Here is a 57671-nt window from a genome sequence, read left to right on the forward strand (position 1 = left end):
CACCGTCTAAAGCCAGTGGGATTGCGGTAGCCCTATTTCAAACACTTTTGAAGCCATCTTCACGACTCCTCCCAGAACAGGTCATCCAGTGTTCGGTTCAGTGCCCTGCAGATTGCGATGCAGAGTCGGATCGTCGGGTTATAATCGCCCTTTTCGATGGCGTTGATGGTCTGCCGCGACACGCCAACGAGATCTGCCAGCTGCTGCTGTGACAGATCCAGCGCCGCCCGTGCCGATTTCATCTTCAGGTTCTTCATTTCAGCAGACCTCCCACCGATCGACACCGTTTTTCGCGAATTTCATCTTCCCGTTTTCCATCCCACCGGGTCTCTCTCGCATATCGATATAGAATTTCATCATCCGGTTTTTCATTCCGCCGAACCTCCCCGTTTATCCACCCACGCTTTCAGCAGCAGGTTCACGATGATCAGCGCGAAGAACGCGAAGATCAGCAGATAGATGCCGCCATCCCAGGTGAGGACGCCATTGACGATCACGTCGCCAGCATTGGCATGTCCCCGGAAACCCAGGTACTGCATCACCATCACCGCCACCATGAGCACGATCGCGGCGTTCGAGCCCGACGTCTGCCGGATACCCCAGTACGCATCCTGCCAGATATCATAGAGGATGACCACCAGACATCCCACCATGAGGCAGGCCATCATGAGGAGTGAAAACTCGATCGGCAGTACACCCACGCACTCCTCCCACAGCACCGCTGCCGCAAGCAGTGCGGCCAATGTCAAAAAGCCGTAGCGAAATGCCCTCCCGCGGATCAGCTCCTGCCGCTCATCATAGCCACTGTAGTCCTTATCCTTCTTAAACATAATGATCTTAAATACCTGAACCGCGATAAACGCAGCCGTAAATGCGAAAATATCTGACATATACGCCGACCTCCTTCCAACAATATGTAAACTATATCTTACATCTACAGTATATATCAGAGGCGACATTATATCAAGAATACTTTACATTTTCGAAGTACCTCAATACAAGCCACAAAAAAGCTGCCCCAGCACGTGCAGATGCACAGGCCAGAAACAGCTCTTCAAGTCTTATTCTTTTAATCCGTTAAATGCAGCATCTCGATCAAAAAGATCCAGGTAAGACCATAATAGGAAATAACCGCTACCAGGTCGTTTACGGTGGTGATAAGCGGACCGGACGCAACCGCCGGGTCTACGCCGAATTTCTTAAACAGGATCGGGATCACGGTACCGGAAACACTGGAGATCATCATGGCCAGAAGCAGGGCCACACCGATGCAGGCAGAAACCGCGAATCCAAAGCCCGGTGTCATGCCCTTTGCAAAGATCACATAAAGTCCGATAAATACAAAGGAAAGAACACCAAGGATCAGACCGTTGCACATTCCGACTCTGGCCTCTTTGAATACCAGGCCAAGCTTCTGCTTGCCGTCCAGGTTTTCATCCATCAGCACACGGATGGTAACTGCCAGGGACTGGGTACCAACGTTTCCGGCCATGTCCAGGATCAGGGACTGGAAGCAGATCACGATGGTCAGCTGGGCTACTACGCCCTCGAAGAGTCCTACGACACTGGAAACCACCAGGCCAAGGCCCAACAGGATGATCAGCCACGGAAGACGCTTATGCACACTCTGGCGGATCGGCTCGTTTAATTCCTCCTCAGAAGCAAGACCTGCCAACTTTGCGTAGTCATCGCCCATCTCATCATCTACAACCTGAACAATATCCTGGGCGGTGATGACACCGAGGATCTTGTTATTCTCATCCAGCACCGGGATGGAATCCTCGGAGTAGTCCTTCATGCGCTCGATACAGTCTTCGATCATCTCGCGGGCATACACATACGGGTAAGACTCCATGATGATGTCATCCAGACTGCTGCCTTCCCGCGCGATAATCAGGTCTTTTAAGTCGATCGCACCGCAGAAGGTATGCTGCTCATCGGTTACATATAAAGTAGAAATGTTATCGTTTTCTGCCGCCTGCGCAACCAGTTCCCGCATGGCTTCGCGGATGCTGATGCCGGCCTTGATCTCAATAAAGTTCATGCTCATGCGGCTTCCGATCTCGTCTTCATCAAAGGACTCCAGCATGGCAATGTCGCGTTTGGATTCGTTATCAATGAGGTCGATGAGCATGTTGCGCTCCGGCTTTGCAAGGCGCTTCAACAGCGCTGCTGCCTGGTCAACCTCCATACAGGAAAGGACCTCAACCTTTTTTCTTGCATTCAGTTCCTCAAAATAAATCTCTGCGTTATCCAGGTATTCGAAAATATCAGAAAGCTGCTCCGCATCCAGAATGCGGTACAGCCGCTCCCTTTCATCTCTTGTCAGCACCTCAAAAGAGGATGCGATATCATTCTCATGGTAATCGGAAATGCGATCCTTTAAGACACGCGGGGATACGTTGCTCCGCATGATCTGCTCCAGCTCGGTCTGGTAGTCACGTACCTGAACTGCCATGTCTTTGGTCTCGTTCTCATTCATCTTTTCCATGTCCGCTCCTTTCTGTCATCCATAGGAGCATTTTTCATCTGCGCAAACCTGCTGCCTGCAAAAACACATTCCGCTTTGACCTTTACGTTTTCTTAACAGTCCTCGCAAAAATTTCCGCAAATAAAAAATGCCATCACCGGTTTCATCTGAAAACGGGCAATGGCAGACACACGCAGAAACAGCCTGATCTGTGCATCTGTGATTCAGATATGCAGATCAGACGTTTCTCTTTCTATCAAAATATAAAACCAATTCGTGTGAGAAAACGGACAGCGGATTCAGACAGGCTGCCGGTTTTCTTTTCTCTTCCATTGCCGCTCATTCGCTTATAACTGTCCGCGACATCCATGTTCTCACCTCCCTTATATCTGCACGATCAATAAATTCCTTCTAAACTATACTACAGCATTTTTTTTGCGTCAACCACAGAATTTTCGTTTTGATAAATTTTTCACCTGTATGATTTACCATTTTTGAGCGTAATTCACGTAATTTAACACAAAATCATTCTCTGGTCATATGCTATTTGATATGCTATAGTAAATCTGTTACCGCCTCCCAGACTGGTACAGGAAGGAGGTGTTCGGAATGGAATATATCTTATCCTTTATTGTCACCGTTGCGGCTGGTGTAGCTTGCCACTACATCATCAAATGGTTAAGCGGCGACAAATAGCCGGTAACTAGCCTGTGGGGTTAAGCCTTCCCACTTCCAAAATAGGAATAGAAAACCCCAGAAGTGTGCGAGACTTCTGGGGTTTTCGTTTTGCTGTTCGCAATGGAACATCTCATCCTTTTGCCTAACGGCATTATATCATATGTCTTTTTGAAAAACAATATCCAATTTTTCCTTCGATTTCTTGCTATCGCATCCTAGGACACGCCTTTTACGGTCCAGTTATATGTTTCCCACGCCTGATTCAGATTGACCACTGCGGTTTCTTTCGCATCCAGCGCACTGTAGTAATCCACCACACCCTGCAGGTAATCACTCTGGCTCAGCATACCGGCCTGCTGCTTTTTCTGCAGGGAAGCATAGGTAATGGATGCACTCTGGTAAGCAGCCTCAGCTCCCTCATACTGAAGCTTTGCAGCCTTTAACTGTTCATAGAGGCTCTGCATCCGGGAACGCACCGTTCCCTCTGCCTGACTTTCCTGATCGGATTTCACCGAAATCTCCGTTGCGGTTCCCGCGCTCTGATGGCGGGCATTCTGCACGCTGGAGCTGTTGCCGACAGCCTGCTCCACATCCGTATTGAAATCCACCACATCGATGGCAGAAAGATCTGGAAGCGGCACGCTTCCGATTGCGATATCCGCACTGGTGTCCAGCCCCAGGGCTGAGAGCAGATTGAAGCGGGCGTTGGATGCCTGCTGCCGGTAGGATTCATACCGGTTTTTTGCGCTCTGCATGGTGTCAGAAGCCGTCATCACATCAGCTGCCGTGGCCATGCCCGCGCTCTGCTTTTTCAGGACTGCCTGATAGCTGCTCTGGGCCGCCTGATAGTTTTTCTCCTCGGCCTGTGCCTTGGTATTCATCTGATTATAGGTTCGCATCAGGCTCTGGGCCGTCAGCACATAGCTGTCGATTGTTTTCTGGCGGCTGGTGGTCTGAATTTTGGATTCCTGGGATTCCAGCTGTTTCGTAATCTGGGAAATAGACATGTTCAGCATGGAAGCATTCATTTTGTAGGTCGCCTTTGCCTCTGCGTCATCCTCATACTTTTCCTGCATGAACTTCATGTAGTCCCGCTCATCTTCCAGGGTCTTCAGCATGTTCTCGTAGGTTTCCCTGCTGCTGGTGTAATTGTCCAGAGCATTTTTTAAGCTCCGGTTATTCTGCACCAGCTGTTCCAGATTGTTATAATCCACAGATGTCACAGATGCATCAGTCTGAACTGCTGTTTCCAATGAATCAGACTGATCCTCCACATTGCCAGAAACGCTTTCAGAAACATCCGCAGCAGTTTCCGCCATCACCGGAAACGCAGCGGACGGCAGCGCCAGAGCACCTGCCGCAAGAGAAAGCACCAGTGCGGTCCTGACACAGGCTGAACCAAATGCACCCATGCCGTGTTCTGTCTTTTTTCGCAAACTCCGCAGGTACATACGCTTCTGCGGAACTTTCCTGTCTGCCTGTTTTCTCATCACACTGCGCTCCTTTCCTTACTCCGCAGACGCTAGTCCGTTCACGGCCCAGTCATAATCCACCATGGCCTGCAGCAGGGACAGCTTCTGGGTCTGGGCGGTCACCTGGGCGGTGGTGTAGGATGCCTTCTGATTCTCGTAAGTATTCTTGGTAATGGTTCCCGCTGCCAGCTTCGCGTCGGCGGATTTCATGGAAACCTCCTCCAGGGCCAGCGCGGACTGAGCCTGCTCATAATTGGACTGGGCCAGAAGCAGGGAATCATAAGCAGATTTCACACTGTTGGAAATGGTCTCCCTCTGATTCTTTTCCGTCTCGGTCAGCTTCTCCTTTACGCTGTCTGTTCTGGCGTTGGTGAGCTGCTTTTTCGTCAGGCGGTAGGCGTAGCTATTCTCCAGAGCCGTCTGAATATCCGCATTCACATCAATGGCCGCGATCTTACTCTGGTCCGGCTCGGCCAGCTCCGCGATCTCCACATCCGCGCCGTAACCCCAGCCTAACATCAGGCACAGACTCTCCTTTGTGGAGGCCAGATTACTCTCGGCTGTCACCAGGGCTGCCTCCGCATTGGAGACAGACTCCTTTGCGCTTAAAACCTTGGACTGGGTAGACATCCCTGCTGCCAGGCGGTTCTGCTCGGACTGATACGAAAGCTTTGCCTGCTCGATGCGGGCCTTCTGGCTGCCCAGGTTATAGTACTGGGTCCAGTAGGTAATCATAAGCCCCTGGGCCTGCTTGGCCAGCTTCGCCTCGGCCTGATCGTACTGGATCCGCATGGTGGCCTGGTCATCGGTGTTTTCATCTCCCTGCTCCATCAGACTTTTGGCCTGCTGTTCATTGCGCAGTGCCGCTGCCACACCACTTCCGTAGTTGGCATCATCTGAGTCCGGGTAGCTGATATTGGAATAAATCTCATTGGCCTTGTCGTAATAATCCTGAGCCACATCATCCCGGTTCTTGGTCAGATAATCCTTGTAGCTGATCTCGTTCTGGACCACAGTCGGATTGTACTCATGAACCAGATCTGAAATTTCATCAAACTCCAGCTTATTATCGCGGAGTGTCGCCCATTTTTCTGCTGAATAGGCAAATTCCGGGCTTCTCTGGGCAAATGCCTGAAATGGCATTGCTGTAATGGTGCCGGCGGCAAGCACTGCGCCTGCCAGCCGTTTTGCACGTTTCCGGATCATTTTTCGTCTCCTCCTCATTAAATATCCAGAACCTTCAATTCCTTCCTGCCATTCATCAGCGCGTAATAAACCGGCAGGATAAACAGCGCTACCAGCACACCGACACTCAGTCCTCCGATGTTTACCACCGCAAGGCCCTGCGTGGTGGAACCGCTGCTTCCGAAGGCCATCGCCATCGGCAGCATGGAAAGAATCGTGGTTAAACTTGTCATCATGATCGGACGCATACGGGTAGCACCGGCCTCGATCAGAGCTTTCCGAAGCGGCATCTCCATGCGGTACTGATTGACCGTATCCACATAGAGGATACCATTGTTAACGACCGTACCAACCAGGATCAGGAATCCCAGGATGGAGGTCATGGACATGCTGACTCCGGTCAGCTTTAAAAGTCCGAAGGAACCAACCAGACTGAAGGGAATGGTGGTCATAACCATGAAAGAGAACTTCGGGGACTCGAACTGCGCAGCCATGACCACAAAGATCAGGAATACTGCCACCGCAATCGCGTTGTACAGTCCGGAGAACTCCTCCTGCATCATACGGTCTCTGGAGTTGGTGCCGCGGGTAATGGTCCCGGTCAGGTTCGGGCTGATAACCTCATTATCGATTTTGGTCTTCACAGCCGCGCTGGAGCTGCTGTCCACATAATCTGCGGAAATCGTGATCTGGTAGGACTTATCCTCCTTCTCGATGGAAGACGGGCTGTCCTTATAATAAATTTCTGCCACATCGGACAGCGCCACATAACCGCCGGACGGCTTCTTTACGATGATGCGCTCCAGCTGCGGCACGGTCTTATACTGATCCTCCGGATACTCGGCCTTGACGCTGATCTCCTGGCCGTCCACCTTTAAGGTGGTAACCTCCTCACCGTCTAACATCTGTTTTATCATGGTTCCGATCTGGGCTGCGGTCAGTCCTTCGGCGGAAGCAGAAACCGGGTCTACCTTAACGGCAACAACCGGTGCGGTGTTCTCAATACTGGAGTGAACGTTCTTCACATCATCCCTGGCAATCAGCTCACTGACGATCTCGTTGCTGACCTCCTGCAGCTCATCGTACTGGGTTCCCTTTAAGATGGCCTCGTAGCCGCGGCTCCGTCCCATCATGCTCATGGAGGTGGAGGCCTCTACCGTGATGGTACAGTTTTCCAGATCTGCCATCTCATTCTCCCACTGGCTTACCACCTCATCGGTAGACATCTTCCGGTCATCCTTTAAATAAGCGGTAATGGTTCCTTCATCATTGTTGTAGCGCAGCATATAGGATTCCACATCCTCATGGTCTGCCACAATGGATTCTGCCTCTGCCAGGATCGCGTCTGCCTGCTCCGTGATCAGGCCGGGCCGGGTCTCAATGCTGACGCTAACGGTACCGGTATCATCGGCCGTCATCAGCTCTGTCTGCATACCGCTGGCCAGGAACACAGTGGCCACGATAATACCAACAGAGGCTAGCATGACGATGGCTTTGTGTTTTAAAAGGACCGACATGATCTTCCGGTAAGCGTCCTGCAGGAAGGTCAGAGGACGGGTCGCCGGCGCAGAGGAACGCTCCTTCGGCTTATACATCATATAGCACAGCGGCACAATGGCAATCGCGGAAAGCAGGGAGGCACACATACAGAACACGATGGTGTAGCCCATGGCCCCGAACATCTGGCCACTCATACCGTTTAAGAATACCAGCGGGATAAATACAACACAGGTGGTTACCGTGGAACCAAAGATGGAAGCCACCACAATGTTGGTTCCCTCCAGGGCCGCCTTCGCGTAACCAAGCGCGCCCTTATCCTGCTGCTTATCCATGGCTCGAAAGCAGCTCTCCAGCACAACAATGGAGTTATCGACCATCATGCCGACACCGAGGACCAGACCGCTCATGGTAATGATGTTCAGCGTAAATCCCGCCCGCGTCATAACGATCAGGGACATCAGGATGGAGGTCGGGATCGAGCTTCCGACGATCAGAGATGCCTTGAAATCTCCGAAAAACAGGAAAATGATGATCATGGAAATAACGACCGCCATCACCATGGTCTCTGCCACATCCTTTAAGGAGTCCTGGATGGAGTCTGCCTCATCCCTGGCTACGGTGATGGTCAGATCATCATCATCATTCTGCAGGCTTTTGATGATCTTCTGCACCTGCTTGGACAAATCCATCGCAGTGCTGCTCTGCTGCTTGGTCAGGGAAATGGAGATAGTCTCCTCTCCATTATAACGGGAGACACCGCCCTTCTGCTCCTCCGCGTAAGAAACCACTGCAATATCTTCCAGGTAAATGATCTTATTTCCGGATACCGTGATCGGCATTTCCAGCAGCTCATCCAGCGTGTCATGCTGCGTTAACGTAGACACGGATAAGTCCAGATTGCCGGACTCTGCGCTTCCGGACGGATAGGACAGGTTGGCTGCCGACATGGCGGACTTGATATCGCTAATGCTCACATTGTACTGATCCATCATATCGGACATCAGTTCAATTTTGATATACTCAGAGGAACCGCCCATCGTGGATACCTCTGCCACGGTGCTGAGCTTTTCCAGTTCCGGCACAATCTTCTGATCTACATAGTCATAGAGATTTTCCTGGGACGGATTCGCAATAGTAAGCATCATGCTGGCCTGGGCGTTGTTGTTCATCTCCATGACCGTCGGCTCTACATCATCCGGCAGATCACGGATGCTGTTTAAGCTCTTGGTTAAGTCGCTGTAGGCCTCATCCATATCGGTGTCGTAATCATACTCCAGCATGATCATGGAACGGCCCTCACTGGTGGTAGAGCTCATACTCTTCACTCCCTCCAGTGTGCTGACCTGATCCTCAATGAGCTGCGTTACCAGCTCATCCATGTCCTCCGGGCTGGCGCCGGAATAGTTTGCCATAATGATCATCATCGGCTGATCCATATCCGGCATCTGCTCCAGTGTTGCGTTAAACACTGAAGAAATACCGAACACGATCAGGCATAAGAGCGCCATCAGCACGGTGACCGGACGCTTCAGTACAAATCTGGTAATTCCCATTTACGTCTGCCTCCTTACTGTGCTTTCGGTGCTGCGTTTCCGTTCTGTGCGCCGCCAGCTGCAGGCGCGCCCTGCGGTGCCTTGCTGTCTGTGTCCTGTGCGTCATCTGCCGGAGCCTGATCGCCTGCGCCCTGTGCATCACCTGCCGGGGCCTGACCGCCTGCACCCTGTGCATCACCTGCCGGGGTCTGACCGCCTGCACCCTGACCGTCACCTGCTGCATCGGCTGCCTCAGCATCGGATTTCAGACGGATATCCGCACCCTCATACAGATTGGAGCTCCAGGTGCTGACTACCATATCATCGGCATTCACACCGGAAAGGATCTGCGCGTTCTCGGAATCATAAAGGCCAACCTCCACGGAAGCCATTTTTGCCTTGCCATCTTCATATAAGTAGACATAGCCCTTGCCGCCGCTGTAATAGATGGCATCTACCGGAACCAGCATCACGTTCTCGGCACGCTCGGTCACCAGCGTGATCTTCACGGTACTTCCGATCGCGATCTCATCACTGCTCTCCATATCACCCTTTACCTTGAACAGGCCATTGCTCTCATCGACCATGTTGCTGATCTCGGTGATGTTTCCGGTATAAGTATTTCCGTTTTTTGAAATCTCCAGCTCATCTCCGGTCTTTAAATTCTGTACCATACGCTGGGTCGCATAAAAGGTGATACTGTTCTGACCTTCGCCCGCAATGACACAGAGCTGGGCAGACTGGTTGACACGGTCATATACATCCACATCCACGCTCTCCACGCGGCCTGCGATTGGTGCGGTGATGGTGCTGTACTCCACCTGCTTATCGTACTGAAGCTTCGCGGATTCATACTGGAGCTGCACGGATTTCAGACTGTTCTGATACTGCTCATACTCCTGGTCAGACAGATCACCGCTGTCATAAAGGATCTGCATTCTGCTCAAGTTGCTCTGGGCCTGGGACAGATTGACCTGGGCGGAATCCATGTTGTTCCTTGCGGATTCTACCTGCTCGGTGTTGATCTCCATCAGCACCTGTCCCTGGCTGACCATGTCACCGGCCTTGACATTCACGGCAGTCACATCGCCGCCGGCCTTGGCGTACACATACACCACATCGGCTGCCTCAACCGTACCGGTCAGGCTGGAGGTTACGGAAACATCTCCCGTAGTCGGATTTGCCGCATTCACCACCGTTACCGTGGATTCCTGCATCATTCCATCGGGACCTCCCATGCCTCCGGGGCCTCCCTGACCGCCTTTTGCGCCCTTCCCTGTAAGGAAAAATGCTGCGCCTGCAAGAATGATCACTGCCGCGCCTGCTCCTGCCATGATTTTTTTCTTCTTATCCATCTTACACTCCTTCACCTTCTATATTTCCTGTTACGTTACATGCGGCTGCCCCGCAGGATCACCACCAGCACGATCATGCCTGCCACCAGAAAGGTCCATCCGGCAATATAAACCAGATGCAGGTTTTCTGTGACGTGCACCACAGCGATTCCTGCTTTCTCCAGAAAGGAGGCTGCCGCCAGAATCCAGACTCCGGGATGATACAGCAGCGTAAAGGTCTTAAAAAACTCGGACCGCTCTGTCTCAGGCCGGAACCGGAAAATCCCGGCTGACATGCCAAGGCCTCCCACGACCAGATAACTCAACGCGCTGAGCACACCCTGCATCGGAAAGGTATCAAACAGTCTTTCTCCGGTCCCCAATAGCAAAAGCAGGACCAGACAGATGCCCGCATACCCAAACAGCTCCTTTTTTAATATTCCGCGATCCGGTGGTCTTGCTGAAGATTTCTGGTTCATAAGGCACTCCTTTCCGCACATATTCTGACATGCTACAAAGCTTAAATAGGAAATGTGAGAAAAGTGTGAGAAAATCCGCATAATTCTGTGAGGGAAGTTTCAGAAGCCGGGAAAAGATGTTATAATCCCAGAAGAACGTAGAAGGGAGAAAGATCCATGCCGCACATTCTTATCACCGATGATGATCCGCACCTGCGCCGCCTGGTGCGCACCTACGCAGAGCTGGAAGGCTTCGAATGCACGGAGGCCGGAGACGGAGCTGCCGCGGTTACTGCTTTAAAGCAAAGTGCCTTTGACCTGGTGCTTTTGGATGTCATGATGCCGGGGCCGGACGGCTTTGAAACCCTCGAAGCCATCCGCGGCTTCAGCCAGGTACCGGTCATCATGCTGACCGCTCGAAATGAAGAATATGATAAGTTAAACGGATTCCGGCTCGGTGTCGATGACTATGTTGCAAAGCCATTCAGTCCCAAAGAGCTGATGGCCCGCATCGGAGCCGTGCTGCGCCGCACCCAGGTCCATACAACAGCACCCGTCACAAAGGAGCTGGCCTTTGGCGGACTTTCCATTTTCCCGGATTCCCGGATCGTCACATTAGACGAAAAAAAGATCACTCTGCCACCCAAGGAATTTGACCTGCTGTACAAGCTGGCGCAGAACGAGCACATCGTCCTGAGCCGCGACAAGCTGCTGGAAACTGTGTGGGGATACCGGTACTGCGGTGATGCCCGCACCGTGGACACGCACATCAAGTCTCTGCGGGAACACATCGGACCTTACCGGAAGCTGATCCAGACTGTATGGGGAGTGGGGTATAAATTTGAAAAAACAGATGAAAATTAGACTTTCTGCCCTGAAAAACCGGATGGTTTTCCGGCTCTGGGCCTTTATGATGATCCCGGTCATGTTCGGGATCGGCTTTATGTGGGTGGTGCAGATTTTTCTGTTTGAACAGAATTACGCGAATGCCGCCGTTAATGAAGCTCTGGACCGGCTTTCCCCGGTCATGGAGGATTTGCGCACCCGCGATATCGGAGAGGATGAAAAGCTCTTATCCTTTATCAGCCACATCGGCGGAGAGCTGCTCCTGGTCTCTGAGGACGGCACCCTCATCAAAATGTACTCCTCTGGACACCTGGTGCAGCCGCAGGAATGGGAGCGCAAACTCGACGATCCGGAGATGACCCGCCAGAAGCCTGATTTCAGGGAGCTGCTGGCAGGCCGCCCCTACCGGCACATTGAGCGGATGCACGGAAAGATCATCGGCTACGAGCTTGGTTTCCCGGTCACCTGCAACGGAGAGCATAACTACCTGATCCTGCGCAACGCCCTGATGACCCGGACCGTTTTAAACCTGAACCGTTCCCAGCTCATCATTCTGAGCATTCTTCTGACCGGCATCGCATCGGTACTGGCCGCAGTCCTCTCCAGACAGTTTTCCCGCCCCATCTTTCAGATCAAAAGGGCAGTGGACAAGCTGACCGAAAATGACTTTTCGATCGGCCCGGATCTGGAACGCCAGGATGAGCTCGGACAGCTGTCCCAATCCGTCGGGAAGCTGCGGCTGGCCTTACAGCGGCTGGATGTTCTGCGCCGGGAGGTCATTGCCAACGTCTCCCATGAGCTACGCTCCCCGTTAGCCCTCATCACCGGCTATGCGGAGATGGTGCGGGACATCACCTGGAAAGATGACGAGATGCGCAATGAAAACCTGAACCTCATCATCAGCGAGTCCAACCGCATGAGCGAGATGGTCAATGATATCCTGGACTACTCCCAGTTTTCAGCCGGATACAGCAAGCTGAAAAAAGACTGGTATGATCTGCGGGATATCGTAAACGCGGAACTGACCCGCTGTCATCAGGCTGCCGCGGAACATGGCATCACACTGACACTGGAAGCGCCGGACGCTCCGCTGAATTTTGAGGTGGATTCCCTGAAAATGAGTCAGGTCATGCGAAACCTCTTAAACAATGCCATCAATCACTCACCGGAAAACCAGGAAATCTTCATCCGGCTGATACCGAAAGAAAATAACTGTCTCGTGGAAGTCGCAAACCCCGGTGCCCCCATCCCGGAGGAAGACCGCGCCATCATCTGGGAACGTTACCAGCGCAGCCAGCACCAGAGCGGCCGCCGCCTCGGCACCGGCATCGGACTTTCCATCGTCAGCACCATTTTAAAAGCACACGATATGCCCTATGGTGTGGACTGTAAGGATGGATATAATATTTTCTGGTTTATATGCCGGTAATCTTTCCTGTGAAACAAAAAGCACGCCCCGCAAATGCGTAAGGGACGTGCTTTTTCTATGCGCAGCTTTTATTACCGTTTCAGCTTCTCCCGTTCCTGATCCAGCACTGTTCTGGTCTCATCCATGGACTTTCCCAGGACATCAGCCAGAAGCTCCTTCGGAATAGTCGGTGCATAATAGTAGCCCTGCTGGTACTCGCAGCCAAACTTTGCCAGAATATCTAACTGACGCTGAGTCTCCACACCTTCTGCAATGAGGCGCTTGCCCAGCTTGTCTGCTGCCTTGATCAGGCACTCTACAATCGGTTCGGACTTCTGGTTGGTTTCCAGCTGCCACATGAACATGCGCTCAAATTTCAGCGTATCCACCGGGAGCTCCAGAATCTTGCTGATTCCAGAATAGCCGGAACCAAAGTTGTTTAAGATCAGCTCCACACCCAGATCCTTTAACTGCTGCATCACAATCTCAATGATAACCGGTGTGGTGGTAAGAGCATATTCATCAATCTCCACGGCCAGCTTGCCGGACGGGATCTGGTATTTCTCAATCATGCTCTGAACCGTATCCACGAAATTCTCCTGAATGAGCAGCACCGGAGAGACCGGAACGGCAATGGACTCGTACGCGATGCCCTGCTTCTCCAGCTCTGCGATTTCCCGGGCTACCTGCTCCAGCGCGTAATACTCCACGCTGCTGATCTGTCCGGTATCCTCCGCGATTGGAACAAACTCCGCGCTGCCAACCATGCCAATATCTTTTACAAACATCCGCATATAGTATTCCGCACGGACAAAGCGGTTTTCCTTCGTGTTGTAGGTAGGACGGAAGCGGATCTCCAGCTCATGATTCTCCAGAGCCGTACTGATATACTTGGCAATAGCCTGCTTGCGCAGATGCATGGCATGCAATTTGGAATCATAAATCGCATACTGGTTGATGCCCGTCTCTGCAGCCTTACTGACAGCCAGATCCAGACATTTGAGGATTTCATCCGCACTGGACGCATATCCCGGATAGGAGCAAAGTCCAATCTGACAGGAACACATACAGCCTGTCCCGCGGATATTCCAGTTCTGTGAGAACCGTTCCAGAATTTCTTCTGCGAGTCGCACCGCCTGTCCCTGGGTACGGCTTCTTAAAATGGTGATAAATTCCACACCCACATAGCGGTACACGGTACAGCCGGTCTTTTCTCTCAGATATTCCAGAATTGCCTTTAACAGTTCCTCGCAGTAAGAGAAACCAAACAGCTCGTTCATCCGTTTGAAATTCTCAATGTAGAACTTCATGACCACACCCTGACCGTCTCCGGATAATGCATGATCCATCTGATGCCAACATACCATGCGGTCACCGCCCAGGCTCATATCTCCCGGATTGGTATTTTCAGCCGGTACCTCTGCGACTGCCTTTTCCACAGTCTCAGTCATATTTTCTGTGTTCTGTTTTTTTCTTCCAAATAAACCCATAATCAAATCCCCCTTTTCTGAGTGATTTTCTCGTTACTGTTCACGCGTTGCGCAAACAGCAGCGGAACGCTCTGTCCTTACAAAATTCGCGCTGCAATCTCCCGGCAGATTTCCTCCGGCTTCTTGCCATCGGTGGCTACCACGATATCTGCAGCCGCCTCATAGAGTGCCCGGCGCTTTTCCTGCAGTCCGGCAATATATTCTACATTCATATGACCATTTAAAACCGGGCGGTTGCTGCTGTCTTTCACCCGCTCATAAACTGTTTCCGGGGATGCCGTCAGAAGCACTACCTTTCCGCTACGTTTCATATGCACCTGATTCTCCGGCCGCACCACAATGCCGCCGCCGCAGGAAACTACGGTGTTGGTTTTGTCCTGAAAGCTGACCAGCATATCTGTTTCCAGTTTCCGGAAATGATCCTCGCCATACTTTGCGAAAATCTCCGTGATCGGCATGCCCTGCTGCTCTTCAATCAGCTGGTCCATCTCAATCAATTCCAGTTGAAGCTGCCGTTTCAGTTCTGCCGCAATGGTGCTCTTTCCCGCTCCCATAAAGCCAATCAGGAAAATATTACAGCCGGGCTGCTTTGTCTGCGTTGTTTCCATAAATTCCTCCAAACTGTAACACAATTCCGGGCACTTTAGGAAGCTGCTTTGCTCCCACGAAGGCCCGGAACCATGCTTCTGTAACCGCCAGCACCTCCGCCACGCAATTACTGATTTTCTATATGCAATTATATCAGCAGTTCCCCATTTTCGCAATCGTTTTGTTGCTGTTCACGCGTTGCGCAAAGGCTTTCGAAACTGTATGAAAATCGGTCATTCTTTCGCCTTCGTTGGCAGAAATGTCACAACCACACCGGCGCAGATCAGCACTGCGCCTACCACAAAGGACGGCGTGATGACCTCATGCAGAAGCAGTACACCCATCACCGCAGATACCAGCGGCTGCAAAGGATAGAACATAGAACAGGTACTGGCATTTAACAGCTGCAGGGCCTTATTCCAGCAAGTGTGTGCCACCGCCGTACCAAATACTGCCACAAACAGGCATGCGCCGATGGCCACAGCCGTCGGATGGCTTCTCGTCACAAACACATTCTCGATCACGGCCGCCGGAACATTGAACACCAGAGCGATGACCATGCCGTAAAGTGCCGTCTGTACCGGATCATAGTAGCCGGAAATCTTGCGGATAGATACTGAAGCGGCAGACCACAGAATCACGGATCCAATGGAACACAGAACGCCCATCATGTTGATCTCCATGCTGCCTTTTCCAAGAATGATGTAAACACCGATCAGGGAGACCACGATGCTGACTACATTCTTCCAGGTGATCTGCTCCTTTAAAAACAGAGCCGCCATAATGGAAATAACCACCGGGTTTAAGGAGTTGATCAGGGATGCCAGGGAACCGGATAACAGGGCCGTTCCGCCAAGCTGCAATATGATAGAAACAAAATATCCCAGGCCGCCCAGGATCAGCAGATACTTCCAGTGTTCCGGCTGAATCTTCTTCGCTCCGCCTTTCAGCTTCAGAAGTCCATAAAGGCATAATACCGATACCGCGTACCGGCACATTCCGACCGTCACCGGTCCCATAACCGCCAGGGCATACTTACTTACAATATAAATGCTGCCCCAGCAAAAAAATGTGATCAACAGAAATAAATAACCTGCATTGCGTTTCATAATCTCGAGTCCTCTCTTGTACTGTCATATTCCAATACTATTTACACCAGCCCCCTCTGTTTTTGCAGTTCCGCCCGTACCTTCTCCACACAGGGCATCTGACCCAGATCTGCCTGCAGTGCCGCAGCCACTCCGGCCGCATGCCCGGTGGCAAAGCAGGTCCCCATAACTCTTACTGCCGCAAAGGCGGTATCATCTGCCCAGACCATTCTTCCAGCTCCGTACAGATTTTCCAGTGTTTCTGACTGTAATGCTCCCATGGGAATATGAAACCAGCTGCCCTCTTTTACCGCCAGATAGGTGGCCATCTTCGTCATGCTCCTGTGGATCTCCGGTTTCCAGCCGCCCCGGGCAATCCCGTCGGCCCGTCTGCGTCCGGAAAGCACATCCTCACCGGTCAGCTGTGTCCGGCCCACCAGCCTTCTGGTCTCCCTGAGTCCAATGGAAGGGCCGATCATGACCAGCTCGCTGTGTTCCATGCCGGGCATATAACGCTTCAAGGCCGCTGCATAACTCACGGCCTGCTCTCTCAGCTCCTGTTCCATTCTGGTAAGCTCCCGGGCAGACAAGCCTTCCGGCATCACACTTGGGATCAGGGCACAGACCACCTGGGACCCCTCCAGCGTCAGCAGGAATCCACTCTCCCTTGGAAGATGTTCCATACCGGCATTTCTGGCCTGTTCCACTGCACACTTCACAGCCGCAGGCGACATATCTTTTGTGATGTCAACACCGCTCAGCCGAAACGGAAGGGAGGCTGCCTGAACCCGTCCTTGCGCATCCCCCCACATAACCTTTGCTCCGGCCAGGCGTGCCAGGTTTGCATCCCCCGATGCATCCACAAATGCCTTCGCCCTGATCTCAAACATCCCCTCATCATCCACGCAGTTCAATGCACAGATCCGGTTCTTCTCTGTCTGTGCACCAATGACCGGACTATGAAGGAACAGGTCTGCCTGTAGATTCTGCAGGAGATGATCCAGCGCGCATTTTAAGTATTCCGGCTGAAAAGAAATATTCCAGTTGCCGGAAGCAGACAAACGATTCTGCGCCGGAGCTCCAAGCTTTTCCAATTCCGCAAGTACCAGACTTCCGGCGCCCTCTACCACTCGGACCGGATTTTTCCCACAGGTTGTAAAGCCACAGAAAGCTCCGACACCGGAATGGGTTGCCTCCCCACCCAGATAAGCATTGCGCTCTATCAAAACGACCCTGGCTCCGGCCATGGCTGCTCCGGCTGCCGCTGCGCATCCGGCAGTACCTCCGCCTACTACTGCCACATCATACTGTTCCAATCGTTCCATTCTACTATCCGCCCATTCCTATTCGCTGAAATACCGCTCCTGCACTTCCTTCACCGGCATTTCCTGTCCGGTGTACAGGCGGAAGGCCTCGGCCCCTTGCCACAGCAGCATACCGATTCCCGGAATCACCTTGCATCCGGCTTTCTTTGCATCCTTTAACAGTTTGGTTTCTCTCGGATTGTATACAATATCAGAAACCACCAGTTCCGGCCGCAGCATACTCACATCCGGAATCACACTCTGGTCATCCATCGGTTTCATGCCTACCTTTGTGGCGTTGCAGAACAGATCCGCGTCCGCCAGTTCCCTGCGCAGCACTTCCGCATCCTCCAGATCAAAGATCTCTGCCTGGCACTCCGGCACATGTTCCCGGATCTTGCGCACCGTCTCCTCACCGTTTGCAAAACGCGGGGAAGATTTTCGGGCCAGGATCACGATTTTCTTTGCACCGCCCAGGGCGGCTGCAATCTGAATCGCCGTACCTGCGCCGCCGGTTCCGGCAATGATCAGTTTCTTCCCGTGAATGTCAAATCCGTGCTCCAGACAGTTGCGGATCCAGCCGGTTCCATCGGTGATATGTCCCACCAGTTTTCCATCTTCATTTACAATGGTGTTGATGGCGCCTGTCAGCTGTGCCGCTTTGGAAAGCTCATCACAGCAGGAAGCCGCCACCGTCTTTCCCGGCATGGTAATATTGCAGCCGCGGAAATTCATCATCTTTAACGCCTCAATGGCCTTTTTGGTGTCTTCTTCTTTAATGTCAAAGGCCAGATACCGGTAGTCCAGTCCCAGCTTCTCAAAGCTGTAGTTGTGCATAGCCGGGGACCCGGAATGGGCCACCGGGCTCCCGATCAGGCATAACAGTCTTGTATGTCCGCTGATTTCCATAGTAATCCTCCTCATCTCTTCTGCTTTTTATGCTCGTTTCATTGTGCATCAGAATTTTTCTGTTGGCAAGACTTTTTGCAGATTTCTTTATTCATATTTCGTTCACAAATCATTCAAAAACCTTTTACAGATTCAACACGATTTCTTCACGATTTCTCCCTATACTGTAACCATAAACAACAGGAACGAAAGAGTTGTTTATAAAACGCTTAAAAGATTTTTTTCATAATACTCGAGCTGATAACGAAAGTTATCAGCTCTCCTCCCTTTTTATAACAAGCAAAAGCAGATGCTATTTCCCGGCATCTGCTTTTTTCGTAGTTTCTTTTATTCAGTTTTTCACGCTTATCTCACACAGATATAAACCAGATATCCCGCATACATGGCAAGCATCACCAGGCCCTCCCACCGGCTGATACGAAGTTTGCTGCGGCATAGGATCCAGGTAATAACACTGGCTGCAATCAGAGAGACGGTATCAATCACCGCAAAACCGGTCACTACAATCGGATGGACTGCTGCCGAGGCAGCAAGGACCATCAGAATATTGAAAATATTGGACCCGATGACATTGCCGAGTGCCAGACCGTTTTCACCTTTCCGTGACGCAACCACGGAAGTGACCAGCTCTGGCAGAGATGTTCCCAGGGCTACCACCGTCAGTCCCACCAGAGTCTGGGAAAGTCCAAAAGATAAGGCAATTGCTTTGGCACTATCTACTACCAGATTTCCGCCCCATACAATAGCCACCAGGCCTCCGACAATGTAAACTACACTGACAAGCGGAGACAAAACCTGGATTTCTTCCTCTTCTTCCGTACGGTTGGCCAACGCATCCCGAATGGTCAGACCTATGAACGCAGCAAACAGCACCAGCAGGAAAATGGCCTCAGGCCGGCTCAGAAAATGATCCCGGAAGATCATCAAAAACAGGACCACCGCCACACTAACAGAAGCCGCGTAATCCCAGCGCAGCTGCACCGCAAACGGGCGGATGACACCGCAGCATCCTAAAACCACCAGCAGATTGAACAGATTGGAGCCGATGACATTGCCCACCGCAATTTCATTGCTGCCGGCCAGAGATGCGGTCGTGCTGACTGCCAGCTCTGGTGCGCTGGTTCCAAATGCCACAATGGTAAGTCCAATGATGATACCGGGCACCCTGAGCGCCCGCGCAATGGACGAGCTCGCCTCCACAAAATAATCCGCTCCCTTGATCAAAAGCACAAAGCCGACAACCAGCCAGACGTACATCAGCATAATTTTCCTCCTCACCCACAATGGGGACTGTATTCACAATCACATTGATTCTTAAATGAAATACAGTATAGGCGGTTTCGGGCTGCTTGTCAAGGCGCTTCCAGTCTGCTAAAAACGCTTATTAAGAAACTTTCCGGTTTATCTCCGGGAAGCGCACTTTCCCGGCCAGAAGCCACAGTGTCAGAAGATTCGGGTATGCCATCAGGCAATTGACCAGGTCCGACACAATCCAGACCAGATCCAAACGGCAGACACAGCCCAGCCAGACCGCCAGAAGATAGAGAATCGTATAGAAATATTCTGCATCTGCGCCAGAACACAGGCGTTCTGCCAGATAAGAAAACATCTGTCTTCCTATATAATACCAGCCGAGGATCGTTGCAAAAGCAAATGATGCCATGCTGCCGGACACCAGGATGCCGCCAAACCTGCCGAGAATTTTTGTGAAGCAGAAGGAAGTGAGGGCAGCGCCATCCAATCCGGCCTGCAGCGACTGGCTTTCTGCTGCCGCATGACCGGCTGTCATGGGCCACACAACTCTGCCCCCGACAGTCAGCGCAGACTCCCGCCCCACACACAGAATCACCAGGGCCGTCAGCGTGCAGATCACAATGGTATCAAAGAACACCTCAAACATGGCCCACATGCCCTGCTCCTCCGGCGTGGTATCCTCTGCTGCTCCATGCAGCACCGCCAGTGTTCCCAGGCCCGCTTCGTTGGAAAACACGCCCCGGGCCAGGCCAAAGCGCACACTTCGGGAAAACAGAAATCCGGCAATTCCGCCTCCTGCTGCACCCGGTGTCCAGGCTTCTTTTATAATCTGTAACAGTACCACCGGAATACTCCGGCGGCACATCACCAGCACCCACACCGAAAAGAAAAAATAAATTCCCGCAGACAGCGGCACAAACCAGGAAGTCATCCGGGAAATACGCCGGATTCCGCCCCACACCACCGCTGCAGTCAGGGCCGTAACCAAAACCGCCGCAGTCTCCGGCTTCATGCCGGCCTCATAGCGGAGCGTTTCACTGACCGCATTGGCCTGCACCATGCTTCCCATGCCAAGGGATGCCAGCACCGCAAAGAACGCATACAAAAGACCCATACTCCGGCAGCCCAAACCGCGCTCCATAACGGCCATGGGACCACACTGCCATGTCCCGTCTGGCCCTCGATAACGGTACTTCTGCCCCAGACTGGTCTCCGCGTAAGCTGTAGCCATGCCGATCAGGGCTGAAATCCAGAGCCAGAACACCGCGCCGGGGCCGCCCGCAGTGAGAGCCGTGGCCACGCCGACAATGTTGCCGGTGCCGATCGTGGCCGCCAGAGCGGTGCAGGAGGTCTGGAAAGCGGAAACCGTAATTTTGTCTGAGGCAGCCCTTCTGCGGTCCTCGTCAGCTGCAGACTCCCGCTGTTTTTCTGTACGCACTCCGGACTGCCAGAGACTCCCCACGGTCTTTTTCCACCAGTATGACAGCCCGCGAACCTGAAATCCACCGGACCGTACGGTAAAAAACAATCCTGTCCACAAAAATAAAAATATTGTCCACGGTCCCCAGACAATTTCGTGTAACAGCTGCAATGTCTGCTGCATGGTTATCCCCATCCACCTGCTATTCATCCTAACTTATGCACAGAGTTCCTCGTAATTTCATGTGGGATGTGCTATAATCCAACTATAGGAGGTATTCTTATGCCCGGATTTACTACACACTATATCTTAGGAATGAAGGCCTACAATGACCTTCCCAACAATCAGTTAAAATACATCATCGCCAAATACCGCTGGCTCTACCAGCTTGGCCTGCAGGGGCCGGATATGTTTTTCTACAACATCCCCATCCTGCGCCACCGGGACTACCGCAACGTCGGCTCCTACATGCATGAACATCACATCCAGGACTTCTTTGTCTGCTACCTGCAGCATTTAAGCGAAGTGAAATCCCGTCAGCAGAGAGAAGAAGGACTGGCCTATTTCTGCGGCTACTTAAACCACTACATCGGAGACTCCATCTGTCATCCTTACGTGTACGGACGCATCGGCTACGATGCCAAGGCGCCAAACAGCCAGGCCCATGGCCGCCACGCCGCCCTGGAGAATGACATTGACGCGATCCTCCTGTGGAAATACAAACACAAAAAGCCGTCCCAGTTCAATCAGGCGGCTACCATCTGCTTAAACGGCATGGAGACCCAGTTCATTTCCAGGTTCCTGGCAGAATGCATCAATGAGGCTTACTATCCCATCACCTACAGCAACAACTTCCAGGTGACCCCCTCCATGATCCACCGTTCCATCCTGGCCCTGCGCTTCGGCTGCCGCACCCTGGCAGATCCAAAAGGATCCAAGCGCAATAAGATTGCTTTTGTAGAAAAGCTGGTTCTGAAAAATCCGGTGGCATCCCAGAAGCTGGTCACCGATGAGATCAGCAACCCCCGGGAAGTTTTAAACATCGACCACAATATCTGGTGCAACCCCTGGGACCGCAGACTCGCCTCCCGCGCCTCCCTCCCGGACCTGTTCCGCCAGTGCCTGCACAAAAGCAGCAATGTATACGCCATCATCAATTCCTACCTGACCGGTGAACTGCCAAACACCAAAGAAAACATGGACCGGCTGCTGGATGAGTTAGGGAGCTATTCGTATCATAGTGGGCTGCATGTGGCAGACTAAACAGAACCATTCCAAATCAGAAGAGGCTGTTCGCAGCCTCTTTTTTGTGTTATTATCTCAGTTCTAACAATACAATGCAAATATAAGTTAATATTTCAGTTAAAATCTTGCATATTATTTTAATGTATCATATAATACTTATACAGATGAAAGGAGGTTTTCCTATGAGTTTCGCATTTGCCAATATGACCGAAAAATTAATTCCCATTTCTGATTTCAGCCAGGGAAAAGCTGGCAAAATCTTTAATGATGTCGCACAGAATAACAGCGAATACATTGTTTTGAAAAACAATCAGCCTACTGCTGTCCTTATCTCTGTAAAAGAATATCAGGACACTCAGAAAAAGCTGGCCCGCCTTGAAAAATTTATGGAGGCCATTGAAAATATGCGTCTGCTGAAGCTTGCCCAGTCCAGATCTTTAGATGACACCACTTCGTTTGAATCCTTTATAACGGAAGAGGGATTTTCCATTGAAGAATTAGAACAGCTCGCAGAAAGCCTAGAAATCGAATGAAAAGATGGAATATAAAAATTACAAAAGAGGCGAAAAAAGATTTCCAACAGCTTGACAACAGCCTGAAAAAGCAGGTAGCCGCCGGTATCATCAAAGTGGCCCGGGCCCCGCTTCCCAGTCCACACGGCTATGGAAAACCTCTTGGCAACAAAAACGGGAAAAATCTAACCGGTTTTTTCAAAATTAAATACAAAGGAATCGGCATCCGCATCGTATATACCCTTGTACTCGCTGATGTCACTATGAATATCGTTGTAATCTCTGAGCGTGATGACAATTACTGCTATGACCTTGCGTTTAAGCTATACCAGAAATACGGAGATAGGCTTTTTGAAAATATTTTCTTTGATTTTTAATAGAAAAAACCAGGCGATCCCTTATCGGATCACCTGGTTTCCATCTTTCATGCAGTAATGCTTTTCTACATTTAGTTCTTTCATCCACGCCTTGGTCTCCGGCGTTGTATACTTCCCGTCTTCGTTATCCCACAGCCACTTTGGTGTCGGCCACAGACAGATGCTCGGGCTCACTGCCTCGTAAAATTCTTTCGTCACGGCATGCTGTCCGTGGTGTGCCATCTGCACAATGTCGGCTTTTAAATCTTCCTTCTCTACCGTTTCCAGCACATGGTTGCCGCCATCCACCTGCAGATCGCCGGTAAACAGAATGGTCACGCCATTGACCAGCATCCGGTATACCATGCTGGCGTCGTTTCCGTCCCGCTCGCCCACATGGTCGTCATCCGGCTCGTAGCGGTCGTTTAACACGGTGATACACACATCATCCACCAGGATCTCATCACCCTTTTTCACCGGGCATGCCTCTCCTTTCGGAAGTCCGGCCAGGGCGGTGAGGATGGCATCCGCGGTTCCCAGATCGCCAAGCTCATGCTTCTTGTACCAGTCCAGGGAAGCGAAATTATAGTAAATGTGATCGATGGTGATTCCGGTGTTTTCCCCGTCAACCTCACTTTGCAGGAGATTTAAGAGTGCTCCCACATGATCGGTGTGAGCGTGGGTCAGAAACCAGGCGGATACATGGCCGCCGCGCTGTTTGATCTGCTCTTTTAGGTAATCGGCATCGTCCCACCAGCCGCCGTCCACCACGATCAGACTGCCTTTCTTCGTCTCCAGAAGGAACGACATCATCTGGGCCTTCGTCTGTCCGGCCAGCATGGTTAGCTCCGCTCCGCCAAGGATCGGCTCCGTCCGGGTCGCGATTTCTTTTTCTGTCTTTCCCTGGGCCTCCAGCTCTTTTGCCTTCTCGCCCTCTGTCACCAGCTCCACATTTTCATAAGCTCCGGTGCTTCCGGTCTGCTCCGTTTTGTGGGCTGATCCTGAAGTATCTGCGCCTTTTTTGTGAGCTGCCCGCCTAACCGCAAACACGCAGCCAAAGGTAAGAAGCAGCACCAGCAATACGCCCAGGATCACAAACCACATATTCCTGTGACGCCGGTAACTGCGGTATCTTCTGGACGCGGCACGGTCGATGGACATCTCCATCTGCCATCCGATTTTCCGGCTGCCGCTTCTTCTAAATCTGTGTCTTCTGCCAAATCTTCTCATAAAATCCCCTTGCTTTTTCCGCATTGCGGTGCTATTATGTTCAATATAATTCAATTTTAAGTTTTTTTGAACAGGAGGCCGTTATGAAACATCAAACTGACCACGCTGCGAAACAGACATCTCTGTTCCAGCAGATAGACTGGTTTACCACACTGGTTCCCTTCTTATGCATCCTGGCGCTCTGTGCCTGGTTTGTCGTAAGTCCGGAAAGCTCCACAAACACCATCAGCGCCATCCGCAATTTCCTGGGTGATGAGATGGGAAGCTATTATCTCATTGTCGGTCTGGGCGTCTTTGTCTGCTCCCTCTATATCGCGTTTTCCCGATTCGGAAGGATCCGCCTGGGTGATACCGACAAGCCGCTGTACTCCGGCTTCCAGTGGGGCTCTATGATCTTCACTGCCGGCCTGGCTGCCGACATCCTGTTCTATTCCTGCTGTGAATGGATCCTGTACGCTTCGGACCCGCACACCGCCGAGATGGGACCGCTCCATGACTGGGCTGCCACCTTTCCGCTGTTCCACTGGGGACCGATCCCCTGGGGTTTTTATCTGGTGCTGTCCGCAGCCTTCGGCTTCATGCTCCATGTCCGCAAACGGACACGCCAGAAATATTCCGAAGCCTGCCGCCCGGTTCTTGGAAATAAAGTAGACGGTATTGCCGGAAAGCTTATTGACCTGATTGCGGTCTTTGCGCTCCTGGCAGGAACTGCCACCACGTTTTCCCTGGCAACACCGCTCCTGGCCGGTGCCATCAGCAGCGTAACCGGCATTCCGCAGAGCACCGGACTCACTCTGGTGATCCTGGTGATCGTCTGCGCGATCTATACCTTCAGTGTCTACTTCGGCATGAAGGGCGTGCAGCTTTCCGCTGCCACCTGTACCTGGCTGTTCTTTGGCCTGCTGGCCTATGTTTTCTTCTTCGGCGGCCAGACCCGCTTCATTATTGAAGAAGGCATAACCGCTCTGGGAAACCTGACCCAGAACTTTATCGGCCTTGCCACCTGGACTGACTCCCTCCGGACCTCATCCTTCCCACAGACCTGGACCATTTTCTACTGGGCCTACTGGATGGTATGGTGTGTGGCTGTACCGTTCTTTATCGGCTCCATCAGCAAGGGCCGCACCCTTCGCCAGGTCATTCTGGGCGGTTATGTGTTTGGCCTCTCCGGAACCTTCACTTCCTTTATTATTATGGGAAACTACGGTCTCGGCCTGCAGATGCACGGAAAGCTTGATGTGCTCTCCACATACACCGCAGACGGCAATCTGTATCATGCCATCCTGGATATCCTGGGGCAGCTTCCGCTCTCCAAGGCCGTGCTTGTCCTTCTAGTGCTGTGCATGATCACCTTCTACTCCACATCCTTTGACTCCATCACCATGGTAGCCTCCACTTACACCTACAAGGAGTTAAAAAGTGATGAGGAACCGCACCGGAACGTGAAGCTGTTCTGGGCCATTTTCCTGATCCTGCTGCCGCTGGCGCTGATCTTCTCGGAAAACTCCATGACCAACCTGCAGACCGTATCGATTATCGCGGCATTCCCGGTAGGGATCATCATGCTGATTATCATTACATCATTTTTCAAAGATGCTGATGCATATCTAAAGGAGCAGGATCAAAATACGAAATCCTGATTTCGACCAGAACAGAATTCTGCCTGGCACAATCATTCCAGGCATTCAGCCTGTCTTTCACAGAAATATATCCGCCGGATTTACACAATCCCGGCGGATTTTCTTTTCCTTTACACAGATTTCTTCTCCACATTCTGTGTTTCTTCCACGATATAAATTGGCCGGTCCTTCAGCTCGCTGAACAGAATCGCGATATACTCTCCGATAATGCCCACGATCAGAAACAAGATCGCGAACATAAAGCAGTTTAAGATCACGATGGTAGCGTAACCGCTGGGCGCGCCCTGGCGGGTGAACAGCGTGTAAACCATCACCGCCACTCCTAAAAGTCCCGCAAAAGCTCCGGCGTAGATGCCAAGCTTTAGTGGCAGATTCGAAAAACACATGATGGTATTCATGGAAAATGCCAGCAGCTTTCGGAGGCTGTACTTGCTCTCTCCTGCTATGCGGTCATGAGCCTCATAAGTAATGGTTGCCTTCTGAAACCCGATGCTCTGCACATAGCCCCGCAGAAACCGCACCTTCTCGCGGTAATTCTTCCGCAGCACCTCGGCTGCTTCCTTCGATACCGCGAAAAAGTCCGATGCGTTGGGCTCAAATTTCACATCGGACAGGGTATTGATGACCCAGTAAAATCCGGCGGAGGTGATGTTCTTGATCAGGCCTGCGGACTTATTCTTCGTCCGCACCATGCTGATGACCCCGCAACCCTCCTCAAATTTCCGCACAATCTCCGGCAGGCATTCCGGCGGATGCTGCAGGTCAGCATCCATGCAGACGATTCCATCTCCATCCGCATAGTCGATGCCCGCGATCATAGCCGCCTCATGGCCGAAGTTGCGGGAGAAGGATACCACCTTCACCTTCTCGTCCCGGGCCGCATACTCTTTCAGAATCGAGAGGCTGTCGTCCCGGCTGCCATCGTTGACAAACAAGAGCTCATAATCCCAGGGAAGAATCTCCAGGATCAGCTTGATCGTCTCATAAAACATAGGCAGTGCCTGTTCTTCATTGTATACCGATACCACTACCGATAATTTCTTTTCCATCATGCTTCCTCATCAAATACCTGAATGTCTATTGTGGAATGGGCCGGTACCCGCTCTGCCTCCGGAGGCAGCTTCATGTAATCGCCATATACCCAGGTCAGTACCTCATGGGCATGTTTTGAAGCCATCAGCGTCTCGCCCGCAAACTCGATGTCGGTAATCTCCTCACACCACTCCTTCTGAATGGTCACATACAGATAATCCGGCTGGTAGTTGCTGTAATAACGCAGACTGCTGCGGCCATGCTTATCCTTCAGCGCTGCCGCATGCTGCATTCTAAAGATCAGCTTCATCGGAATCAGCTTTCCGACTGCGGAACCACCGCCCACCGCCAGCTTGTGGAACAGGCTGTATTTGGAGAAATCCAGATGATACCGGTGTCCCATGGCCAGAAGATAGATGCTCTTGTGGAGCAGCCGGGTAAAGCCTGCTGCAGCCTTGTTCTCCGGAAGCTCGTCAATGATAAACAGATCCACCCACAGGTGATTCAGCTTGCCCTCGTAATACCGCACCTCCGGGGAATCCTCATGCCGACGGCTGTTCTTGTAGATAACCCGGGCTGTAAAGTCGAAGAAAGCCTTTCCTCCCTGGAACTCCTCCGGCATTAAAAGCTCCATCGTATCTGGAAGTTCCCGCTTTACTACCTTTAAGAATGCCTCGTAATTGTTTCTGGTAAAGGCGATATCCGCATCGTCATCCCACGGGATAAAGCCTTTGTGGCGGACAGCACCGAGAAGAGTGCCGCCGTCCAGCATATATTTGATCTTATATTTTCTGCAGATCCGGTCGATCTCTTTTAAGATTTTCAGATTGACCTCATGGACCTTCGTTAAATCATACTGCATATTCGGCCTCTTTTCCGGATGTTACTGGTTGATGGCTTCGCGGATTGTCGCTGCCATGTAATCGATCATCTCATCGCTCATGCCCGGGTAAACGCCTACCCAGAAGGTATCCTGCATAATACGGTCGGTATTGGTCAGCTCACCCACGATGCGGTAGCCGCGTTTTTCCGCGCGCATCTGGTCAAAGCACGGATGCTTGGTCAGATTTCCGGCAAACAGCATACGGGTCTGCACGCCCTTCTTCTCCACATACTGAACCACTGCGTTTCGGTCCACGCCCTCTTTACAGGTGATGAGGAAACCAAACCAGCTCGGTCTGGAGTTCTCACACGGCTCCGGCAGGATCAGCTTGTCGGTGGTATCCGCCAGCGCTGCTTTTAAGCGGTCAAAGTTGTGACGTCTGCGCTCCACAAAGCCCGGGAACTTATCAAGCTGCGCACATCCGATGGATGCCTGCAGATCGGTAGCCTTTAAGTTGTAACCAAAATGGGAATATACATACTTGTGATCGTAGCCCAGCGGCAGCTCACCGTACTGACGGTCAAAGCGGTGTCCGCACAGGTTGTCCCGGCCGGACGGGCAGACACAGTCGCGGCCCCAGTCACGGAAGGAACGGATGATCTTGTTGAGCAGCGGGTTGTCGGTGTAAACAGCGCCACCCTCGCCCATGGTCATGTGGTGCGGCGGGTAGAAGCTGGAGGTTCCGATGTCGCCCACGGTACCGGTAAACTTCTCTACACCGTCGATGATGTAACGGCTTCCCAGGGCATCACAGTTATCCTCGATCAGCCACAGGTTATGACGGTCACAGAACTCCTTCACGGCCTTTAAGTCAAACGGGTTACCCAGCGTATGCGCGATCATCACGGCTTTGGTCTTCTCTGAATAAGCCTCCTCCAGTCTGGTCACGTCAATGTTGTACTGCGGAATGGTCACATCCACAAATACCGGTACCGCGCCGTACTGGATGGCCGGAGTTACGGTAGTCGGGAACCCTGCTGCCACAGTGATAATCTCGTCACCCGGCTTTACCTGGCGCTCCTTTAAGAGCGGGGAAGTCAGGGTCATGAACGCCACCAGGTTTGCGGAGGAACCGGAGTTTACCAGGGCACAGTAACGCACACCCAGATACTCTGCCAGCTTTGCCTCAAACTCATCGGTGTAGCGTCCGGAGGTCAGCCAGAACTCCAGGGCGCTGTCCACCAGATTCACCATCTCGGTCTCATCGTAGACGCGGGACGCATAAGGAATGCGGTCGCCCGGTTCGTACTTTTTCTTATTATTAATATGATAGGTTTTGCAGTAATCCGCTACCAGGTCAAGAATTTCCTGGCGTACCTGCTCCTGTGTTTTTTCCATATTATTACTCTCTCCTATATACTCAGTTGGCAAATTCCAGATCCGGCCATCTTAGTGCTGCCCGGATTCCATCTGCCCTTTCTTAATACGCTTCAATCTGCTGGTCCATCACCTGCCGCATGTCCTCACCAGCCAGGTACGCCTTCGACCAGACAATGGTCTTTTCAATAGCATCCTGAATATGCCAGTGCGGCTTCCAGCCAAAGGTCTTCTTAAGCTTCGAGCAATCCAGCTTTAAGAAGTTTGCCTCATGAGGGCCTCCGTCATGCTGGTTCACCCAGAAAGCTCCATCACCCCAAAGGTCACAGAACAGGGTTACCAATTCGCCGGTGGTCACACAGTCGCACTCATCCGGTCCCACATTGTAATATCCCTGGTATGCCAGATCCTCATACTGCTTCTGGGCAATCTCCAGATAGGCAAACAGCGGCTCCAGCACATGCTGGAACGGACGGGTGGAGTACGGATTTCGCACCACGATCTCTTTTCCGGCCTCCATGGCCCGCACGCAGTCCGGAATGATCCGGTCATTCGCAAAGTCACCGCCGCCGATGACATTGCCCGCCCGAGCTGTGGAAATCGCACAGTGTCCGTCTGCAAAGAAGGACTTCTGATAGCTGTGGGTCACCAGCTCGGAACAGGATTTGCTGTTGGAATATGGATCATAGCCATCCAGCGGATCGCACTCCCGGTATCCATACTCCCACTCCCGGTTCTCATACACCTTGTCGGTGGTCACATTCAAAAAGGACTTCACGGAAGGCGTCCGGCGCACACACTCCAGCACATTCACCGTGCCCATCACATTGGTCTCATAGGTATAGACCGGATCCTTGTAGGAATCCCGCACAATAGGCTGTGCCGCCAGATGCAGCACGATCTCCGGCTGCACCCGGTCAAATACTTCCTTCAAATGATTCAGATCCCGGATATCTCCGATTTCGCTGTCCATCGTATCTGCCAGTCCGGCAATCGAAAACAGAGCCGGATCCGTCGGAGCCTCCACTGCATAACCGGTCACCTGTGCTCCCGCGAGAGTCAGGATCCGGCACAGCCAGGAGCCCTTAAAGCCTGTATGGCCGGTCACCAGGATGCGTTTTCCCTGATAAAATTCCCTGCATGTATTCAAATCATACTTCATCGCTTATTCCTTCCATATTTTCCACGGTGCGTTTCCAGACTGCCACAGCGTCTCTAAGAGCTGCATCTCCCGCTGGGTGTCCATGCACTGCCAGAAACCGTCATGGTAGAAAGACATCAGCTGTCCCTCCGCTGCCAGACGGGTCATCGGCTCCTGCTCAAACACGGTGGTGTCATCCTTTAAGTAAGAGAAAACTTCCGGGTTCAGCACCATAAAGCCGCCATTGATGATGGCTCCATCGGAGGCTGCCTTCTCACGGAAGGAGCGGATGGTGTTGTCCGGTCCGATATCCAGCACACCCTTCTGCTGATCGATGCTGACGGTGGTAATGGTAGCGGTCTTTCCATGAGACTTGTGGAAGTCCACCAGCCCCTTTAAGTCTACGTTGCACACGCCGTCGCCATAAGTCAGCATAAACGGCTCATCGCCAATGTAGGGCTGAATGCGTTTTACGCGGCCGCCGGTCATGGTATTTAAACCGGTATCCACCAACGTCACCTTCCACGGCTCCGCATAGTTGTTGTGAACCTCCATCTTGTTGTTGGCCAGGTCAAAGGTCACATCGGAGGTATGCAGGAAATAATCTGCAAAGAACTCCTTCACAACATACTGCTTATATCCAAGACAGATCACAAAATCATGGAATCCGAACTCGGAATAATATTTCATGATGTGCCACAGAATCGGGCGTCCGCCAATCTCGATCATTGGCTTCGGCTTTAAATGGCTCTCCTCGCTGATCCGGGTTCCCAGACCGCCTGCCAGAATTACAACCTTCATCTTCTTTCCTCCGTATGCTATCACGGCTGAAACCTCCACACGCCGTTTTCCGTCATGCGCGGTCTCAACCAGTTTCATTTATTCGCTGTCAGCCAGTACCATCTGCAGTCATTAATCCGCCGTCATCTTCAGCAGCACAGCCAGCCGTGTCACACCGCGTTTCTCCAGCGCGTTCGGCACATAAAAGTTACTCTCGAACCGCAGAGTCACCGGCTGATACGGATCCACCTGGATCGCGCATTCCGCGTTCTGCTCGGTAAAGTTAATATATTCCGTCGGCTCCCCGTCCACATACACGGTCAGCCACTGGTCATCCGTGAGATCCCGCGGATAGTTGAAGCTTAAGTGAATCTCTCCCGTGCTTCCGGCCATCACCTGAACGGATGCCCGCTCGTCTAACCAGCCATCATCGTAGAAACCGTAGATTGGGCGGCACTTAAACAGGGACGCCGCATGGGTGATATCCTGGAACCGGTTGTTCTCCGGATCCTCCTGGATCACCAGCATATCATCGGTAATGAGGCCGATGTCCCGCAGATCCCTGATATGAACCACTTTCACGCAGTCCTCACGGTTTAACCGGTCAAATACCCGGAAAAACTCGGCCTGGGTGAAATCATCCATCTCAAATTTGTCCCCTACAATGTAGATAGTTTTTCCGAAGATTCCAACACCGTACTGCCCGTAGGTTTCCTCTGCCAGCGCATTGTAGTGCTCCTGGTCTGCCCAGTAGTAGAGGTTTGGAAACAGGCCCCGGTAATAATGCTCCACCGGAAGCATGAACAGCACATAGAGCGTAAACAGACTCAGATACGGAAGTGCCTGAACCCAGCGGCCCCGCTTTGCCATCTGCTCGGTGAGGCTGCCGTACATCCAGGACAGGAATAACAGAGCTGCTGCCAGGGAAACGTATACCCAGCGCATCTCCACACGGATGGTCACGCTGGAGCAGACGATACAGGCTCCGATAAAGGCCACAAACAGAAATGTCTTCTGTAAGTACGGTACCATCTTCTTTCCTTTGTGAAGCACCCGGATTACAAAAGCCAGTACCAGCACCGCGATCATCAGGTCTGCCAGAGCAATGAGAATGGTCACCCCGAGCGGTGCCTCCCGGAAGTTCTGTCCGTTTAAATGCTCCGGCCCCGCGTTAATTCCGAAAATATAAGCAATCTGGCTCAACACAAAGTGCAGCACAGAGCTCACAGACATGGTATCCACCACATCTGTTCCGCCGGTTCCCGGCGGGGAAATGGTTCCGATAAAGATAAACCTGAGAAGCTGGATCAGGGCAAACCCAACAGTCGGAGCGGCCCAGAGCTTCCAGTTCTTTGACAGTTTAAAGAGCAGGGAAAAGTAAAACAGCGGAAGCAGCACCATATAACGCTCATGCACCAGGCAGACACAGAAATAAAGCACCGCTGCCAGGTAAAGCCTCCGGTTCGCGGATGTCTCATCCTCATCCCCCAGATACTCCAGCAGGAAATACAGAATCCCCAGCGCCATCCACATGGCCATGGTCTCCATCAGGCCCAGTGCCTGGCCGATCTGGTAGTAGGACATGCGGGACATCAGAAACATGACCGCGCATAAAATCCCCACATACGCAGAATGGCTGAACCGTTTTGCCATGCGGTACAGGTTGTACGCAAGACAGGAGTTCAGCACAATGTTAAAGGGCACGTACCAGTTCACATGGGTGCCGAAAAGTTTCATTTCTGTCCATGCCACCAGATTATACAGGGCACGAAAACGGGTTCCGCCGCTGGTAAAGACCGCCGTAAAGAACGGGTTATCGTTAAAACAGAACCACTGGTAGAGATCGTCCATGTAAAGACCCTTGATCTCCATATGGCGGTTGATCACAAACGCGAACGCAGTCAGCAGAATCAGGACCAGGGCCTCCGTCTTCCAGACATCTGCACGCTTTGTCCACTGATACTGCATGGCCTCCGCCTTCTGCTTTCCGCTAAATTCCATCTTTTCCATAATTTTACTCCAAATTTTTTGTTGCCGTCAGGCTGTTATGCTTTCTCGTAAGCTGAATAGGCTTTCCGGTAAAAATGCATCAGAACCTTCACCACCGGCTTCGGCCAAATTTTTCCGTACATGGCGGTCTCATCCGCCGTCCGCCGGTGATCCTCAATACAGGCTTTTGTGGTAGCTCCCTCATGAATCCGGTAACGGATCAGCGGCCGCTCCACACAGGTAAAACGCCCCGGACGGTCTGCCAGCTTCCACATGGTGTCCCAGTCCAGCGCAAATTTGTAGGGCGAGTCAAATAACGGCGCACCCAGTACTTCTTTATCATAAGTACAGGAAGGGCAGATGATCGGATTGCCAAACACCAGCGCTGCCTTTTTTACCACTGCCCGGTTCGCCAGTCCATGCAGACGAAGCGGCAGACGCAGCAGCATCTTGATAAACTGGATCATGCCCGGCTTCTGCAGGGTTTCCCCTTTCAAAATCGCGCAGTCCGTAGTAAATACCGTAGTATCCGGGTATCGCTCCCAGCACCGCTGTACCTCAGCCGCGTAATCCCGGTGGTAACAGTCATCCTGATGGGCAATGGTCACCAGACGGGTATCCGCCTTCTCATAAGCGAAATTCCAGTCATCCTGAATGTCGCTCTTTCCGTTCCGCACATACAGAGGGATGTCGTGGATCTTTGCCATAGCCTCCAGAAACGGACTGGGCGTGGAAGTACAGAGAATGATCTTTGACTTCACCGACTGCTTCTTCAGAGAATGGATGCAGACATCCAGATAGGGCGAATCCTTGTAGGCGCAAATCGCAAAGGTATGACTCATCATATTCTTACTCCTCGAAAAATGCTTCTTCCAGCATCAGGCACAGTATGTGATAAATCGGAAGATGCAGCTCCTGAATCTTAAAGGTCTCCGTCTCCGGAACGATAATCGCCACATCTGCCCGTTTTCCGAGCAGGCCGCCATCCTTTCCGGTCAGGCCAATAACGCTTAAGCCCTTCGCCTTTGCCACGGTCACTGCGTAATCCACATTTTTTGAGTTTCCGGAGGTTGATATCCCCAGGAACACATCCTCCTTATCCCCATATCCACAGACCTGCTGGGCGAAGATCATGTCTGCGTCCACATCGTTGGCAAAGGCCGTGGAAAGACCAGGATGTCCGTCCAGAGCAATGGCTCTTAAGCTGCCCTGAAGGCTGCGGGCCAGCTCTTCCCCATGGTTTGTATCTTCCATCGCAAGCCGGCGTTGTAACTCTTCACTTAGCGGACGGCGCTTCTTAAAGCCCTTCATCAGCTCCCCGACAATGTGCTCCGCGTCCGCGCAGCTTCCGCCGTTTCCAGCAACCAGAAGCTTTCCGCCTGTGCGGTAGCAGGTCTCCAGAACCTCATATGCCTTTAAAATATCCTCCCGGTTCTTCTCAAGAACCGGATAGCGTACAAACAGCTCCTCAAAGATTTCCTGCTGTTTCTCTGTTAATCTCATCATATGCCTCCAGTAAATCGTCTGCGTACAGGTCATAGGGGAAATCTCCCTTTTTCTTCTGTTCGTCATGGACTCCGGCACCGTAGCCGGTTCCCACTAACACCGTACGGACTCCGTAATTGCGCCCCGCCTCAATGTCGATCAGCTTATCACCGATCATCCAGGAAGAAGCCTTGTCCACCTCAAAATCCTGTTCCGCCATTTCAAACATCCCGGTTTCCGGCTTGCGGCAGTGACACGGAATCTTATACTTTCCAATGCCATGTTCCGGGTGATGCGGACAGTAGTAAAACGCGTCAATCCCCGCGCCCTGCCCAGCCAGAAGTTCATTCATGTAGCGGTGCAGTTCTTTGACATCTTCTTCTGTGTAATAGCCCCGGGCTACTCCGGCCTGGTTGGTGATCACCACCAGTTTGTAGCCCTGGTCCTTGAAAGCCTTTAAGGCTTCCGGCACTCCCGGAAGGAGCACCAGGTCTTCTTTCCGGTGCAGGTAGTTGACCTCTACATTCAGCGTACCGTCCCGGTCCAGAAATATTACTTTTTCCATAGAATATCCTTATAAGTTAAATTCGTAATCTCCGTTCGGCAGATGCACTTTCACCTCATTATAATTCCAGCGGTTTTCATCCGCGATCCAGGACTGGGCGCCGCGCAGCTCAAAGTTCCAGTCTGCCATCTGGCCGCCCATCTGCTCCATGCGGGCTGCTACTTTATGCTTTACATTGTACGGGCAGTACATCAGAAGATAACCGCCGCCGCCCGCGCCAAGCAGCTTGCCGCCCAAAGCACCGGCCTTGATGGCCTCATCGTAAAGCTCATCGATCTGCGGGTTGGTGATCTTGCTGCTCATGCGCTTTTTGCTCTGCCAGCCATAGTCCAGAAGCTTTCCGAAGCTGTGCAGATTGCCTTTCAGCAGTTCATCCTTCATGGCATAAGCCAGGGCTTTCACCTCGCACATGGCATCGAAGGCATCCTTCTTCTCGTAGTTTTTCACCTGGTCCTTGATGATATTCGCGGACACATGAATGTTTCCGGTATAGCATAACAGCAGGTTATACTGCAGCTCATGCAGAATATCTTTCTTAATGCGCAGCGGGTTTACCACCACGTTGTTACGGCCGTGGAACTCGATAAAGTTGATGCCGCCAAAGGTTGCCGCATACTGATCCTGGTAACCGCCGTCAATCTTTAAATCCTCGCGCTCTACCTGGTAAGCCAGGTCAGCCAGGCGGTAAGCGTCCATCTCCACGCCCTTCCAGCGGGCCATGGCCGTTAACAGAGAAACCATAACCGTAGAAGAGGTTCCAAGACCGGAACCCGCCGGAGCGTCACACTGCAAGTAAACCTCGCAGCCCTGGTTGATATCCATGGCCTTTAAGGCCGCAGTGACCAGATCCAGCCGTCCGTCGTAGACGAAATTTTCCTTCGCGTTGTATTTGACTGTCATATCAAAGTCCAGAGAGTGTACGATAATCTGGTCATCCTCTCTCGGAACGATGGAACAGTACGCATATTTGTTGATGGTGCTGCCGATGATGGCTCCGCCCTGCTCCACACAGAATGGTGCCACATCCGTACCACCGCCGCCAAAGCTCACGCGAAGCGGTGCCCGTCCCCTGATTACCATACCACTACTCCTTTCTCTACATCCTCAATAAACTGATAATAAGCCTCCGGAATTCCGATGTCGATGAAATAGCCGTCATTCACAAAGCCGCCCAATGCGCGGCCCTCAGAAAGCCACTTCGGTATCATCTCATTTTCCAGAGAGACTTTGCCCGCCGGGATCTCATCCAGAAGAGTGCGCTTCATTAAGTACACTCCGCCGTTGATGGTGCCCGGCTTCGCCTCCGCGCTCTTTTCGTTAAAGCCGGTAAGGCGTCCGTTCATTAACACGGCTGCTCCGTACCGGGAAATATCCGGCACTTCCCGGAGCACCAGTGCCATATCCAGATCCGATTCCCGCTGCATGGTCACCAGGCGGCTGTAGTCGATCTGATAAAAGGTGTCCGCGTTCAGGACAAAAAAGCTGTCCTCCGTGACAAATCTGCCAGCATTTTTGATGGCTCCGGCTGTGCCGAGAAGTTCTTCTTCATAAGCATAATGCACCGTGATGGGAGTTCCGTCCGGCGCGATAAAGCCGCTGCCGTCCCCGAAATACTCCTCCACCATAGAACCCTTGTAGCCCACAGCAAAGATGATATCTGTGATGCCATGGCGGGAAAGCTCGTGCACCACATATTCCATAAATGGCTTCTCTCCGATCAGGGCCATGGGCTTCGGGCGGTCGCTTACCACGCTCCGAAGCCGGGTTCCCAGACCGCCGGCCAGTAAAATTGCCTGCATTGTATTTCTCCTTAACTATCTCTTAAAATCGTTCTCAATGACCTTCCATGCCGCATCCATGCTGAAGTGGGTGCGGATGTAGCTCTGGGTCTTCTCGCAGAGTGCCCTGCAGCCCTCCGGACTCTGGTACAGTCTGGTCACGGTCTCGGCAAATGCCTCCGGCTCGTCTTCCACCAGAAGCACATCCTCTACCTGCGGGATTCCCTCCGCGCCGATGGAGGTGGTGACGATCGGGGCACCGTTATAAATGGCTTCTACCACCTTGCCCTTTACACCTGCGCCGTAACGCAGCGGAACCACCACCACACGGCAGGTGGCATAAAGCTCACTCAGCTCTTCCTCAGACACAAAGCCCTTGATGATGATACCGTTACCCGGCTGCTGCAGCGCCCTGATCTCGTCGGTCACCTTGGAACCAACTACGATAAATTCCGGCGGAACCTGGCCTGCTGCCTCCATCTTCTGACGGATGCGCGGGTAAATATCCGTTGCAAACCAGAGCACCGCGTCTGCATTCGGCGGATGCGCAAAGCCGCCGACAAACAGAAGTCCGTTGCGCTTCGCAAAGTCCTCCTGAATGTCAGACTTAAACTCATCAAAAACATATGCTGTAATATCCTTGACATTGATGGTCGGATCAATCTCGTGAATTGCGTCACGCTCAATGTAAGACGGATAGTAGGAAACAGCCGCCTTGCTCATCAGCGTAAACTCAATGGACTTCCAGTATTCCGCATCCTCACGGATTTTCGGATCCTTCGTGATCTGATACTCACGGCTCTCCCGCAGCCAGTGCAGATCGTGTCCGTAGTAGATCACCTTGATATCGGTATTGTCTAAAATGTAATCAATATATTTGGACGCGATATGCGGGCGGTTTAAGTAAGCCACCGCAATGTCATCGCCATGGTCACGCAGCCAGTCCCAGATCTTGACCTGGTATTCCGGTCCGTATAAGACCTCAATGCCCATCTGCTCCAGTTCGCTGGTGTAGGGCTCCTCGTTCATGAAGTTATCGCCAAGGAACTTTACTACATAGCCCTTCTTTAAAAACATTTTTAAATACTGGTACGTAGTCTTAGATCCCGCATCCTTGTCATAAGTCGGCACATAATGGTCCACCACCAGGATGATCGGCTTGCCCATGCTGCGCTCTCTTGCCCGGAACGGATCCGGATTGCCGTCGTTCTCGCACTGCTTTGCGAACTCATCGGCCCATTTTTCCTTCAGCTTCCTGCTGTTTGCCACCTGATAACGCTTTAATCCGGTACCCTGCACATCGGTGCCGTTGGAAATGCCCTCAAAGTGGATGACCTTGGACTTCGGCTGATATACCACGCGGTAGCCCGCCTTCCTGACCTCGAAGGCCAGGTCGGAATCCTCACAGTAGGCCGGCGCAAAGCGGGTATCAAAGCCGCCGATCTGATTCCATAATTCATTGGATAATAAAATAGCCGCTCCAGAAATGTAGTCAACATCCTTGACGTAGTTGTACTCCGGCTTGTCCGGGTTGTCCAGACGGCCATAGTTCCAGCCGGAGCCGTCGCTCCAGATGATGCCGCCCGCCTCCTGCAGCCGTCCGTCCGGGTACACCAGCTTGGAGCCTACCATGCCGATGGACGGGTCAGACTCAATGAGCTGGACCAGGGAAGACAGCCAGTTCTCCGTCACCTGGGTGTCGTTATTTAAGAACATCACATATTTGCCGCGGGCATGGCGCGCTGCGTTATTGCAGTTGCGTAAAAAGCCCTGGTTTGTGCTGTTTCTGCAGATCACAAGTCCTTCCGCGTACTCGGAAAGATGCTCCGTTGCGTCCGTAGACACATCATCCGCGATGATGACCTCATAAGAAACATCCTTCGTGTGCTCCAAAATCGAAAGCAGGCACGCATAGGTGTAGTGGATCTGGTTGTATACCGGAATGATGATGGAAACCGTCGGGTTCTCCACCTGTTCAAATTTCAGGCGTCCATGCTCCCGGTAAATCTCACCGATGTTGAAATCGCCGTCCCGTAAGTTTCTTCCCTCCGGTGTGGAGTAAAGCTTCATGGAACGAAGCGGATGCAGCATGTATTCCTTCTTATAATGAAGCTTCTTTCGCTCCACGGAGCCCTTCGGGTACTTCTGGTTGAATTTGTCTCCCAGTTTCCGGCGGATCTTAAAGAGAATCGCCTCATGCTTGTTTAAGTAATTTAAGGTTTTTGCCATCTCCCCGATCTCATGCTCGTGGTTGTGGATGATGGCTTCCAGGTTGGTGACATGGTTGTTGGTCAGACGCTGCACCTCGGTGATCTTGCGGATGGTCACGTCCTTCTCACGGCTGTGGATCTTCATCTGCTCGATGCGCTCTCTTGCCCTTGCCAGGTCACTCTCGGTCTGGCGGATATCCCGGACCGTGCGGGAATAAACCATGTAGTTGCCCAGATACAGTTCCTGGTTCTCGCCGTGTACGTAATTCTGGAAGTTCACTTCCATCCTGCGGTACACCTCAGCCATCTCCGGCGTAATGCCGAAGTAACCCAGGATCTGATCTAAGGTCAGCTGCTTTAACACACTGCTGTACTGCTCATAGAAATAGTACAGAATGCGGTATTTCACAAAATGCTCCGGAACTGGGAACAGGAATACCCACTCGTAATCCAGACAATAGATGCCTTCCCGGGTCATCAGCATGTTTTCAAACAACGCGTCGATGTTGGACACCTCGCAGGCTGTATCGGAAAGCAGCAGATTCTGCTCCTCTTCTGTCAGGTCCGCGCCAAACACTTCATCAAAATCCGCAGTCCGGACAAACGCGCTGCGGCACTCCGGGCTGATGTCGTAGATCTGATTCATGACAATCTGCAGCACATCCAGCGGAAGCTGTCCGCCCTCTAATTGCTCACCCAGCTTCTCCGCGCAGGTTTCTCCAACCAGATACGGAAAGAATACGGAATTGCGGTGCTCGGCAAACTTCGGCTCTGCCACCTTTAAGGTACGGTGCTGCTTTGTCAGCTTCTCATATTTTTCTTTGAAGGAAGCGATGTGCGCGCTGCCGTCCAGGCTCAGAGCCGCTTTCTCGACATAGCGCTCTTTTTTGCCCGCTGCGCTATTTCCCGTTGCATCCGCTCCCGCTGCGCCACTGGCTCCAGCCGCGCCGATCACATTCCGCTCGCAGATGCAGGTCTTGATCTGGAACTCTTCTCTTCTTGTCTTGTTGTATTTAATGAAGATACGCTCATCATCCTTCTGAAGCTGTTTCGGATCCGCGCTCCAGAATACCAGGTAGGAGTTGGCATACAAATCAAACAAACCTGCCTCGCAGACTGTATCAAACTTCTCGCCCTGCTCCATCAGGTGATATGGCGGATAATCGTAAGCCGGAGTTACCCGGGTTAAGTCGCCTTTTTTCGGCAGATAGGCATCGGAATAGATGCTGACCGGAGTCTTATAGTCCGGCATCGGATAATAGAATTTCAGCGTGCCGCTCTCATCGGCCATGCTCTGGGTTTCTTTGTCCCCACAGAGCAGTTCCGCCAGCTGACGTTTGGTCAGCGCATTCTCTTCCTCCACAGTGCCTGCAAAATATTTCATGCCCAGGGCATTGGCCAAAGCCACAATCAGAATTCCATCCGGCTTTAGCAGAGACTTAGCCGCATGAATGTGTTTCTCATAGGGAGCTGTCAGAGTTCCCGCAAAGATCACATAGTCATACTTTTTGCCCTCCGCACAGGCCTCTGCCGCGTAACCGGCCAGACTGTCCTTTCGGTAATAGATGTTGGCTGCGCCCGGATAGCGCTGGCGCACCGTTTCCAATGCACTCTCTGTCTCATCCAGCACCGTCACTGCACTCACGCTGGAGCGAAGAAGCCCGGTCAGCGCGCCGTAATCGGCACCCACCTGCAGAACCTCCGCCTCCGGCTCAAAATCATACCACTCTAACAGCAGTTCCCGCTGGGAAGAGAGGGCATACAAAAGGTCCAGCCTGTGGTTGTCCTTTAAGATGGAGCGGATATCTCCGCGGTGCTCAGAAAGGAGCGCCTGTATCTCATCATCGATCTTTCTCATGCTCAAAAAACCTCTTTCTTATTGTAAAGTGGAAGGTTTCAGCACTGCCTCCACCTCGGATTCCATATCATATACACCCACGGTATTCTTATTGGAAATGACCGTGATGTTCGCCACATCATACAAACGATGGTACACGGTGTGCTCGCCCTGCTCAAAGCCGGTACAGCTCATGGAAAGCAGATACTCCCCGCCCTGAAGGGTCATCTTCTGGCGGAAGTTCACCTCGTACTCGTCACCGTTTTTCACCGGACGGATCTCAGCTCCCTCAAACATGGTGTTTGTTCCGGTTAAGTCCGCGCCCTTCTTATCTTTAATGGTGTAGGTAAAGATCGGGGCCTGGATGCTGTCATGGAAACGGATCTTCTCTTTGATGGTAAAATACTCACCCTTTAACAACAGGTTCGTTAAGTTGCCACGCTCATCAAACATGCCAAGATCATAGATCTCCGCCTTGCCGTTGCCATACTCGGTACGGTTCGGGTTGATGGTGATCTTATCCTTCATAAGACCGCTGTGCTTTTTGTTGGCATGGCCGGAGGCCGCGCTGCCAGCTGCACCGTTCTGTCCGTCCGCTTTGCCGGTCGTGTTTTCACTGCCCGCTGCGCCAGATCCCGCTGTTTTTCCATCTGCTCCGGTTCCTGCTGCATCATCATCCAGCCCGCCGGAGAAATCATTCATCTCCAGCAGCTCCTCTTCCAGATCATCCATCTGGTTGGCCAAAATCTTCTTGTACAGATCCACCATCTTGCCCGGCGCGCCCTCAGCCACATAATGACCCTTATTTAAAAGCACCACCCGGTCGCAGTATTTGATGACACTGCCCATATCATGGGTAACCATGAGAATGGTAGTTCCGTTCTTTCGGATCTCCTCCATGCGGCGATAGCACTTGGACTGGAAGAACACATCTCCCACGGAAAGCGCCTCATCCACAATGAGGATTTCCGGCTCCACATTGATTGACAATGCAAAAGCCAGCCGTACAAACATACCGCTGGAATAGGTTTTCACCGGCTGGTAAACAAAGTCTCCGATATCCGCAAATTCCAGGATATCCGGAAGCTTCTCGTCCATCTGTTTTTTGGAAAAGCCCATCATGGTTCCGTTCATGTAAATATTCTCAATGCCGGTGTAATCCATGTTGAAGCCCGCTCCCAGCTCCAGAAGCGCCGAGATAACTCCACTCACCCGGACCTGTCCGCTTGTCGGGGTCAGCACTCCGGTGATGATCTTTAATATCGTTGATTTTCCGGAACCGTTGGTTCCGATGATACCTACCGTCTCACCCTTCTTTACATTGAATGAAATATCACTCAGTGCAAAGAAGTCCTTATGGTAGTTTTTATGGGTTAAGCTGAGAGACTCCTTCAGCCGGTCGATCGGCTTGTCATACAGCTTATATATCTTGCTCACATCCTGTACCTGGATCGCGTATTCGTTATTTGAAGACATAGGATTCCTTTCATCCGTCCTTTTGACCCGAAAACCGCCCACAAACGGGGCATTTTATTGTTTTTCCGGCCTTGCTGGCCGCAATACGGGTAATTTACCACGACAGTATACCATTAAATTTCATCAGGTGCAAGGCACGTGAGGGTGCACACCATAATTTTCATAAAATCGTCAGAATTAGCCAAGAGAACAACAAAAACACGGCAGCCTGCATTTCACAGTCTGCCGTGTTTTTGCTATATGTTACATAAGAGAGAATTACAGCCCTTTTTCGTTTCTGTCTACGGTTACATGCATCAATGCATTGTCCATTGCGTCCTTGGTCATTTCCTGGCCAAGTCCCGGAAGCTCCGGAACGGTGTAAATACCTTTAACCGGCTGGTAATCGTACTTGCACAGTCTGGTCAAATCCGGCTGGGTGCTGCGGAAGTGATGCTCATGGATGCAGAAATTCGGAATTGCTGCCTCGATATGGAGTGCTGCTGCAGTAGAGATCGGGGAGCCTGCGCAGTGAGCCTGTACCGTTACATCAAATACCTGTGCCATATCGCAGATCTTCTTGGACTCGGTGAGACCGCCACAGTTACAGATATCCGGCTGTAACAGCTGTACATTGTTCTCCGCAAAATTGTTCATATAATGCCAGCGTCCATAGAGACGTTCACCGCTGGCGATCGGAGTTTTCACCTTGTCGTGAACCGCTTTCTGCATCATCGGATTCATCGGGATAACCGGCTCCTCCAGAGCCATAACTTTATACTTGTCACACAGCTCGCCGATCATAACCGCGCTGACCGCATCGGTACGACAGTGGTTTTCCACAATCAGGTCAAAATCATATCCCAGATCACGGACTGCTTTCATACGATCCTCTACCATCTTCATGAAGGTTCTGGACGGAATGCCCTCGCACTCGCTCTTCGGAAGGTGGGTGCCGTCCGGTCCGATCTGGGTAAAATCGATCTTGATGGCATCGTAGCCGTCATCCAGAGCATATTTTGCAATCATGCGGTACTCTTCCGGTTTGCCATAAGGTCCGATTTTGTCACACCAGCCGAACTGCAGCTGGGAAGCGTAGGAACGCATCTGACTTCTGAACTTGCCGCCCATTAACTGATAGCATGGAACATTTAATGCCTTGCCCTTAATGTCCCACAGTGCAATATCAATCGCGCTGATACCAGCAAATACGATGGCACCTCCGCCCATGCCCCAGAAGCTGGACTTAAACATCTTATTCCAGATTACTTCAATATTCATCGGATCCATGCCAACAATCAGGCCGGCCAGGTCTTTTACCATGCCAAACGCTGCGGTGCTTCCGATTCCGAATGCGATACCGGCTTCGCCGTCACCGTAAATGCCTTCATCGGTATAAATACGGCACACGATCGGTTTTCTCTGCCATCTCTGAGAACCGGCATCCAGCATAAACACATCTACTTTTGTAATTTTCATCTGACAATCCTCCTGTACATTCGTTATTTCATACTGCGTCTTTTACGCTTTCTTTGTTCTTTTCTTAATCAGAGCTGCAATAAACGGGAAGAAGAAGCTTAACAGGGCAATGCTTACGATGGTCAGGGTAAGCGGCTGGGTATAAAGGAAATTCCAGGAACCCTTGCTTGCGATCAGCGCCTGTCTTAAGTTGTTCTCCGTCATGGATCCCAGCACCATAGCCACAATCATCGGTGCGGTCGGAATCTTGAATTTGTAGCAGAAATAGCCAATCAGGCCAAATACGATCAGCACGAGCACATCAAACGGGTTGGTGGCCAGTGCGAATACACCCGTTACACAAAATGCCAGGATAATTCCTGCCAGCAGTTCCTCCGGAACGGAAAGAATGGTCTTCATATAGCGAAGGGTAAAGATTCCGAGAGGCGCCATGATAATGTTCGCAATGATGATGGAAATGAACAGGCCATAAATGATATCCGGATGCTCGGTAAAGAATACCGGGCCGGTTCTCATGCCGTGAATCATGATTGCGCCAAGGAACAATGCGGATGTGGAGTTTCCAGGAACGCCCAGTGCCAAAAGTGGCACCAGGGAACCGCCGGTTACTGCATTGTTGGCTGCCTCAGGAGCCGCAACACCGTTTACGTTTCCGTTTCCGAAGGAATCCGGATCACCGGACAGCTTTTTCTCAATATCGTAGGCCATGAAAGTCGCTACATTGGTTCCTGCACCCGGGATGATGCCGACGATGGTTCCGATTACGGAAGCTCTCAGCCATACCGGAAACTGACGCATACATTCTTTCCAGCCAATCCAGACATTATCGACTGTCGGCATAGTACTTGTTGTTTTCACATTTTTGCAGGCTTCCGCAGTTTTCATAACGGATACGATACCAAACAGACCGATCAGGGAAGCTACCAGGCTGATGCCACTTAACAGGTTTACATTGCCAAAGGTCAGACGCGGAGTACCATTCTGCGGATCCATACCGATGACTGCGATCAGAAGACCGATCATGCCGGAAAGAAGTCCTTTCGGAATGTTGTCACCGCTGATGCTGGTAATGCAGGCAATACCTAACAGAGAAATTGCAAAGTACTCACCAGGACCAAACTTTAACGCGAAATCTGCAAGTACCGGGGTTAAAAACATCAGCACCAGGGCACTGAACAGTCCGCCAAAGACACTGGCCATGGTGGAAGTTCCAAGGGCCAGGCCTGCCTTCCCCTGTTTCGCCAGTGGATAACCATCCAGTGTTGTCGCGAAACTGGAGATGGTTCCCGGAATACCAAGTAAAATTGCGGAAATCGAACCGCCATAAATGGAAGAACAGTAGATTGCTGCCAGAAACGCAAGCCCCACACTCGGCTGCATGCCAAAGGTCATCGGTACCATCAGCGCAATCGCCATATTACCGGTCAGACCCGGAAGAGCTCCGATTACCAGTCCGACTACACAGCCCAGAACCAGGAACAGCAGCACCATCGGTGAAGCTACCGTCTGAAATCCTAAGAAAATACTGGACATTTTCTCTCCACTCCTTTCTCACATGATTTTAGAAAAACAGACCCATGAATCTTACATGGAATAACTGTGTAAATGCCAGATACAAACCAATGCTGATCAACAGATCGGTTGGGATCAGAACCTTCCAGTTCCGGTATCCCAGTGTTACCGATGTGGCTAACATCATCAGAAACGTTGGGATTACATAGCCCACATACTGGAACAGGAAATAGTATGCAAACAGATACACTACAATCAAAGCCACGGTTTTATAGGAAATATTTTTCTTTTCCTTCTGAGCCGGTTCTTCCTGCTTTGCAGCCTTGAAAGAACCCGCCAGAATCAGAATTCCTAAAATTACAATAGCCGCGCTGACCAGCTTCGGGTATGATCCTGCAGCACCAGGAAGGCCCTGAAAATATACAAATACTGCAATACCTAAGACGATCGCGCCAATTCCAAGTCCACAGTCTTTCTTACCCACAGTGTACTCCCCCTTCTTATTCCTTCAAAAGATCCTGAATGGATTCCATATTCTTGTAGTCTTCATCCAGCATAGCCTTAAAGTCTGATGAATTTGCATAGGTAATCGGAAGTCCGCTGTTTGCAAACTGGTCTTTTACTTCGTCAGAGTTCATAACAGATTCCATGGTATCGGACAGGTACTGAACGATCTCATCCGGAGTGCCGGCTGGAACACCAATACCTCTATAGGAACCATACGTGAAGTCTATACCACTTTCCTTTAAGGTAGGAACATCCGGAAGGTTTTCACTTCTCTCATCGGAACAGATAGCCAGAACCTTGATCTTGCCCTGATCGATCAGAGAAGCTGCACCTGCGTAAGTAGTAAAGCCAACCTCAGCATGTCCGCCTGCCAGCTGTACAGTCTGCTCAGATGATCCGTTGGTATGCATATACTCAAACTGAACATCGGTCTTCTGGGAGAATAACAGGCTTGCAATGTGATGGGAGGTAGAGAAACCAGGTGTGGTATTCAGTAACGCTCTCTTCTTTCCTTCTTCTACGAACTGATCGATAGTCTCAATTCCGGAATCTGCGGATACTACGATAATCTCCGGGTCGAAGCAGTACTCTGCAACCGGGATAATGGAATCCATATCATAAGTAGTAGTTCCGCTCAGAACGTTGGTAACGAAGGATGAGGTCATAGCCAGAAGCGTGTAGCCGTCCGGTTTGGAGTTTGCTACATAAGTCTGTCCAATAACGGCACCGCCACCCTCTTTGTTCAGAACGCTGACCGGCTGTCCCAGTTCTTTCTCCATCTCCTGAGCCAGGATACGGCAGGAAAGGTCTACGTTGCCGCCTGCGGTAAACGGTACAACCAGGTCAATGGATTTGGTCGGGTAATCTGTGGGAGCTGCTGCTTTTCCGCTGTCGGCCGTTTTACTGTCATCGGCTGCCTTGGTATCTGCGGCTGCTTCTGTAGCAGCTGCGCTGCTGTCTGACTTCGGTGCCTCTGTCGCAGTGTTTCCCCCACCAGAACATCCGGATAATGCAAGAACTGCTGCTGCCATCATAGCCATTACCTTCAGATTTCTTTTTTTCATAGCGATCCCTCTCTTTTCTTAATGTTATTTTTTGCCGCTCAGGCTTTTGTTTGTTTTGTTTATTTTTTTCATTATTTTTATCTTTTTTTGTATTTTTTAACTATAACCATTTTAACACACCGCGCTTTTATTAGGAAATATACATAAACAATATGCCTATAACATAAACTTATCGCAATAAAAAAAGAAATCTGAAAGGTTATCGCATTTTCCTTTCAGATTTCCTGTTATCCAGTAATCCTATTCTGTTTTTTGGCCATCTTCACAAACTCCTGTGCAGCCGCCGATAAGTTCTTCTCCAAATATCCGACCGCCAGTGTCCGGATTGCATCCGGGCTGTTGATGGAGTAATATACGATTTCTTCATGGTTCGCTGTTTTTTCTACCGAGGAAGGTACAAACCCGATTCCCATGCCATTTCCCACCATCGCATTCAGGCTTTCGCAGGAATTGGATAAAAATGCCGCCTTCGGAACAAATCCGGCACTTCTGCACAATTTCTGAGAACTTTCATACATACGCCGTCCACGTTCATATAGAATAAATGGCTCCTCTTGCAGCTTCCGCAGATCTTCCGTCTCCAGTTCCCGTGATTCAGATCCCCCCAACTTCTGACATACATCCGAATGCTTCGGAACCGCCAGATAAATCTGCTCCCGGTAAAGCGGTTCATACCGAATCGTACCGCTGTGGAACGGCAGCATAACCAGTGCAAGATCCACTTCCCCGTTCATCAGCAGTTCCTCCGAGTAATTGGAAAACGCATCTACCACCTGCACCATGATTCCCGGATATTTTTTTCGGAATTCCGCCAGAAACGGAAGCAGAAAATTCTTCTGGTAAAATGGCGCAATGGCAATTGACAATTTTCCCTGGGTCAGCTCTTTAAATTCCCCCATCCGGCTAATCAGATGCTGACTGCGATTCAGGATTTCCCGCCCCTCTTCGCAGAAAATAGCACCCTCCTCTGTGAGGATTACTTTGTTGCTCTTCCTTATAAAAAGCTTCACCCCAAGCTCATCCTCCAGACGCTGGATCATCTGGCTCAACGCAGGCTGGCTTACGTGCACCACAAGCGCTGCCTTAGAAAAGCTGCCAGCTTCCGCAGCCGCAATTACATACTGGATATCACGTAGCTGCATTGTATCCCCTCCCCAATTATGTCGATTCTCTCTCGCATGACGTCTATTTTACCACAAAATCAACAAAATATGACCGTTATTTTTCGCAAAAAATGTGAAGAGGCGAACAGAAAAACAACTGCTATGTTTTTCTGTCCGCCTGGCATACAATATATTATTTCCGTTTTTACAGATGCAGCACGCGGTCGCGGATTTCCTGCGTCCGTCCCTGGTTCCAGAACTGGGTTCCGATATAGCCGCAGGTACGGCGTGCAACAGACATCTTGTCCTGGTCACGGTTGCCGCAGTTCGGGCACTCCCAGATCAGCTTACCTGCCTCATCCTCGACGATTTTGATCTCACCGTCATAGCCGCAGCACTCGCAGTAATCGCTCTTGGTATTCAGCTCTGCATACATGATGTTCTCATAGATGAACTTCATGACAGACAGGACTGCCGGGATATTCTGCTGCATGTTCGGCACTTCCACATAGCTGATCGCGCCGCCCGGAGACAGCTTCTGGAAATCAGACTCAAATTTCAGCTTGCTGAAGGCATCGATCTCCTCACTGACGTGAACATGATAGCTGTTGGTAATGTAGTTCTTATCGGTTACGCCCGGAATAATACCGAAGCGTTTCTGTAAGCATTTCGCGAACTTGTAGGTGGTGGACTCCATCGGGGTTCCGTATACGGAATAGCTGATGTTCTCGGCCTCCTTCCACTCCCTGCACTTGTCGTTCATCTTCTGCATAACAGCCAGGGCAAACGGCTTTGCAGACGGATCTGTATGGGACTTGCCGGTCATGCGTACGCACATCTCATGCAGGCCGCAGTAGCCCAGAGAGATGGTGGAATAGCCGTTAAACAAAAGCTTGTCGATGGTCTCACCCTTTTTCAGTCTTGCCAGGGCACCGTTCTGCCACAGGATCGGGGCTACATCGGAGATGGTTCCAAGCAGACGCTCATGACGGCAGCGCAGCGCGCGGTGGCAGAGCTCCAGGCGCTCCTCAAAAATCTCCCAGAAGCGGTCCATATCGCCCTCCGAAGAGCAGGCTACATCCACCAGGTTGATGGTAACAACACCCTGATTGAAACGTCCGTAGAACTTGTGGCTTCCGTCTGCGTTTCTCTGGGAATCCTCCACAGTCAGGAAGGAACGGCAGCCCATGCAGGTATATACGTTTCCGCCCTTTAATTCCTTCATGATCTTTGCAGAAATATAATCCGGAACCATACGCTTTGCAGTACACTTTGCAGCCAGCTCCGTCAGATACCAGTATTTGGAATCCTCTGTAATGTTATCTTCATCCAGAACGTAGATCAGCTTCGGGAAGGCCGGAGTGATCCAGACACCCTTTTCATTTTTTACGCCCTGCATTCTCTGGATCAGAACCTCTTCGATGATCATAGCCAGATCATCACGAGTGCGTCCCTCCGGAACCTCGTCCAGATACATGAACATGGTCACAAACGGTGCCTGTCCGTTACAGGTCATCAGAGTGATCAGCTGATACTGGATCGTCTGGATACCGCTCTTGACCTCCTCACGCAGTCTGCGTTCTACTACACGGTTGATGATGGTCTCATCCAGAGTCTCTCCGCACTCCTTGCGCTCCTCGATCACGTTCTTACGCAGCTTCTGGCGGCTGATATCCACAAACGGTGCCAGATGAGCCAGGGAGAAGGACTGTCCGCCGTACTGGTTGCTGGCCACCTGTGCCACGATCTGGGTGGTAACGTTGCAGGCAGTAAAGAAGCTGTGCGGCTTCTCGATCATGGTCTCACTGATAACTGTACCGTTCTGGAGCATATCCTCCAGATTGATCAGGTCGCAGTTATGCTCCTTCTGCGCAAAATAATCGGTATCGTGGAAATGGATGATACCGGCCTCATGCGCGCGCACAATCTCTTCCGGAAGCAGGACACGGCGGCTTAAGTCCTTGCTGACCTCGCCGGCCATGTAATCACGCTGGGTAGAGTTGATGACCGGATTCTTATTGGAGTTTTCCTGCTTTACTTCCTCATTCAGATGCTCGATCAGAGCAAGGATGCCATTGTCCGTGGTATTGGACTTTCTGGTCAGCTCTCTCTTATAACGGTAACGCACATATTTCTGCGCCACCTCATAACCGCGCATCTCCATGATGCCGGTCTCTACCATATCCTGAATATCTTCTACATTTACCGCATGCGTAGCCTCTTCCACCTGCTTAGCGATCATATCTGCCACTGCATTGATCTGATATTCATTCAGCTGATGAAGATGATCCACACTGGCATTTGCCTTTGTGATCGCATTCACGATTTTAGAGACATCAAAAGAAACTTCCTTGCCGTTTCTCTTGATGACATTTGTCTTAACATCCGTAGTCATGCCTAAACCCCTCTCAAATATACTATATCTTGTATTTTTATTGTTTATAAACAACTATATATCGTAGCAGAGACTATGATACTACAAATACAGGGAAAATGGAAGTGGCAATTTCACGAATATTTCATGGAATATTTGGTTGAATATTTATTTTACATAAGGTATGATTAGACAGGTCCGGTTTGCCAAAATACGGATATTTCCGCAGAGTTCCTTGCTTTTCACTCGAACCGGCAAACGGAAAAAGAACACGGGAGGTTTGCACATTGCTAAATAAATGGAAACAAACGATATCAAAATTTGTATGTTTTGTCCTAACATGCCAGTTGTTCATTCTGACAACCTGGGCAAAACCGGACTGGCCCTCCGATACCGGCATCATGGCTGAGGCAGGCATTGTCATGGATATGGATTCCGGTGCCATTCTGTATGGTCAGAATATCCACCTGACCTACCCGCCGGCCAGTATCACCAAAATCCTCACAGCACTCATCGTCCTGGAAAATTGCAATCTGGATGATACTGTAACATTTTCTACAACGGCTGTCAACCAGGTTGAGGCCGACAGCGGAAATAAAATCAGCGTTGTGGCAGGTGACCAGCTGTCCGTAGAAGACTGTCTCTACTCCATGCTGCTAGTATCCTGCAACCAGGCCGCCAATGCTCTGGCCGAGCATACGGCAGGCAGTATTTCTGCCTTTGTGAACATGATGAATGAAAAGCTGGCGCAGCTTGGATGTCAGGAAAGCCACTTCGAAAACCCATCCGGCTTAAATGGCGATAATCAGTATGTTTCCGCTTACGATATGGCCCTGATTGCCCAGGCTGCCTACGACAATGAAACCCTGGTAGAGATCAGCTCTGCCACCACCCATAAGATCGCGCCGACCACCCAGAACCCGGATGGCTTCACCATCCGCGGAGAGCACCGGCTCTGCGTGACAGAAGACCCCAGCAGCCCGTATTACTATCCAGAGGCCGTAGCAGGAAAAACAGGCTACCTGATTAAAGCCGGAAATACCCTGGTTACCTACGCGGTAAAAGATAACCGCCGCCTGATCTCTGTTATCTTAAAAGGGCAGCCAAGACAATACTTCGTAGATGGTAAGGCACTTTTGGAATTTGGATTCCGGTCCTTCCAGGACTACACTGTGGCAGACTATGAAAGCCGTTATGTAACCGGAAACGAGACCATCAATCTGGATAAAGGCTCGTTTCAGGCATCTGATCTGATGATCGATCCTGACAGCGTAATCACCCTGCCAAACAGTGCCTCCTTTGAAGATGCAGATATCACGCTTGGGGCGCTGCCGGAGATCAGCCCAGACAATGCCGTAGCGCTGCTCACCTACAGCTACAATGACCGGACAATCGGTACCGCGTATCTGCTGGCAAAAGATGGCGTCACAATCGACGGGAATGATTCAGCCTCAGAGGCTGCCACAACCGCTTTCGATACCGCAAATGCAGAAGCTCCCCTGGCTACTGCTTCCAACGCAGAGAAGCCCCAGCGGCCACACAAACATATTTCCGTAGCCGGTGTCCTGATCACAATCCTGATCGTGCTTCTTGTTCTTGGCGTGATCGGCCTTATAAGCTGGTTCATCTACTCGAAAAAGAAAGAAGCCAAAGCCCTGGCAAAACGACGGGAACGCCGCAGACAGCGCCTGCAGCGCTCCGGTGACGAAGAAGAGTTTGAGCGGCTGCTGGCTGAGTACAAAAATAAAAAGAAATAACGCCGCACCGCAGACCGCATTATAAAAGGCATATTGAAAAAGCCCATGAAAACCGTTCACAAATCGTTTTCATGGGCTTTTCTAATGCTCTTTTCTGAATTTTGCAGGGATTTTCTGATATGCTTTACCACCCCAGATTAACTGGTTCCCCGCCTCCTGCTATAATTGTTTTTGATGTGGAAGCCGTACTCTCTGACTGAGACGCGCCGTCTGATGCGCTGTCACTGTTCTGGCGCTCCTGTGGGGCCTCTGCTGTCTGCTCCGCAGTCTGTCCAGCCGCCGCATTCTGGTCTGCCTGTGTATGATCTGCCGGCTGCTCCGTCTGCGCACTGTCTGCTGTTTCCGTCGTTCTGCCATAGTTCAGTGCGGCATATACATCCAGCATACCATTGCTGCTGAGCTTGCCTTCCAACGGCGGAATCTTTCGCGCCGTTTCCAGAAGAACTTTCCGGATATCAGAAAGCTGCAGATCCGTGCGATAGGAATACAAAAACGCCGCCGCTCCGGCTACCATCGGAGCTGACATAGAGGTTCCGGTCATAAATCCATAACCGCCATCTGCGATGGTGCTGACAATGTAGGTGCCCGGTGCCGCGATATCCACGCTCTTTGCTCCGTAATTGGAGCTTTCCGCCAGGCTTCCGTCAAACATCAGGTTTGCCACAGAAATGACATTATCCAGGTCAAAGGAGGATGGATAGTCCGGCTTCTGGTCTGTGTCCTCTCCGATGCCTTTTTCGTTTCCGTTTCCGGCCGATACCACAAACAGCATCCTGGATGCCCGCATTACCTTCTCCAGTTCCGGATAATACTCTGTCGTACCAAAACTGAGGTTGCAGATGGAGGCTCCGTTTGCTTCCGCATAGCGAATGGCTTCAATGATGGCCTTTTCCTCACCTACACCGTACTGGGTTCCCAGTGCCTTTAATACCATGACCTTCACATATTTGTTGTCCGTAATACCGGCAATACCGCCATTTCCGCGGGCGGCGGCAATGGTTCCCGCCGCATGGGTTCCATGATTATCCTCAATGCCTTTACAGAGTTCATTGTTTCCATCAAAAAAATTCCAGCCATGTACATCGTCCACGTAACCGTTTCCGTCATTATCAATGCCATCTCCCGGAATCTCATCTTCGTTGGTCCAGATAGCATCCTTCAGATCAGGATGATTGATATCAATTCCCGTGTCAATGACTGCCACTACCACCTGCCGGTGCTCCTCTGTGCTGGAATCGTAAAGGTTCCATGCCGGCAGGATATCAATATCCACTCCCCGTCTTGCCCGGATCTCCTTGATACGGTAAGCATCCGGTCCGGCTACCGGGGCCGGCATGCCAAGGTAGTTTGCCAGATCAATGTAGGTTGCCAGCTTCGGGTTGCTGTCCTTAAAGCGATTTGTGATCTCGCTGTACTGCAGCTCCGCATCATTCTTCAGGCCCCACTGATATCTGGAATAGCTGTCTGAAGAAGACAGATTAGCCACACCCGGTCCATAGACATCGGTATGAAAGGTATATTGAGTGTCCGGCATTGCGGATGCCGCAGCATGCAGTCCCGCTCCGCAGAGCACTGCTGCTAATGCAGTAGCTGCCTGCTGTTTCCATTTCATTTTCATAATATACTCCTCAATTCTATCGCCATAACCGTGCAAGCACGCTTCGGGCTCTCTTGCACTCGTTACATTATAACACAGCTGTCAAATCTTTAGTTTGAACTTTGTGTGAAATTGTTTGCGCAATGCGTGAACAGTAACGTGAAATTCACGCAACAGAAAAACCCGTGGAGAAAATCTCCACGGGTCATCTTACGTTTGGACACAGTAGGCGCTCCTGCGCATCTACATGATATAAAAATTTCGATTAATTTCTGATCAGTGATTACTCAACGATAGAAACAACACGGCCTGAACCTACGGTTCTACCACCCTCACGGATAGCGAAACGAAGACCCTGCTCCATAGCTACCGGATGGATCAGCTCAACGGTCATCTCTACGTTATCACCAGGCATGCACATCTCGGTACCAGCCGGGAGCTCGCAAACGCCGGTTACGTCAGTTGTTCTGAAGTAGAACTGCGGACGATAGTTGTTGAAGAACGGGGTATGACGACCACCCTCGTCTTTGGTCAGAACGTAAACCTGTGCGGTAAACTTGTTGTGGCATTTTACGGATGCCGGCTTACACAGAACCTGTCCACGCTCGATCTCAGTTCTCTGGATACCACGAAGCAGAGCACCGATGTTATCACCAGCCTGAGCCTCATCCAGTAACTTACGGAACATCTCGATACCGGTAACAACGGTCTTCTTGGTCTCCTCGTGGATACCAACGATCTCAACCTCATCGTTCAGATGAAGAACACCACGCTCTACACGGCCAGTAGCAACGGTACCACGACCGGTAATGGTGAATACATCCTCTACAGGCATCAGGAACGGCTTATCAGTCTCACGCTGCGGATCCGGGATCCAGCTGTCAACTGCGTCCATCAGCTCCATGATCTTGTCGCCCCACTCACCGTGCGGATCCTCAAGAGCCTTCAGAGCGGAACCCTGAATGATCGGGGTGTCATCGCCCGGGAACTCGTACTCGTTCAGCAGCTCACGGATCTCCATGTCTACTAACTCAAGCAGCTCCGGATCGTCAACCATATCACATTTGTTCATGAATACAACGATGTACGGTACGCCTACCTGACGGGAAAGCAGGATGTGCTCTCTGGTCTGAGCCATAACACCATCGGTTGCTGCTACTACAAGGATAGCGCCATCCATCTGAGCTGCACCGGTGATCATGTTCTTAACGTAGTCAGCATGTCCTGGGCAGTCAACGTGTGCATAGTGTCTGTGCTCGGTCTCATACTCAACGTGTGCGGTAGAAATGGTGATACCACGCTCTCTCTCCTCCGGAGCCTTATCGATGTTCTCGAAATCGGTAGCGGTGTTACCAGCAACTCTCTCAGCCAGAACTTTGGTGATTGCTGCGGTCAGAGTGGTTTTACCATGGTCAACGTGGCCGATGGTACCAATGTTACAATGCGGTTTGGTTCTTTCAAACTTTGCTTTTGCCATTTTATAACGTCCTCCTTGATTTGCCCGCCTAGTACGGGCGATTGATTATATGGTTAGGCTGTTCTTTATTATATGCTATTTACGCAATATTTTCAAGCCTTTTCTATATTCCGGCTGGCGGCTCTGCAGCATATTCTTTGATAAAAACAACTGCAGAACCACCGGCTGAAAATTAGATTACATTATTTCTTGTGCTCGTTGATAACCTTCTCCTGTACGGACTTCGGAACCGGCTCGTACTTCTCGAAGAACATGGAGTAGTTACCACGTCCCTGAGTCTTGGAACGAAGGTCAGTAGAGTAACCGAACATCTCGGAAAGCGGAACGTATGCCTTAACGATCTTACCGCCGCCTAAGTCATCCATACCCTCGATACGGCCACGACGGGAGTTGATATCACCGATAACATCACCCATGTACTCCTCAGGCATGGTAACCTCAACCTTCATGATCGGCTCAAGCAGGATAGCGCCTGCCTTCTGCATAGCCTCCTTGAACGCCATGGAACCAGCGATCTTGAATGCCATCTCGTTAGAGTCGACCTCATGGTAAGAACCATCGTATACGGTAGCTTTTACACCGAGTACCGGGAATCCAGCAAGGATACCGGACTTGGAAGCCTCTTCGATACCAGCGCCAACTGCCGGGATGTACTCTTTCGGGATAGCACCGCCGACAACGGTAGACTCGAACTTGAAGGTCTCTTCTGCGTTCGCATCCATCGGCTCGAAGTGAACTTTACAGTGACCGTACTGACCACGACCACCAGACTGCTTAGCATATTTGCTGTCTACGTCTACGGCCTTGGTGAAGGTCTCTTTGTAAGCAACCTGCGGAGCACCAACGTTTGCTTCTACGTTGAACTCTCTCAGAAGACGGTCTACGATGATCTCCAGATGTAACTCACCCATACCGGAGATGATGGTCTGGCCAGTCTCCTGGTTGGTGGATGCACGGAAGGTCGGATCCTCCTCTGCAAGTTTCGCAAGTGCCTCGCTCATCTTGCCCTGACCAGCTTTGGTCTTCGGCTCGATAGCGATATCGATAACCGGCTCCGGGAACTCCATGGACTCCAGGATAACCGGATGATTCTCATCACAGATGGTATCACCGGTACCGGTAATCTTAAAGCCTACTGCTGCAGCGATATCGCCGGAGTAAACCTTGTCAATCTCCTGTCTCTTGTTAGCATGCATCTGAAGGATACGGCCAACACGCTCTTTCTTGCCCTTGGTAGCATTCAGAACGTAGGAACCGGAATTCATGGTACCGGAGTACACACGGAAGAATGCCAGCTTACCTACGAACGGGTCGGTCATGATCTTGAATGCCAGAGCTGCGAACGGCTCTTCATCAGAAGAATGACGCTCGATTTCATTGCCATCCATATCGGTACCCTTGATAGACGGGATATCGGTCGGAGCCGGCATGAACTCGATAACTGCGTTCAGAAGTCTCTGAACACCTTTGTTTCTGTATGCACTACCGCAGCATACCGGAACAGCGGTACACTCACAGGTAGCTTTTCTTAATACTTTCTTCAGTTCCTCGATAGATGGCTCTTCGCCTTCCAGATACTGCATCATCAGATCATCATCCAGCTCGCAGATCTTCTCTACCAGCTCGGTGTGATATAACTCTGCATCATCCTTCATATCATCCGGGATTTCGCAAACAGTAACGTCGTCGCCCTTATCATCGTTGTAGATGTAAGCCTGCATCTCGAACAGGTCGATAAGGCCCTTGAACTCGTCCTCTTTACCGATCGGCAGCTGTAAGCAGATAGCGTTCTTACCAAGTCTGGTACGGATCTGCTCTACTGCGCCGTAGAAGTTAGCGCCCAGGATATCCATCTTGTTGATGAATGCCATACGCGGTACGTTGTAGGTATCAGCCTGACGCCATACGTTCTCGGACTGCGGCTCTACACCACCCTTTGCACAGAACACGCCTACAGCGCCGTCCAGTACACGAAGGGAACGCTCTACCTCAACAGTGAAGTCTACGTGACCTGGGGTATCGATGATGTTGATACGATACTCCGGCTGTCCTTTGATCGGACGGTTGTCCTGGCCATGAATGGTCCAGTGACAGGTGGTAGCTGCTGAAGTAATGGTAATACCACGCTCCTGCTCCTGCTCCATCCAGTCCATGGTAGCAGTACCTTCGTGAGTATCACCGATTTTGTAGTTTACACCAGTGTAATACAGGATACGCTCAGTCAAAGTGGTCTTACCAGCATCGATGTGAGCCATGATACCAATATTTCTGGTTCTCTCCAACGGATATTCTCTTCCAGCCAAAGCTTTTTCCTCCTATTAGAATCTGAAGTGGGAGAAGGCCTTGTTAGCCTCTGCCATCTTATGCATGTCTTCTTTACGTTTTACAGATGCACCAGTGTTGTTTGCTG

46 protein-coding genes (1 of these 46 running past the window's edge) are annotated in these 57671 nt (G+C 51.3%); 7 read left to right on the forward strand and 39 right to left on the reverse strand.

Going from position 1 to position 57671, the window contains the following annotated elements; genetic code table 11:
• Positions 1 to 59 precede the first annotated feature (59 nt).
• From DWY84_RS04850 to DWY84_RS04885, 8 genes are all read right to left on the reverse strand, one after another.
• Positions 60 to 257, reverse strand: a complete 198-nt coding sequence (locus DWY84_RS04850) for a helix-turn-helix transcriptional regulator (RefSeq protein WP_118531345.1) — start codon at positions 255 to 257, stop codon at positions 60 to 62.
• A gap of 111 nt (positions 258 to 368) precedes the next feature.
• Positions 369 to 890: a hypothetical protein gene (locus DWY84_RS04855; RefSeq protein ID WP_118531346.1), complete on the reverse strand. Its 522-nt coding sequence runs from the start codon at positions 888 to 890 to the stop codon at positions 369 to 371.
• A gap of 179 nt (positions 891 to 1069) precedes the next feature.
• Positions 1070 to 2491: a magnesium transporter gene (gene mgtE, locus DWY84_RS04860; RefSeq protein ID WP_347560769.1), complete on the reverse strand. Its 1422-nt coding sequence runs from the start codon at positions 2489 to 2491 to the stop codon at positions 1070 to 1072.
• A gap of 872 nt (positions 2492 to 3363) precedes the next feature.
• Entirely contained in the window at positions 3364 to 4638 is a 1275-nt protein-coding gene (locus DWY84_RS04865) for a TolC family protein (RefSeq protein WP_118531348.1), read from the reverse strand.
• An 18-nt stretch (positions 4639 to 4656) separates the two neighbouring features.
• On the reverse strand, positions 4657 to 5826 hold the full coding sequence (locus DWY84_RS04870) for a TolC family protein (RefSeq protein WP_118531349.1): 1170 nt from the start codon (positions 5824 to 5826) through the stop codon (positions 4657 to 4659).
• A 17-nt stretch (positions 5827 to 5843) separates the two neighbouring features.
• Positions 5844 to 8858 carry an efflux RND transporter permease subunit gene (locus DWY84_RS04875; RefSeq protein WP_118531351.1) on the reverse strand — a complete coding sequence of 1005 codons (3015 nt, stop codon included), beginning with the start codon at positions 8856 to 8858 and terminating at the stop codon, positions 5844 to 5846.
• Positions 8859 to 8872: 14 nt separating this feature from the next.
• Positions 8873 to 10192 carry an efflux RND transporter periplasmic adaptor subunit gene (locus DWY84_RS04880; protein ID WP_118531352.1) on the reverse strand — a complete coding sequence of 440 codons (1320 nt, stop codon included), beginning with the start codon at positions 10190 to 10192 and terminating at the stop codon, positions 8873 to 8875.
• Positions 10193 to 10227: 35 nt separating this feature from the next.
• On the reverse strand, positions 10228 to 10650 hold the full coding sequence (locus DWY84_RS04885) for a hypothetical protein (RefSeq protein ID WP_118531353.1): 423 nt from the start codon (positions 10648 to 10650) through the stop codon (positions 10228 to 10230).
• 156 nt (positions 10651 to 10806) lie between these two features.
• On the opposite strand from DWY84_RS04885, the gene DWY84_RS04890 reads away from it, so the two are divergent.
• On the forward strand, positions 10807 to 11493 hold the full coding sequence (locus DWY84_RS04890; protein ID WP_118531355.1) for a response regulator transcription factor: 687 nt from the start codon (positions 10807 to 10809) through the stop codon (positions 11491 to 11493).
• Entirely contained in the window at positions 11483 to 12904 is a 1422-nt protein-coding gene (locus tag DWY84_RS04895) for a HAMP domain-containing sensor histidine kinase (RefSeq protein WP_147354277.1), read from the forward strand. Before DWY84_RS04890 ends, DWY84_RS04895 begins: the two co-directional genes overlap by 11 nt.
• Positions 12905 to 12975: 71 nt before the next feature.
• Here the strand turns inward: DWY84_RS04895 and DWY84_RS04900 are convergent, their stop codons facing one another.
• The 7 genes from DWY84_RS04900 to DWY84_RS04930 all read right to left on the reverse strand — a co-directional run bounded on the left by DWY84_RS04900 (position 12976) and on the right by DWY84_RS04930 (position 21146).
• Positions 12976 to 14373 carry a GGDEF domain-containing phosphodiesterase gene (locus DWY84_RS04900; RefSeq protein WP_118531358.1) on the reverse strand — a complete coding sequence of 466 codons (1398 nt, stop codon included), beginning with the start codon at positions 14371 to 14373 and terminating at the stop codon, positions 12976 to 12978.
• A 77-nt stretch (positions 14374 to 14450) separates the two neighbouring features.
• On the reverse strand, positions 14451 to 14981 hold the full coding sequence (locus tag DWY84_RS04905; protein WP_118531359.1) for a shikimate kinase: 531 nt from the start codon (positions 14979 to 14981) through the stop codon (positions 14451 to 14453).
• 213 nt (positions 14982 to 15194) lie between these two features.
• Entirely contained in the window at positions 15195 to 16070 is an 876-nt protein-coding gene (locus DWY84_RS04910; RefSeq protein WP_118531360.1) for a DMT family transporter, read from the reverse strand.
• A 41-nt stretch (positions 16071 to 16111) separates the two neighbouring features.
• Positions 16112 to 17374 carry an FAD-dependent oxidoreductase gene (locus DWY84_RS04915; RefSeq protein WP_118531362.1) on the reverse strand — a complete coding sequence of 421 codons (1263 nt, stop codon included), beginning with the start codon at positions 17372 to 17374 and terminating at the stop codon, positions 16112 to 16114.
• An 18-nt stretch (positions 17375 to 17392) separates the two neighbouring features.
• Positions 17393 to 18262: a shikimate dehydrogenase gene (aroE, locus tag DWY84_RS04920; protein ID WP_347560770.1), complete on the reverse strand. Its 870-nt coding sequence runs from the start codon at positions 18260 to 18262 to the stop codon at positions 17393 to 17395.
• Positions 18263 to 18607: 345 nt separating this feature from the next.
• Positions 18608 to 19525 carry a calcium/sodium antiporter gene (locus DWY84_RS04925; RefSeq protein ID WP_178716385.1) on the reverse strand — a complete coding sequence of 306 codons (918 nt, stop codon included), beginning with the start codon at positions 19523 to 19525 and terminating at the stop codon, positions 18608 to 18610.
• 121 nt (positions 19526 to 19646) lie between these two features.
• Positions 19647 to 21146: an amino acid carrier protein gene (locus DWY84_RS04930; RefSeq protein ID WP_347560771.1), complete on the reverse strand. Its 1500-nt coding sequence runs from the start codon at positions 21144 to 21146 to the stop codon at positions 19647 to 19649.
• 72 nt (positions 21147 to 21218) lie between these two features.
• Between DWY84_RS04930 and DWY84_RS04935 the strand changes: the two genes are divergently transcribed.
• From DWY84_RS04935 to DWY84_RS04945, 3 genes are all read left to right on the forward strand, one after another.
• Entirely contained in the window at positions 21219 to 22199 is a 981-nt protein-coding gene (locus DWY84_RS04935; RefSeq protein ID WP_118531365.1) for a zinc dependent phospholipase C family protein, read from the forward strand.
• A gap of 164 nt (positions 22200 to 22363) precedes the next feature.
• A complete protein-coding gene (locus DWY84_RS04940; protein WP_178716384.1) occupies positions 22364 to 22714 on the forward strand; it encodes a type II toxin-antitoxin system Phd/YefM family antitoxin in 351 nt (116 codons plus the stop codon).
• A complete protein-coding gene (locus DWY84_RS04945) occupies positions 22711 to 23070 on the forward strand; it encodes a type II toxin-antitoxin system RelE/ParE family toxin (RefSeq protein WP_118531368.1) in 360 nt (119 codons plus the stop codon). The genes DWY84_RS04940 and DWY84_RS04945 overlap by 4 nt, the downstream gene beginning before the upstream one ends.
• A 21-nt stretch (positions 23071 to 23091) precedes the next feature.
• Here DWY84_RS04945 and DWY84_RS04950 read toward each other — a convergent pair whose 3' ends face one another.
• Positions 23092 to 24279 (reverse strand): MBL fold metallo-hydrolase, encoded by a 1188-nt coding sequence (locus tag DWY84_RS04950; RefSeq protein ID WP_178716383.1) that lies wholly within the window; start codon positions 24277 to 24279, stop codon positions 23092 to 23094.
• 83 nt (positions 24280 to 24362) lie between these two features.
• Here DWY84_RS04950 and DWY84_RS04955 point away from each other — a divergent pair, with 83 nt between their 5' ends.
• Complete coding sequence (locus tag DWY84_RS04955; protein ID WP_118531371.1) at positions 24363 to 25919, forward strand: BCCT family transporter; 1557 nt, start codon at positions 24363 to 24365, stop codon at positions 25917 to 25919.
• A gap of 110 nt (positions 25920 to 26029) precedes the next feature.
• Here DWY84_RS04955 and DWY84_RS04960 read toward each other — a convergent pair whose 3' ends face one another.
• The 19 genes from DWY84_RS04960 to nrdD all read right to left on the reverse strand — a co-directional run bounded on the left by DWY84_RS04960 (position 26030) and on the right by nrdD (position 50451).
• Positions 26030 to 26968 carry a glycosyltransferase family 2 protein gene (locus tag DWY84_RS04960; RefSeq protein WP_118531373.1) on the reverse strand — a complete coding sequence of 313 codons (939 nt, stop codon included), beginning with the start codon at positions 26966 to 26968 and terminating at the stop codon, positions 26030 to 26032.
• Positions 26968 to 27813 carry a LicD family protein gene (locus DWY84_RS04965; RefSeq protein WP_118531375.1) on the reverse strand — a complete coding sequence of 282 codons (846 nt, stop codon included), beginning with the start codon at positions 27811 to 27813 and terminating at the stop codon, positions 26968 to 26970. Before DWY84_RS04965 ends, DWY84_RS04960 begins: the two co-directional genes overlap by 1 nt.
• 21 nt (positions 27814 to 27834) lie before the next feature.
• Entirely contained in the window at positions 27835 to 29172 is a 1338-nt protein-coding gene (rfbH, locus tag DWY84_RS04970; RefSeq protein WP_118531377.1) for a lipopolysaccharide biosynthesis protein RfbH, read from the reverse strand.
• Between the two features lie 82 nt (positions 29173 to 29254).
• The gene (gene rfbG / locus DWY84_RS04975; protein WP_118531379.1) at positions 29255 to 30313 is read right to left on the reverse strand and encodes a CDP-glucose 4,6-dehydratase; all 1059 of its coding nucleotides are present in this window, start codon (positions 30311 to 30313) and stop codon (positions 29255 to 29257) included.
• A 3-nt stretch (positions 30314 to 30316) separates the two neighbouring features.
• The gene (gene rfbF / locus DWY84_RS04980) at positions 30317 to 31093 is read right to left on the reverse strand and encodes a glucose-1-phosphate cytidylyltransferase (protein ID WP_118531524.1); all 777 of its coding nucleotides are present in this window, start codon (positions 31091 to 31093) and stop codon (positions 30317 to 30319) included.
• A 111-nt stretch (positions 31094 to 31204) separates the two neighbouring features.
• A complete protein-coding gene (locus DWY84_RS04985) occupies positions 31205 to 33082 on the reverse strand; it encodes a hypothetical protein (protein WP_243024762.1) in 1878 nt (625 codons plus the stop codon).
• A gap of 35 nt (positions 33083 to 33117) precedes the next feature.
• Positions 33118 to 33906 (reverse strand): glycosyltransferase family 2 protein, encoded by a 789-nt coding sequence (locus tag DWY84_RS04990; protein ID WP_118531381.1) that lies wholly within the window; start codon positions 33904 to 33906, stop codon positions 33118 to 33120.
• Positions 33907 to 33910: 4 nt separating this feature from the next.
• The gene (locus tag DWY84_RS04995; RefSeq protein ID WP_118531383.1) at positions 33911 to 34564 is read right to left on the reverse strand and encodes an SIS domain-containing protein; all 654 of its coding nucleotides are present in this window, start codon (positions 34562 to 34564) and stop codon (positions 33911 to 33913) included.
• Complete coding sequence (gene gmhB / locus DWY84_RS05000) at positions 34530 to 35111, reverse strand: D-glycero-beta-D-manno-heptose 1,7-bisphosphate 7-phosphatase (RefSeq protein WP_118531385.1); 582 nt, start codon at positions 35109 to 35111, stop codon at positions 34530 to 34532. The genes DWY84_RS04995 and gmhB overlap by 35 nt, the downstream gene beginning before the upstream one ends.
• Before the next feature lie 9 nt (positions 35112 to 35120).
• Positions 35121 to 36191, reverse strand: a complete 1071-nt coding sequence (locus DWY84_RS05005; protein ID WP_118531387.1) for a GHMP kinase — start codon at positions 36189 to 36191, stop codon at positions 35121 to 35123.
• Positions 36185 to 36910 carry a nucleotidyltransferase family protein gene (locus DWY84_RS05010; RefSeq protein ID WP_118531389.1) on the reverse strand — a complete coding sequence of 242 codons (726 nt, stop codon included), beginning with the start codon at positions 36908 to 36910 and terminating at the stop codon, positions 36185 to 36187. The genes DWY84_RS05005 and DWY84_RS05010 overlap by 7 nt, the downstream gene beginning before the upstream one ends.
• A gap of 15 nt (positions 36911 to 36925) precedes the next feature.
• Positions 36926 to 40957, reverse strand: coding sequence for a glycosyltransferase (locus tag DWY84_RS05015; RefSeq protein ID WP_118531391.1), 4032 nt, complete (start codon positions 40955 to 40957; stop codon positions 36926 to 36928).
• Between the two features lie 18 nt (positions 40958 to 40975).
• Entirely contained in the window at positions 40976 to 42412 is a 1437-nt protein-coding gene (locus DWY84_RS05020; RefSeq protein ID WP_118531393.1) for an ABC transporter ATP-binding protein, read from the reverse strand.
• Between the two features lie 258 nt (positions 42413 to 42670).
• A complete protein-coding gene (locus tag DWY84_RS05025; protein ID WP_118531395.1) occupies positions 42671 to 43870 on the reverse strand; it encodes a mandelate racemase/muconate lactonizing enzyme family protein in 1200 nt (399 codons plus the stop codon).
• A gap of 42 nt (positions 43871 to 43912) precedes the next feature.
• Positions 43913 to 45403: a tripartite tricarboxylate transporter permease gene (locus DWY84_RS05030; protein WP_118531397.1), complete on the reverse strand. Its 1491-nt coding sequence runs from the start codon at positions 45401 to 45403 to the stop codon at positions 43913 to 43915.
• A gap of 28 nt (positions 45404 to 45431) precedes the next feature.
• Complete coding sequence (locus DWY84_RS05035) at positions 45432 to 45866, reverse strand: tripartite tricarboxylate transporter TctB family protein (protein ID WP_118531399.1); 435 nt, start codon at positions 45864 to 45866, stop codon at positions 45432 to 45434.
• A 16-nt stretch (positions 45867 to 45882) separates the two neighbouring features.
• Positions 45883 to 46953: a tripartite tricarboxylate transporter substrate binding protein gene (locus DWY84_RS05040; protein ID WP_118531401.1), complete on the reverse strand. Its 1071-nt coding sequence runs from the start codon at positions 46951 to 46953 to the stop codon at positions 45883 to 45885.
• Between the two features lie 227 nt (positions 46954 to 47180).
• Complete coding sequence (locus tag DWY84_RS05045) at positions 47181 to 48095, reverse strand: LysR family transcriptional regulator (protein ID WP_118531403.1); 915 nt, start codon at positions 48093 to 48095, stop codon at positions 47181 to 47183.
• 166 nt (positions 48096 to 48261) lie between these two features.
• A complete protein-coding gene (gene nrdD, locus DWY84_RS05050) occupies positions 48262 to 50451 on the reverse strand; it encodes an anaerobic ribonucleoside-triphosphate reductase (protein ID WP_118531405.1) in 2190 nt (729 codons plus the stop codon).
• A 326-nt stretch (positions 50452 to 50777) separates the two neighbouring features.
• On the opposite strand from nrdD, the gene DWY84_RS05055 reads away from it, so the two are divergent.
• Entirely contained in the window at positions 50778 to 52187 is a 1410-nt protein-coding gene (locus DWY84_RS05055; RefSeq protein ID WP_243024763.1) for a D-alanyl-D-alanine carboxypeptidase family protein, read from the forward strand.
• A 124-nt stretch (positions 52188 to 52311) separates the two neighbouring features.
• Here DWY84_RS05055 and DWY84_RS05060 read toward each other — a convergent pair whose 3' ends face one another.
• From DWY84_RS05060 to rpsG, 4 genes are all read right to left on the reverse strand, one after another.
• Positions 52312 to 53805 (reverse strand): S8 family peptidase, encoded by a 1494-nt coding sequence (locus DWY84_RS05060; protein ID WP_118531407.1) that lies wholly within the window; start codon positions 53803 to 53805, stop codon positions 52312 to 52314.
• A gap of 262 nt (positions 53806 to 54067) precedes the next feature.
• Positions 54068 to 55261: an elongation factor Tu gene (gene tuf, locus DWY84_RS05065; RefSeq protein ID WP_118531409.1), complete on the reverse strand. Its 1194-nt coding sequence runs from the start codon at positions 55259 to 55261 to the stop codon at positions 54068 to 54070.
• Between the two features lie 182 nt (positions 55262 to 55443).
• Positions 55444 to 57564 carry an elongation factor G gene (gene fusA / locus DWY84_RS05070; protein ID WP_118531411.1) on the reverse strand — a complete coding sequence of 707 codons (2121 nt, stop codon included), beginning with the start codon at positions 57562 to 57564 and terminating at the stop codon, positions 55444 to 55446.
• A gap of 15 nt (positions 57565 to 57579) precedes the next feature.
• Positions 57580 to 57671, reverse strand: the end of a protein-coding gene (rpsG, locus tag DWY84_RS05075) for a 30S ribosomal protein S7 (RefSeq protein ID WP_118531413.1). It continues 379 nt past the right edge of the window; only the last 92 of its 471 coding nucleotides appear in the window; its start codon lies beyond the right edge, outside the window; the stop codon is at positions 57580 to 57582.

It is taken from the genome of Clostridium sp. AF27-2AA, assembly GCF_003478505.1.
GTDB lineage: Bacteria > Bacillota > Clostridia > Lachnospirales > Lachnospiraceae > Brotaphodocola.

What these genes read in the sequence shown, in the direction of transcription:
- DWY84_RS04965 (WP_118531375.1), bottom strand. Translation starts at nt 27,813, where the DNA reads ATGCAGTATGATTTAACGAAGGTCCATGAGGTCAATCTGAAAATCTTA.
- DWY84_RS04855 (WP_118531346.1), bottom strand. Translation starts at nt 890, where the DNA reads ATGTCAGATATTTTCGCATTTACGGCTGCGTTTATCGCGGTTCAGGTA.
- DWY84_RS04985 (WP_243024762.1), bottom strand. Translation starts at nt 33,082, where the DNA reads ATGGAAAAGATGGAATTTAGCGGAAAGCAGAAGGCGGAGGCCATGCAG.
- DWY84_RS05045 (WP_118531403.1), bottom strand. Translation starts at nt 48,095, where the DNA reads ATGCAGCTACGTGATATCCAGTATGTAATTGCGGCTGCGGAAGCTGGC.
- mgtE (WP_347560769.1), bottom strand. Translation starts at nt 2,491, where the DNA reads ATGGAAAAGATGAATGAGAACGAGACCAAAGACATGGCAGTTCAGGTA.
- DWY84_RS04875 (WP_118531351.1), bottom strand. Translation starts at nt 8,858, where the DNA reads ATGGGAATTACCAGATTTGTACTGAAGCGTCCGGTCACCGTGCTGATG.
- DWY84_RS05005 (WP_118531387.1), bottom strand. Translation starts at nt 36,191, where the DNA reads ATGGTAATCAGGGGACGGGCACCGCTTCGCGTGAGCTTTGGCGGCGGT.
- DWY84_RS04995 (WP_118531383.1), bottom strand. Translation starts at nt 34,564, where the DNA reads ATGAGATTAACAGAGAAACAGCAGGAAATCTTTGAGGAGCTGTTTGTA.
- DWY84_RS04960 (WP_118531373.1), bottom strand. Translation starts at nt 26,968, where the DNA reads ATGGAAAAGAAATTATCGGTAGTGGTATCGGTATACAATGAAGAACAG.
- rfbF (WP_118531524.1), bottom strand. Translation starts at nt 31,093, where the DNA reads ATGAAGGTTGTAATTCTGGCAGGCGGTCTGGGAACCCGGATCAGCGAG.
- DWY84_RS04915 (WP_118531362.1), bottom strand. Translation starts at nt 17,374, where the DNA reads ATGGAACGATTGGAACAGTATGATGTGGCAGTAGTAGGCGGAGGTACT.
- DWY84_RS04990 (WP_118531381.1), bottom strand. Translation starts at nt 33,906, where the DNA reads ATGATGAGTCATACCTTTGCGATTTGCGCCTACAAGGATTCGCCCTAT.
- DWY84_RS04905 (WP_118531359.1), bottom strand. Translation starts at nt 14,981, where the DNA reads ATGGAAACAACGCAGACAAAGCAGCCCGGCTGTAATATTTTCCTGATT.
- DWY84_RS05025 (WP_118531395.1), bottom strand. Translation starts at nt 43,870, where the DNA reads ATGAAAATTACAAAAGTAGATGTGTTTATGCTGGATGCCGGTTCTCAG.
- DWY84_RS05040 (WP_118531401.1), bottom strand. Translation starts at nt 46,953, where the DNA reads ATGAAAAAAAGAAATCTGAAGGTAATGGCTATGATGGCAGCAGCAGTT.
- DWY84_RS04955 (WP_118531371.1), top strand. Translation starts at nt 24,363, where the DNA reads ATGAAACATCAAACTGACCACGCTGCGAAACAGACATCTCTGTTCCAG.
- nrdD (WP_118531405.1), bottom strand. Translation starts at nt 50,451, where the DNA reads ATGACTACGGATGTTAAGACAAATGTCATCAAGAGAAACGGCAAGGAA.
- DWY84_RS04950 (WP_178716383.1), bottom strand. Translation starts at nt 24,279, where the DNA reads ATGAGAAGATTTGGCAGAAGACACAGATTTAGAAGAAGCGGCAGCCGG.
- DWY84_RS04885 (WP_118531353.1), bottom strand. Translation starts at nt 10,650, where the DNA reads ATGAACCAGAAATCTTCAGCAAGACCACCGGATCGCGGAATATTAAAA.
- DWY84_RS04870 (WP_118531349.1), bottom strand. Translation starts at nt 5,826, where the DNA reads ATGATCCGGAAACGTGCAAAACGGCTGGCAGGCGCAGTGCTTGCCGCC.
- gmhB (WP_118531385.1), bottom strand. Translation starts at nt 35,111, where the DNA reads ATGGAAAAAGTAATATTTCTGGACCGGGACGGTACGCTGAATGTAGAG.
- DWY84_RS04880 (WP_118531352.1), bottom strand. Translation starts at nt 10,192, where the DNA reads ATGGATAAGAAGAAAAAAATCATGGCAGGAGCAGGCGCGGCAGTGATC.
- DWY84_RS04930 (WP_347560771.1), bottom strand. Translation starts at nt 21,146, where the DNA reads ATGAATAGCAGGTGGATGGGGATAACCATGCAGCAGACATTGCAGCTG.
- DWY84_RS05010 (WP_118531389.1), bottom strand. Translation starts at nt 36,910, where the DNA reads ATGCAGGCAATTTTACTGGCCGGCGGTCTGGGAACCCGGCTTCGGAGC.
- DWY84_RS05030 (WP_118531397.1), bottom strand. Translation starts at nt 45,403, where the DNA reads ATGTCCAGTATTTTCTTAGGATTTCAGACGGTAGCTTCACCGATGGTG.
- DWY84_RS04865 (WP_118531348.1), bottom strand. Translation starts at nt 4,638, where the DNA reads ATGAGAAAACAGGCAGACAGGAAAGTTCCGCAGAAGCGTATGTACCTG.
- DWY84_RS04940 (WP_178716384.1), top strand. Translation starts at nt 22,364, where the DNA reads ATGAGTTTCGCATTTGCCAATATGACCGAAAAATTAATTCCCATTTCT.
- DWY84_RS04925 (WP_178716385.1), bottom strand. Translation starts at nt 19,525, where the DNA reads ATGCTGATGTACGTCTGGCTGGTTGTCGGCTTTGTGCTTTTGATCAAG.
- DWY84_RS04900 (WP_118531358.1), bottom strand. Translation starts at nt 14,373, where the DNA reads ATGGGTTTATTTGGAAGAAAAAAACAGAACACAGAAAATATGACTGAG.
- aroE (WP_347560770.1), bottom strand. Translation starts at nt 18,262, where the DNA reads ATGGAAATCAGCGGACATACAAGACTGTTATGCCTGATCGGGAGCCCG.
- rfbG (WP_118531379.1), bottom strand. Translation starts at nt 30,313, where the DNA reads ATGAAGTATGATTTGAATACATGCAGGGAATTTTATCAGGGAAAACGC.
- DWY84_RS05020 (WP_118531393.1), bottom strand. Translation starts at nt 42,412, where the DNA reads ATGTCTTCAAATAACGAATACGCGATCCAGGTACAGGATGTGAGCAAG.
- DWY84_RS05060 (WP_118531407.1), bottom strand. Translation starts at nt 53,805, where the DNA reads ATGAAAATGAAATGGAAACAGCAGGCAGCTACTGCATTAGCAGCAGTG.
- DWY84_RS04890 (WP_118531355.1), top strand. Translation starts at nt 10,807, where the DNA reads ATGCCGCACATTCTTATCACCGATGATGATCCGCACCTGCGCCGCCTG.
- tuf (WP_118531409.1), bottom strand. Translation starts at nt 55,261, where the DNA reads ATGGCAAAAGCAAAGTTTGAAAGAACCAAACCGCATTGTAACATTGGT.
- DWY84_RS04945 (WP_118531368.1), top strand. Translation starts at nt 22,711, where the DNA reads ATGAAAAGATGGAATATAAAAATTACAAAAGAGGCGAAAAAAGATTTC.
- DWY84_RS04895 (WP_147354277.1), top strand. Translation starts at nt 11,483, where the DNA reads ATGAAAATTAGACTTTCTGCCCTGAAAAACCGGATGGTTTTCCGGCTC.
- rfbH (WP_118531377.1), bottom strand. Translation starts at nt 29,172, where the DNA reads ATGGAAAAAACACAGGAGCAGGTACGCCAGGAAATTCTTGACCTGGTA.
- DWY84_RS05015 (WP_118531391.1), bottom strand. Translation starts at nt 40,957, where the DNA reads ATGAGAAAGATCGATGATGAGATACAGGCGCTCCTTTCTGAGCACCGC.
- DWY84_RS04935 (WP_118531365.1), top strand. Translation starts at nt 21,219, where the DNA reads ATGCCCGGATTTACTACACACTATATCTTAGGAATGAAGGCCTACAAT.
- DWY84_RS04910 (WP_118531360.1), bottom strand. Translation starts at nt 16,070, where the DNA reads ATGAAACGCAATGCAGGTTATTTATTTCTGTTGATCACATTTTTTTGC.
- DWY84_RS04850 (WP_118531345.1), bottom strand. Translation starts at nt 257, where the DNA reads ATGAAGAACCTGAAGATGAAATCGGCACGGGCGGCGCTGGATCTGTCA.